The sequence below is a fragment of the Lacrimispora sp. 38-1 genome (assembly GCF_049890855.1).
Lineage (GTDB): Bacteria > Bacillota > Clostridia > Lachnospirales > Lachnospiraceae > Lacrimispora.
The window spans coordinates 1-57671 of record NZ_JBANEW010000002.1 but is presented as its reverse complement, the minus strand read 5'-3'; the positions used below and the strand labels follow the sequence as shown (position 1 = coordinate 57671).

Sequence of the window (57671 nt, the reverse complement as noted above, 5' to 3'; positions counted from 1 at the left end):
CGATCCATTGATCTTGCAAATGAACTTGGCTTCACGAAACCGAGCGTTAGTGTCGCTATGAAAAAGCTACGTGAAAACGGATATATTCATGTGGATGAAGATGGATATATTACCTTAGAAAAAGCAGGCTATGAGATCGCCTCTCAAATATATGACCGCCATAAGACTATAATGAATCTGCTAATAACTGCCGGTGTCAGTAAAGAGACCGCTTCTGAAGACGCCTGTAGAATCGAACATGTTATCAGTAATGAAAGCTATCAATGTATAAAGAACTACTTTGCAAAGAAAGAATCCTTGTAACTATTCAGAACCCCGAGAATCACGAAGTGGATTCGAGTGTTTCAGCGCCAAAATGGATGTATTTTATCCATTTTGTGTGCATTGGCATCGTAAGATGCCATGTAACTGTGAAGGTACTGAACAGTTACGAATCTTGAAACGATAGAAAGTACGCTTCACGAACTTTCTATTGTTATGAAAAACAATGCGGTAGACTTTATTCTGCCGCATTGTTTCTTCACTCATTTCAGTCTCTGTGACGCCTGCCACATAGCAGCGTATTTTCCATTTCGTTCTGCTAACTCTTCATGTGCTCCCTCTTCTGTAATTCTTCCGCCATCCAAAACAAGTATTTTATCCGCATGCTTTACAATTGATAACGTATGGGCAATCATGATAACTGTTTTATTGGCTTTCAAAAGATTGGCAATTGCCTGCTTTACCAGCAATTCATTTTCAATATCCAGGGAAGCGGTTGCCTCATCAAGAAGAATAATCGGGCTGTCTTTTAGAATTGCTCTGGCAACAGATAATCTCTGGCGTTCTCCTCCTGATAACCGGTTTCCGTTTTCACCAACTTCTGTCTCGTACCCATACTCCATGTTTCGGATAAAGGAATCACAGTTCGCCAGCTTACAAGCCTCTTCAATTTCTTTATCAGCAGCATCCGGTCTTGCATATCTGATATTATTCCTTACCGTATCATTAAATAGAAAAACATCCTGATCTACTGCCGACAGATTGGAAAACACTTTTTCAGATGGTATATTACGGATATCACAGCCTCCAATTCTAATATAACCTCCCTGCGGAAGATAGTATTTTTCTATCAGGTTTAAAATCGTGGATTTTCCTGAGCCTGAGTCTCCGACAATAGCAGTTAAACTATTCTCCGGAATCGTAAAGCTTGCCTGCTTTAGTACCGGCTCCTCTTTTTCATAACCAAAATCTACTTTGTCAAATACAATCTCCATATTTTCAGGATCGAACCGGTTGTCCTTTGCAGTTTCTTCCTGTTCCTCTAATATACTGCGGATATTAAGCTTTGATATGGTCAGATTTCGATATGCAGTCAGCTGAATGAAAAGTGTTGTATTTAATTTACATACAAACAGGGGAAACATAATAAGTAAAATAAGCATTGACGCTTTCATCTCTCCTCTTTGCCACGATAGTACGGAAAAAAGAATTGACACAGGCAGTGCCATCCAACTGATAACCATGTAGACAGAACCAATCGGAATGATTTTCTTTTCATAGTTGTAACTAATATCGGAATATGCTTTCATTGCTTCTGTGATTGCCTTATTCTTAACTCCGGCGATTCCATATGCCCTGAGAGTCTGAATACCTGTAATATATTCCGTAATCCCGCTGACATTTTCAGCTCTGGCCTGATTCTTCCTGTTCCCATGTATATTAACCTCATGCATGGAATAAAGTATCGCCGGTATCAATAACAGGGTGACAGCGAAAAGTCCAATTCCAACAGGAGCATACATAAAGCATGCACTAAGATCTACCATAAGAACTAATACAATGTATTTTATGATATCAGCAACTTTATGGGTTAAAATCTGTTCAAAATCACTCACTTCACTCGTTGTTCCGTTTATATAAAATCCCATTCTTTTTTTACTGAATAATCCTAATGGGATTTTCTTCATCTTATCTCCCAGTGCAAAACGAATCTTTCTGCTTACTTCTGCTCCTCCGATCTGACTATTGGTATAGCTTGCCGAATAGATAACAATACGAAGTACAAAAATTACTAAAGCACTAAACGTAGCCAAAAGGATATTATTAAAATCGGTGCTTCCATTGAACAGGATTTCTAACACCTGGTATAAAACGATAAAATTGCAGCCACTGAGCAGTCCTTCGATTACAGTCGCTATAATCGACCCTTTCAATCTTCGGTTCATAGAAAAAATTGAATTATTATTGCTCATTTACCATCTCTCCCTTCACTGAGTAAGCCATTTCTCTGGCAGCATTATAGCTCTTCCATGCGTTTGCAAAATATTCATTATTTTGAAGCATTTTCTCCCATTCCTGTGCCTCTGAGATGGTTCCTTTTTCTACCACTGCGATTCTGTCACAGCTTTGTACAATTCCTAGACGATGCGCTACAATGATAACAGTTTTTCCTCTGCAAAGATTTTCAATTGCCATATCAATCTCTACCTGGTTTTCAGGATCAGCAGCACTGGTAGCTTCATCTAAGATAAGTATCGGAGCATTTTTTAAGATTGCCCTGGCAATACAGATTCTCTGCTTCTGTCCGCCTGAAAAACGGGTACCGTAGCTTCCTACCAAGGTATCATAACCCTCCGGAAGTCCCATGACAAAATCATCAATCTGCGCTTCCCTTGCAGCTTTTCTTACCATTTCTAAGGTTGCTCCCTGTTTTCCCATGGCTATGTTTTCAAATACACTTCCCCTTGTCAGAAAGCTGTTCTGAAATACAATGGATATATTCTCTAACAGTTTTTCATAATCAATCTGTTTTACATTCCTTCCACCGATACATATTTCACCCTCACTTACATCATAAAATCTGGAAATGAGCTGAACGACGGTAGATTTTCCTACTCCTGATTGTCCAATCAATGCTATTTTTTCTCCATCTTTGATATGTATATTGCAATATTTAAGAACCAGTTTTTCCTTACTATAGGAAAATGACACATGCTTTAACTCAATATCATGCTTTTCCGGAAAGTCCAGACCACCTTCAAACACAGGGGTATCTAAGATTTCTTTTACCTGGCTCACACTGTTCATGACATAGGCAAGATTGGAGCCCATTTCCTGCAGTGGTCTGATCTCTGTCAGATACTGCGTACCTACAAATGCAAATAATAAAAGAGCGCTTGCTGTAATAGAACCTTTCAAAAACCAATATCCCCCTAAAGGTACAATGAGTACTAATCCGCATTCTAAGATTACAACATAGGCTGCATATAGGGGTCCCAGTTTTTTTGACATAGCTACCCATAGCTCATGGAAGGAATCAATAGCATCCTTATATTTCTTAAAGGATTTGCTTTCCATATTGTAAGCTTTGATCAGGCGCATTCCACTAATGTACTCAATGATAGAGCTGCTTAAGTTGGCACCTGTTGTATTTGTCTTATCCATAAATGCTGCACTTTTGGTAAACATAATGACCATGACGAAAGCCGCAAGAAATAATGGGACAATGCTGATCAGTGCCAGTGGAATATTTACTGTGCAAAGATATACAAATATCACGATCGGTCCGGTAACATATAACACTAATTCCGGTAAATGATGGGCTAAAAACAATTCCAGCTTTTCAATACTTTCATTCATAACCGTTTTTATCATGCCGGTACTGAACTCACTTAAATTTCCCAATGGCATTTTTGCCATATGTTCTGTTACCATGCACCGGACCTTAAACAATGTGTGGTAAGCTCCCTTATGAGAGAAAATCGTTGCCTTTGAAAAGGTGAGATATCTTAGCACTACACTAATAATCAATGCAACAGAACATTTTATCGCAAATTCATAAGTACAATCCGCTCTGGTAACTGCATCAATGATCTTATAAAAAATAAAATACGGTACAACTGCCAGAACACTGGACGTTAAACTAAGTACAAGAGAAAGATACAGATACCCCTTATCCTTTCCAGCCCACTTTAAAAGTAATGGAATCCCACTTTGTTCTTTCCTTTTCTCGTTACTCAATAGACTCATCCCCTCTTTTTATAAAAATGTCAGCAAGTTTATTTTTGTTTTGTTCACAAATTGAAAAATCATCGATAATTCTTCCTTCTTCCATTACAAGCATCCGGTTTCCGATTACACTTATAAATTCATAATCATGTGTCACTATAAAAATAATTTTCCCCTGCTTAGCAAGAAGCTTTACCAGTTCTGTGACTCTTAACATACTATCTAAATCAAGACCGCTGGTAGGTTCGTCAAATATGATAAGCTCTTTTTGCTCCAGCATGCCAACCGCAACTGCCAGTCTCTGTTTTTGACCACCGGATAAGGTTGCCGGATGTTGTCTTGAAAATTCAAGTAAATTAAGCTGTTTTAAAATCCTGCTGACTGATTCTCCATCTATGTGACCTGTTCCATAGGTACATTCATGTTCCACACTGTCTGCAAACAACTGATAGTCAACATCCTGAAAGACCATATAGCTGATTTTACAGCGCTGTTTTTCACTTAATCGGTTTCCTTTATAAATAACAGCTCCTTCCATTATTTTGTTCAATCCACAAATTGTCTCTACAAGAGTGGACTTGCCTGCACCATTCCTTCCGGAAATTCCAATCACCTCACCTTCCGCAGCTATGAATGAAATATCTTGAATCATTTTTTTCTTCTTATACCCGGCTGCCACTTTTTCTACTTCTAATACTGCCCGCTGCTGTTCTACATAATTTTGCAGCTTAATATTATTTAGATGAAGAGTACGAAGCCCTGCCGACAATCTATCCGCTTTTTTCATACGAAAAAATTCGTCTGCCCTACAGTCTTTTACGATTTCCCCATTTTCAAGAGAAACGACACGATCTACCAATCCATTCAAATAGTATAAGCGGTGTTCTGTTATCACAACCGTTTTACCATTCGTTTTTAATTCAGCTATGCGCTCTCTTAACTCTTTTGTAGCTTTGGCATCCAGATTAGCCGATGGTTCATCTAATAGGTATACTTGCGGCTCCATTGCAAATACGGATGCAAATGCAATCTTCTGCTTTTCTCCTCCGGAGAGTTCAAAGATATTTCTTCCCAGCAAGTTTTCCGTTTTTGTCTTTTCAACAGCCAGATTCATCCGGCGGATGAGTTCCTCTCTTGGATAGGACAGATTTTCAATTCCAAATAAAATCTCTCCGTCTGTATCAATATTAAAGAACTGGGATCTTGGATTCTGATAAACGGTACCAACCACTTCCGCAACCTTATACATTGGTGTTTCCATGATATTCATGCCATGTACACTTACCTGTCCTTCAATCTCTCCTCCATAAAAATGTGGTATCAATCCATTCATTAACCTTAATAGAGTTGTTTTTCCACACCCGCTTTTTCCGGATAGCAGCACGCATTCTCCCTCTTTGATCCTTAAATTTGCCTTACACAAACTTAGCTCCTCTGAATTCTGATATCGAAAAGATACGTTTTTCACTGTTATCATGCTCACAACCTCCCTATGCAAAAAAATAAAACGCCGATTCCAAGCAACATGATGACAAAGTCTGCGCAATGTAAACGTACATCGATCAAGGTTGTTCTTTCTTTTGGATTCTCAATTCCACGTGTCACAGCAGCGCTTGAGAGTTCATCTGCCCTGCGGGCTGCAGACATCATAATGGGTACGTAAAGACATTCTATACTTTTTACCGGATGTTTCAGGAAACTGCCATTCAGTCCTCTTACAGCCATTGCCTTTTTAATAGCCTTCCTGTCTTCTCCTATCGACGGAAAATAGCGCAGTAATACTGTAAAAGGTATCGTAATTGATTTAGGGATATGTATTTTTCGAAGCGAAGCCATTAATTCTCCGACCCGGATCGTCGATATCAGAATTCCTCCAAGGATTGCACAGGGAAGCACCTTTTGCATATATCGCATTCCAAGTGCCACATAGATAAGCCACGAATCGGATAAAGCGTTCATAATGACATAATCACCGATAAGAAATACGAAATATACAGCTCCTATTTTCAGGGAAGTACGTCCTGTTCCGCACAATATTGCCAGCAATAATATCATGAGCATCATTACGATTTCACCATACACAGTTGGCATAAAGAAAATTGCCAGATTGCTAATCAAAATGAGGAATAACAGAGTTCTCGCATCAAGCTTTATCAACCCTTTTTGTTTGTTATCCGTTTTTACAGAATCCCATTTCATGCTGTAATCCCTGCTTTTTCAAACTGTTTTTTCAGTAATACTTTTCCTACGATAGCACTAATCAGAGCCGCTATTATAATTGAGACAATCATTGCCGGCAGCATCCAACCCTGTGCCGTCGCTTCCATCGTATCAACATAGGATTGTTCCGTTCCTTTTCCAACCATATAGGAAAAATAACTGTCTCTGTTAATCCACATCATCATATAAGAACCCATTGGATTCAGGGAAAAAATGATAAAACTTAGAATATTCATATTGCTGCTTTTGAACTTCCTGCTTCCTGCTGCTAAATCTGCAATTACCGCCATAACAACATAGGCCACAGCCCACAGCCAGTACATACCTGTAATAAACATGATCAGTCCCATAAGAACTCCAAGAATAATCACGGCACCATGCTTGGGAACCTTAGCCAAAAGCAGTAGATATATTGGACCTGTAACAAGTGCAACTGCACACGGCATAGCAAAAGTCAAAACGGGATTTGGTGCAAAAAATCCTGCTCCTAATATGGTAAACACAAGAAATACTGCACAAAATACTCCTGTCGTTACCAAATCTCGAATCGTTAGTTTTTTTGTTTCGTGTTGTATTGTCTGCATATCTTATTCCTCCATTCCTTATCGTTAGTCTCACCTAACCATTTGTGATTGTAATTGATTTTATATTCTGATACAATAGATTTAAATAATATGTGTCTTTATCGGATAATGAAACGTCCGATTTGTATAATTGGAGGATTTCTATGGGAAGTATTATTTCAGATTACTACAAACCTTTATTTTCAGAAGGAATGTTTGTTTCCTGTAAGTCACCTGTAAACTATCCGGCTAATGGTGAATGCTGGCAGTTAACACAGGAATTCGGAAATGGCAATTATTGGATTTATGAATCATCAAATCACTTTAATATAAAATTACACGATTTCTGGTTTCATAATGATTCCATCATTGACATGTCTATCCCGGAATGTTTAAGTGTAACTTTCTATGAATCTATTTCGGGAGAAGAATTAAGCCCGTACAAACACTTAAATAGCAACGTGGTAAGCAGTTATCTCGGTGGTTACAAGCCATTTAAAGCGATTATCCATAAAAAGATACCGATCCGATCAATAGGTATTGAATATGAGCCTGCATACTATGAGCCTTATTTAAAGAAACATTACGACTCTCTGTATCAGAGTCCTCAGGAGGCCTTTCGATGCATAGATGAAACTACTGATTTTCCAGAAATGATTTTGTTACTGAATCAGATAAAAAATTATCATGGTAATGGAATTTCTGCCGAATTATTTTATGATGCCAAAGCCGCCGAGGCACTTTCTCTCATTTTTGAACGTCATCAAAAGCTTAATTCACATAGAAAAGCAAAAATTTCGTCTGCCGACCAGGAAATGTTAGAAACTGTGGTTTCCTATATCAATGACCACTATGCAAATGAACTTACCATAGATATGCTGTCTAAATTAGCCTGTATGGGTACTACCAAGTTCAAGAAATGCTTTAAGGCTCAATTTGGCTGTACTGCTGCAGAATATATTGAGGAGCGGCGCATTGGACAGGCCGAGCATTTCCTTTCCTATACAGATTTATCCGTCGTTTCGGTGGCTCAGGCTGTGGGCTTCAGTAATCCCGGTCGTTTTGCCAGTTTGTTTCGTAAAGCAACCGGTCTTCTGCCAAGTGAATACAAAAAAATCATCCAGAAAGAATCTTAACAAATTCTTTCTGGATGATTAAATCCATTATGTGATTGAATAGTTGTTACTCCATTATTACATATTCCAGCCTTCTGCTTTTTCACGTATCTCCACAAATTTTTTGTAAACACCAGCTTTTTTAATTAATTCCTTATGGGTTCCGCTTTCCGCAATCCCTCCATTATCAACAACCAGAATCTGATCCGCATTTTCTATCGTTGCCAGACGATGTGCGATAGTGATAATTGTCTTCCCCATAGTAAGTTCTGAAATAGCTGCCTGTATGTAATGCTCATTTTCAGGATCAATGGATGCCGTCGCTTCATCCAAAATAACGATTGGAGCGTCCTTAAGAATTGCTCTTGCAATGGATATCCGCTGCTTTTCACCACCCGAAAGTGTTCCGCCGCCTTCTCCGACTACCGTATCATAACCCTTCGGTAATGCACTGATAAAATCGTGGCAGCAGGCTTTTTTCGCTGCACGAATCATTTCATCTTCCGTAGCCGCTGGCTTTCCAAAGCATATATTGCTTCGTACCGTATCATGGAATAGGTACACATTCTGAAACACCATAGATATGTTTGAAAGGAGACTGTCACAGGTAAATTCTTTGATATTCGTACCACCTATTTCAATGCTTCCACTATTTACATCATAAAATCTTGCAATCAGATTACAGATTGTAGTCTTTCCACTGCCCGAGGGTCCAACAATTGCCGTAGCAGTTTTTTCAGGAATATGAAAGCTGATATTTTCTAAAATCGTTCTGGAATCATATCCAAAGGAAACATCCTTAAACCTTATACCGTGATGAGTAAGCGGTATCTCCCTGCCTCCCTCATCAATATATTCTTCTGCTTTCAACAGATCAAGCTGATTCATTGCATTGTCGATAACACCTAATACATGCGCACTGTCACTGATTGGTTCTATGGAAGCAAAAATACCAAAGGACAGAAAGCAAAACAAAATCATAATATAGATAGGCATTTGTCCTGTCCAGCCTAAATAGCAGGAAGAAAGAACAAGTCCGACTGAAGCAATTTTTAATGCAAGAAGGTGAAGACAGTTTGCAGGCACAAACCCCCATTCTATTTTTAAATTGATATCCTTACTTTCTTTACACGCCCTGGTCATAGCAGCCATTGCCACTCCTGCCTGACCAAAAGATTTCACGACCGGTAATCCTCTTGCATACTCGATTGCCGCATTTGTAAGGTCACGATTTGCCTGAGAAGCCACCGGCGCATTTCGCATACTATATTTTGAAATCACCAATAAAAACAAAAAAGAGACTACAGCACCTGCAACGGTTATGAGTGATACCATTGGATTAAACACTGCAATCCAAATTAAAATACAAATAAAGTTTAAATATCCGCCTACAAAGTTATCAACCATTCGAATCCCCATATTTTCCAGTGCATGCAGACCTGTAGTCATGGAATTTAAGATATCTCCTGTGTTCACCTTCTGAAAATACCCCAAAGAAACACGTTTTAACATATCACCAATCACCAGTCTGTCACGGGCAACCAGTTCATAACTGATTGCTTCCTGAAATTTTGCCCTCAGATAGTCAAATAAAAAGCGAAGGAATATAAATAAAGCAATCAAGAGCAAGCTTAAGACTATCCATTTTGTATCAAATTTGGCACCGCCTCTTGCGTCCTCTATGAGTAACCCTACCGTATACGCAGCTATGATAATTGGCATTGCTGCAAACCATCCAGAGAAAAATGAAAAAACAAATCCAATATACAGTTTTCCTTTAAATTCACCGCACCAATTAATAATTCGTTTTATTGTTTTAAACATTTGCCATCACGTCCTTTCCCTGTACTCCAACCGACCATGCCTTGGCACCAATATGCGCCTTCCACATATCAGCATACAGCGGTGAACTTTCTAACAGTTCCTTTTGTTTTCCCTGTTCAATAATATCGCCATTTTTCAGAACCACAATATTATCTGCATTTTTAATTGTTGAAAGGCGGTGTGCAATCACGAGAAGTGTCTTTCCCTTGGCGAGAGCTGCGATACTGCGTTGAATCTTATCTTCATTCTCGGGATCTGTAAAAGCAGTCGCTTCATCGAGAATAACGATTGGGGCATTTTTCAGAATCATCCTTGCAATGGCAATACGCTGCTTCTCTCCGCCTGACAGTCTTTTTCCTGCTTCTCCTGCAGGAGTTTGATATCCTTTTTCAAGTTTTTCAATAAATTCATCACACTGTGCTGCCCTTGCCGCTGCGTATACCTCCTCATCTGTTGCTTTTGGATTTCCCAATCGTATATTCTCAAGCAGGGAACAGCGAAACAGGAAATTATCCTGGGTTACGAAGCTAACCGTATCTGCAAGCTGTGTCAGCGGCATATCCTTGATATTCACACCGCCAATTTCAATGGCGCCACCGGTCACATCCCAAAATCTTGCAATCAGCTTTGCAACCGTTGATTTTCCGCCGCCCGAAGGTCCCACCAGCGCAGTGAAGCTTCCCTGCGGCAAATTCATGTTAATTCCATGCAAAACCTCATTTTCCTTTTTACCATTATAAGAAAAAGATACATTTGCAAGCTTTATATCATATCCTGAAAGCTTTACTTTGCCGGCTGGTTCTGAAAGTGACGGCATGTTCAAAAATTTCTGTAGATTCTCTATGGTGAATTGCATTTCGCGTATTCCTTCACTGAATACCTCAAGCTTTGCAAGAGAACCTATCATGGACATGGAAAGCATGCAACAAAGAGCCACCTGTGCAGGAGTAAGAATTCCTTTGCTGTATAACAGTAAACTGACCGGAAGTGTTCCAAGCAAAGTGGAGGGGAACAGCGCAAAACAAAGCTTCATCGTAACCCATGTTGAAGTAAGCCACTTTAAAATAAAGGTACGATAATCCGTTATGGCCTTTGCATATTTTTCATAGGATGCACCTTCCCGTCCGAATGCCTTTATTACTTCAATACCTTCTATATACTCAACAATTGTACTGTTCATATAGCTGTTGGACTCATTATATTTGTCAAAATTCTTTCCACTGATTTTATAGGTAAGTAGCATGCACACCATGGCAAGCGGCAGTGTTACCAAAGAAGCCAGTGCCACTCTCCAATCTATTAGAATAAGTGCAGCAAAGCTTACAATCGGCAATACAACATGTCCGGAGCCTTCCGGAATCATATGGGCAAGCGGCGGCTCAATCGCCTCAATTTTATCGACTATAATATTCTTTATTTCCCCAATCGAATGTCCTGTTACTTCTCCAAGCGGTGCATGCATAAAAGCATCCGCTACGCGCAGTCTTAAGTTTTCAAGAATATGATATGCCGCATTATGCGATATACCTGTAGAAAGTCCGAACATAACAATTTTCACTGCATAAGACAGCAGTATCGCTGCTCCCCACTGAAGTAATAACTCATTTGTAACCGCATCTCTGGTAAATAACTCAATCATTCTGTACACGCAATAGTATGGTACAAGCCCTGATATCACACTTATCACGGACAGTAAAACGGACATGGTAAGCCTTCCTTTGCAGCCGTTGGCGTAATTCATCAGACAAGAAAACCAATTGTCTTTTCTATTTTCCCTCATATTAAAAATCTCCTTTCTTTATCCGTCGGAGTCTGGTTATTTCTAGCATGCACTTTCCTATCATAAAAGTCTGACTTGTCAGACTCAAGCGCTGACGCGCTGTCACTTTAGTGACATCTTCCTCTTAAGCGGCATGCGCATCCTGCCCGGAGGGCTTTTTATCTCATAGGATGTAATTTCCTATGAGATAAAAAATGGATTGCCAGAATTCTCCGACCATCCATATCATAGCGTTTCGATTCATTTTTTTCTGCTCCTTTTCGACTACTTCGTTCCGTTTAGACCAAAGTTCTTACGGTAATCCAATGGAGCTCTTCCCATAACCGTTTTAAATGCTGCTGAAAATTTGCTTGGACTGTCATACCCCAGTTTTCCAGCTATATCTGTGACACTTAAATTCCTTTCATTCTTTAGTAAAACAGCTGCCTGATTCATTCTGTATACTCTCATATAGGTATTGATTGGGCTTCCATATACATTCTTAAAGCAATTTTTCATTGGAGTAAGGGGTATGTCATAACGCGCAGAAAGTTCTTCCTGTGTATAATGCGTCTCTAAATTTTCTGTCATCAATTTTTGCATACCCTTGATTTTTTCCACCTGCGTTTTATAAAAATAAGGTTTTTCATCCTGATTTTTAGGAACTTCCAAGACATCAAGATAGAGTAATAACTCAAATATTTTTATTTTAAAATAGGGAATCCTAATTTTTTCCGGTACCATATATAATTCACTGAAAATATGTTCAATCGCCGGAGCATCATGAATCACCATTGGATGCTTGCCGTCACAGAATTTTTTTTGCAGCAGCACTAAATTAACCGGGAAATTCTTAATCTCATCCTTCAATGCTCCTACCGCCAGATCCATATCAAAGGTAATCATCAGTCCATGATAATGTGCCAGCGGAAATTCAAAGTGTCCCTGATGTGAAATTCTACGATCCAGCTTCAAATCCCCGGCCTCAACATAGGAATAAGTTCCCTGACCGGAAGCATATTCCAGTCTGCCTTCCCTGCAGTGATCGATACAGAATAAATTCCGGTTGGTAGAAAAGGTGGAATCACAGCTTTCCATATGGTAATCGTTATAAGAAATGGAAACACCGGGAAATACCTGATAGGTAGTCATAATTCCTTCTCCCGATTCATTTTTAATCTGGTAGATACTGCCTTCTTCATTTTCAATCAAAGGAACCATCTGTGTTTCTTCTATAAAATTGAATTTCATGTCCTTCCTCCTCTTCTGATATATTGATATGTTTTACTGTCCTATATTTCCAATATTCTGTCACAGGCCGACAGCATAAACTCCCTGTCATGTGTTACAACGATAAGAATCCGATTCGAAGCTGCCAGCTTTCTCATCCGCTCCCCGACTGCTTTCATATTCCTATAATCGAGACCACTGGTTGGCTCATCAAAGATCAGTATCCTCTTTCCGGAAAGAATGGCTGTCACAATTGCCAGACGCTGCTTCTGCCCTCCGGAAAGTGACATCGGATGCCGTTCTGAATATGGCAATAATCCCAACTGCTCCAATTCGTACTTAATTGCAGTCTCATCCTGTGTATTCCCCGTCATTCTACATTCTTCCCATACGCTGTCTGCAAATAATTGATGATTCACATCCTGCATGACAAGGAAGCATTGTTTTATTCTAAACTTTGTAGACATTTCTTTCCCATCCAGTAAAACTTTCCCCTGCTGTTCCTTTATTAATCCGCAAAGACATCGGATCAAGGTTGTTTTACCAATTCCATTATATCCGGTAATGGCAAGAATCTCACCCGGCGCCGCTGAAAATGACAGTTCTTTAAAAACGGGCGGCATCCGTTTATAACCTCCGGTAAGTCCTTCTACCGATAAGCCTTTTTTTAAGCCGCAGGGAAGTGCCACGATAATCGTTCTTTTTACTTCTCCGATGCATCTAAGCCCCATACTTTTCCGCGTGGAATCTTTTAAAGCATGGAATTCTTCACGAGAAAAATTTTGAACCAATTTCCCATTTTTCAGATATACAGCCCGATCAATTAAATCATATAAAAAGGATAGTCTGTGTTCTGCAATAATAATAGTATGCCCTTCCTGTTTCAAAAACCGGATTATTTCCTTCAATATTTCTATAGCTCGCGTATCCAGATTAGCACTAGGTTCATCCAACACATAAATAGAAGGATTCATGGCATAAACTGATGCAAATGCCAGTTTCTGCTTTTCCCCTCCCGAAAGCTTAAATATATTTCTCCCAAGAAGCTTTTCTATCTGAAGCTTTTTCGTGGTCTCTTCTACTCTCAGCTCCATTTCTTCCGGAGATTTTCCCTGATTCTCCATTCCAAAGACCAGCTCACTGTCAGTATCCAAATTAAAGAACTGGCTCTTCGGATTTTGAAATACCGATCCCACTGACTTTGCCAGTTCGTATAATTCTGTCTTAGCTACCTGCATCCCGTCTGAAACCGCAGTTCCTTCCAGATCACACTGCTCACAAAAATGAGGGATTAACCCATTGACCAGTTTTGTAATCGTTGTTTTGCCACACCCTGATTCTCCGCATAGAAGAATACACTCTCCCTGTTTTATTTCAAGATTGATATTTTTAACTATTTTTTCATGATCATTATAACCAAACGATACGTTCCTTATGGAAATCATAACATCAGCTCCTTATTTTATAAAAAAAGCTCCTATGGAAAATAGAAGCCCCATGCAGCCGCATACGTAGTCCCGGAATCTTAATTTCAATTCTATGGTACTTGTTTTTTTGATTGGATTTTCAATCCCTCTGGTCACTGCCGCTGCAGATAATTCTTCTGCAGTTGCAGTAGCGGACATCATAAGGGGGACAATCAGTGCTTCTAATTTATCTGCTGGCTTAATGTCCCTTAATCTAATGGCATCTTTAATATGATTTATTTCTTCTTTAATTGCCGGAAAGTACCGGATCGTTACAGAAATGGGAATTATCAGTTTCTGAGGGATATGCAATTTTCTCATTGCTAAAACAAACTGACGCAATGAAATCGTTCTTATCATGAAAGCTCCAACCATCAGACAAGGAAACATTCTTCTGGAATAATTAATCATCATGATAAAAGTCGTAGCAATTACCTTGGGTGCTGCCCGCAGAAGCATATATTGGAATACAATAAGAATTCCATATAATACCATCCATCGAACTGCCATCACATATTTACCCGAAAATAGCATTGTAATCCCAAGAAAACATATCCAGCCAAGTTCTATCCATAGGCTGTTCTGAAAAAAAGTGATTACATTTGCAAATAGCAAAAGAAAAAGGAGTGTTCGTGGATCTATTAAAATACTTTTTGATTCCTTTTTTTGCATCCTAAACAATTCCAGCTTTCTCAAAATGTTTTTGAAACATCTTTTTACTAATTAATGCACCAATAATTGCTCCAACAACGGGTGCAAGTAGAAATACGAATAACATGGCAGGTGAAGTAAATTTTTCCAAAGTAGCTATGTAATCAGCTGGCATTCCCTGCCCACTGATTTGTGCCATGAACTTATCATGCATAAGCCAGATCGGCAGGGGGGAGCCCGTCATCCCAAGAGAGAAGCAGATAAAAGCAATTATATTCCCTTTAAAACTGCTATAACCGCTAAATAATCGAACTGCTTCACCAAGAATACAGCTAATCGCAAAAGTAGCCAGTATTATGAGTGTGAACATCCCGGTAGCAAAATAAATCAATGCTGTAATGAATCCCATAATAAGAACTGCTCCCATTTTTTGTACTTTTGAGCACATAAGCATAAATGGAATTCCCGTAAATAAAGCAATAAATCCAGGCATGAGTATCCACATTATGGGATGCAGTCCGCCCATATTCATAAAAATAAAATTAATAACAAAATAAATTGCAGAAAAAATACCAATTGTAATAAGATCTTTTCCTTTTAAGTTATCCTTGCTAAATGATTGAGCCATTGATATTTCCTCCTTTTGATTAGTTGTAGCTAACTATCATCTAAAACAAAAACGCCGTTGAAGCATTTCTGTTTGACATCATAATAAAAGAGAATGAAATCGTCTGTCCCGATTGGACTTTTTTATCCCATTTAGACATATTTAATACTGCCATATGCATGTTTATTTATTACGCTCATTTCTTTTTCAATGTTGACTTTTTCTCGAACTGACTGTGCATTAAAAAGAATATTATAATAACTATCCTCTTTTAATAAATCTTCATGCCTGCCGCGTTCCACAATTTCTCCTTTATTAAAAACTAATATTTGATCTGCCGAGCGTATGGTTTTTAAATGATGAGCAATAACAAGAACCGTCCTGTTTTTGGCAAGCTCCGAGATAGCTTCCTGAATTAACGCTTCATTGACAGGATCTACATTACTTGTAACTTCGTCCAGTACTAAGATAGGAGCATTTTTTAAAAAGGCTCTTGCAATAGAAATTCTTTGTCTTTGTCCACCCGATAGAGTAGCGCCATTTTCACCAATCGTAGTTTTATATCCTTGCGGCAGACTCATAATAAAATCATGTATCTTTGCCTTTTTTGCTACTTCAATGATTTCCTCATCAGTTGCCTTAGCCTTCCCAATTCGGATATTAGCTTCCACCGTATCTGCAAAAAGCTGAACATTTTGCATGACAATACTGATAGAACTAAGTAAATCATCGTAGCCCATATTCCGAATATCTACTCCACCGATTTGAATACTGCCATCCTTTACATCCCAAAAACGGAGAAGAAGATTCGTAACGGTAGTCTTTCCAGATCCTGACTCCCCCACTAAAGCAGTTAGCGTATTGGAAGGTATTTTGAAACTGATATTTTTCATTTCGAACTCATCTTCTTCATAGGAAAAACCAACATTGCAAAATTCAACGTCCGATCCTTTAGGTTGCTGGGGCTGTGTTGGCTCTTTTACGATTGGAGCGTCAAGTACTTTACGTATTCTGCGATAACTATCTGTAACCGCTAAATAATTCATCCAATGTGTTTCCATTTCTGTGAAGGGTTTATAAAACTCCTTGCTGATCACGATATAAATTAAATAAGCCATTAGCTCCAGTCTGCCGTTTAGTAAAAGAACAGCTCCAGTAACTGCCATTACCCCGTAGGCTAAATCGATAAAAAATCCATATCTGGAAAGTAACCTTGCCTTATACTTAGAAGTTTGTTTACTGCTTTCTCCAAAATTTTGTATTGCATTTTCAAGTTCTTGATCAAATTTTTTACTTTCTGAAAATGCTTTCAGTAGCGGAATTCCTTTTACATATTCTACAAACAAACTTACCATATCCTCTAAACGGTTTCCGTTTTCAGCTTCAAGCTTGTCCCCTTTTTTAAGTCCAAAAATCAATATTAACAGTGCAATTGGAAGAACAGCAATCATAAATAAGCCCATTTTCCAATTTACAAGGAATAAAGAAATTAAGAGAATTACAGAAACAATAAAGTCGCTGATCATTCGAGGCCACATATGCCCAACAACCATTACCATGTTGTCTACATCTTTATGTATTACCGTACTAATTTCTCCAAGCCTTTCATTGGTATAAAATCCAAGGGAAAAGGACTTTAACCGATAGACAATCTTTTTTCTGATCTCATAATTAATATCAAAGCCAGCAAAGTGCTTCTGACAATCCCCAAATATGCTGGATATCCCCTTTATCAGCAAAAGAATAACCAGATACCACCAATATTCTGAAAAGGACATTGTATCCCCTGACATAATCATACTTAACATCTTTAATACGATAAGCATCATGACTACTCCAGATAGAGCATAGATAACAAACCAGATAATGCTGGCAGCCATAGATTTTTTCCCTTTTGAAGTTAAGGTATTAAGAATTTCCTTTATCATTTATCAGCCCTCCTTTATATTCCAGCAATCTACTTTGTTTTGATCATAGACCATCTTTTGATATAACTCACAGCGCTCCATCAGCTCATTATGTTTCCCCTTAGCCACAATTTTCCCCGAATCCATCACAACGATTTGATCCACATCCCTGATGGCATTTAAGTGATGAGCAATCATAATGACTGTCTTATCCCTGCTTAAATCCTCTATGGCCGCCTGTATGTATTTTTCGTTTTCCGCATCTACTGCTGCAGTTGCTTCGTCAAGAATGATAATCGGTGCATCCTTTAAAATCATTCTGGCAATAGCGATTCTTTGCTTTTCACCGCCGGAAAATTTAACACCAGATTCTCCGGCTTTTGACTGATAGTCCTGTGGTAATGAGCAAATAAAGTCGTGAATACGGGCTTTTTTAGCCGCAGAAATAATCTCATCCAAGGTTGCGTCCGGTTTTCCGATTCGGATATTTTCTTCCATGCTTATATTGAAGAGAAACGTGTCCTGCTGCACAATGGATGTCAGCGAGTTCAGTTGTTTTTCAGACATGCTTTTGGTATCGACGCCGTTTATCGTAATGCAGCCTTTCTGTGGTTCCCAAAATCCCATGATGAGATTAGCCAATGTGCTTTTTCCACAGCCAGAGGCTCCAACGAGAGCATTCTGGGAATGTTTTTCTAAAATAATATTTATATTTTCAAGAGAACTGTCTTTACCGGAATACGAGAAATCCACATTGCTGATATTAATGTTGCCTTCCCGAACATTTTCGTTTGTCTCTTTTCTTTCCGGCACTGGAACATTCAGCACCGATTCGACTTCGTACATCGCATGATTAAATATGATGTTATAATGCTGCAAGGTTGCTGCTTTGGCAATCGATGAAGCAAAAGCTCTCCCCAGCATCATCGAAATAATAAATACTGGTATCGTAATTTGCGCCCTTGAAAGAAAATAGGTTCCCAAAATCATGACAAGAACTACTCCGCCTTCCATAAAGACATCAATAAAACCCATGGATACTGCGACTCCTGCTGAAGCCTTTCTAGCCCAATGGACATAATTTTTTGAAAGCTGAATTGTTTTTTTCGTTTTGTTCTCTTCTTTGCTGAATGCCTTGATCACTGCAATATTCTGAATATACTCCATTAAGCTTTCCTGCATACTTTTTGTGCTATCTACAAATATTTTTTGGTTCTTATCCCAGACTGAAGCAGAAATTTTCTTTGTCAGCAACATCAGCGGCAAAGTCGAAATCATCAGCAGTGCCAGGCGCCAGTCCAGAAAAATCATGATAATAAAAATAATGATTGGGAGCACGGTAGCCGATACAATTTCCGGCAATCCATGCGCAAGATAAAATTCCACCTGTTCCACGTCATTCTCTACGATATTTGTCAGGTCTCCAATTTTTCTTTCCTGAAAAAATCCCAAAGGCAATTTTTTTAAGTGCCGAATCAATTGCAGCCTTAAATCTGTTAAGGTACTGTATGCAGCATTATGTGCTTCCCAAGTTGAAATATAAGAACAAGCAGCTTTTAAGAGGAAGGATACTAGCATTAATCCTCCATCCCACGCAACTATCGTTAAAGTCAGTTTCCCTAAAAAAAAGGACGCAACCATATGTATGGTTAAAAGTTGCGGAACCAAATCAAATATAACCTTAAAAGCAATTAATATATTAGAAACTCGATTTTTACTTTTCACATTTCGAATAAGTTCTTCTTGATTCAATTTGCAGTCCTCCTAATTAAATATTTTAAATCTATCCTATTTAAACCTCATTATTGAGAGCAATTTTTCTCATCATATAATTGTTTATCTTTGCTATTGTTTGTTGGTTTAATATATGCTCCATCAAGCAGGCATCTTTTCTGGATATGTCTTTTGGAACACCTAAAATATCGGTTAAAAAGCAATCAAGTATATGAAATGTTTCCGTTACACTTTCTGCCTTTTCTTTTCCTAACTCCGTTAACCATACCCCTTTTGATTTTTCCTTCTTTACACATCCCAGAGCGACCAATTTATCTGTCGTTTGAGAAACCGTAGCCTTTGTAACATGCATTCTATCCGCAATATCAGTAACGCGTGCCATGCCATTTAGTTGTATGAGTTCATAAATTACTTTCAGATAATTTTCCATTGCATGTGTAACGGTTATCATTTTTCTCACCGCCTTTCATTGGACACGCTAAGTTGTTTTCCACATTCATTTTTAAATCAAATCAGTTAATACAAAGGCATTTATCGCTCTATCATCCTTTTGTGCTGTAACAATAATGGAATCGACTCCGAAATATTCTCGTATATTTTCTTTTGTAAGTATTTGATCCGTTTTCCCTACAAGAAATTTGTTTCCCTTTAAAAGTAAGGTCTTATCCGCAATATTAAGCGCATGATTTGGATAGTGTGTATTCATTACACAGGCAATTCCTTTTTCTTTTGCTAGTCTTTTAATTATTTTTAATATTGTGATCTGATTTCCAAAATCGAGGTGAGATTCTGGCTCATCCAATATCAGCAATTGAGGCTCTCCGACTAACGCACGGGCAAGCAAAACCATTTGAAGCTGTCCGCCGCTTAACTGATTACAAGATTTATCACTAATTGCTGAAATGCCTACCTCTTCCAAGGCTCTGTCAGCAAACTCATAATCTTTTTCCCCAGGTGATGCAAATGCAGGCAGATACTTTGCTCTGCCAAACACAACCATATCCCTGACTGAATACGGAAACGAAAATCGGTGTGCCTGTGGTACATATCCAATCTGTTTTCTCGCGTTACCAGTATCCTTTCCATCAATGAGTGAACGACCTGATTTCCACTTATAAATCCCCATCAAGCATTTTAAGAACGTAGTTTTTCCTATGCCATTTGGCCCCATAACAGCAATTACTTCGCCTTTTTCCAACGATAACGTAATATCCTGCAAAATAGGTGTATCTGATGTATAATAAAAACTTCCTTTTTCTACACGAAGCAACATTATGATTCTCCTTTCATTCGATTATAAATGAGTGCAAAGAATGGCGCCCCGATTAACGCTGTTAGTATTCCGATTGGTATTTCAGCTGCAGTTAGATTACGGGCAACACTATCTACAATTACCATAAAAGTTCCACCAAGCAGCATAGATGCAGGAAGTAAGCCCTTGTGGTTCACCCCCATAATTCTTCTGGATATATGCGGAATAACCAGACCTACCCAGCCAACGATACCGGAAACCATTACACAGGCAGCCGTAATAATTGTACTGAACAGAATAACCGCTATACGTGCCGCTTGTGGATTTACTCCAAGGGAATATGCCTCTTCTTCTCCTAACGACAAAATATTAAGCTGCCACCGTAAAAGTAGCAGCCCTGCAATACCGATAACAATTGGCAAAATGATCATTTTTAAGTCATTGAATTCCGTATTTGCAAAGCTCCCCATTAACCAGAAGGTTATTGTCGGAAGTTGATCGTTTACATCAGCAACATATTTAATTAGTGATGTTAGAGCAGAAAATACCGAGGTCACAATAATCCCTGATAAAATATAGGACATGGTTTGAGCTTGCCCCTTGGCTCGAACCATAAAAAGTGTTAGGAACATACTGATCAGTCCGAATGCTAACGACAATACTGATGTCATCACGCCCATGCCGGATGTAAGGAGTATTCCAAGCGCCGCACCAAAGCCTGAGCCGGAACAAACACCAAGAATATCAGGACTGACAAGAGGATTTTGAAATAGTCCCTGCAGTGAAGCTCCTGCTATGGACAAGCCTGCTCCAACGAGTAAGGCAATAAGAATACGCGGCAACCTAACTTGAAATAGGACATGCTCTGCAACTTCAAAGCCCGGATACGAAACTCCAGATAGCTTTGCTTCTATAAGCTTTAAAACATCCCCATATTCCATATGGTAACGTCCTCCAAAAAGTGACGCTACCATTACAAGAACAAGAAGCACTGCGAGCAAAATAAACTTTAATTTATAATTATCTTTTGTTTTAATAGTTTTTCGTTTTTTATTCATAATCATTATTTCTGCAACTGTCGCGGACTAAGCACAGCAGAAATCAGCTCCTCCTCCAACGTAATTTTATACACCCTGCTGTAATAATCTTTAAACAGCATTTTAAAATCACTCTCGCTCAACAACTCCGGATAACTTTTTGAAATCATCCAAAGCGGTGTAAGCGGAGCATCTGAGCATGGTGCACCCCATGAATAGATTCCCTGTGGAATATCAAAGATTGTGTTATTTTGATAAGCGGAAAGCAAACTCCAGTCCTGTCCATTAATTTTGTTTTTCAGCATAGCAGAAGCAGGGCTTCCAATAAATACATAAATAAGATCGGGATTCCACTCATAAAGCTGTTCCATACTAACTTCAGCCTGTCCTGATATTTCTGCTGCCGCATTGACAAGACCGCTTTTTTCAAACCACGTATCTGCATAAGTTCCGCTTCCATATACGGAAATCACACCTCCCGTATTGCTGAAAAGAAATAGTGCAGTCTTTTTTTCTCCTGTATATGTATCAAGAACCTCTGCTCCCTTTTTGTTGGAAGCTTCCCATTCGTTCTGAAGCGAAACAGAATTATCGACCTCAAATATCTCACGCATCAGGTTATCCCATGCGATTGTAACTGTTTCCGGATTGTTATCTCCTTTTTTCATCATATCAACAATAGGTATCCCCAGATTTTCAATGCCCGATTTCTGAGCTTCTCCATAATAAAACACAATATCCGGTTTGAGATTTAAAAGTTCCTCAGTATTAGATACAAAGCCTTCGCTTATAAATGAGGTCTCAACGCCATTCCAGTTGGGAAAAAGCTTGCTTACAATTTCAGCATTTGAAGTCGTAAAAGCTCTGGAATTAGCTCCTACAATCATGTCAGGATCAGAAAGAACGCCCAAAAGTACTGATGTCGTTGGTGGGGATATGATGACGACACGCTGAATTTCTGCTGCCGTTGGCACAGTCACGGTGTTTCCTCCTAAATCGGTTATCGTTCTCATGCCTGATGCTGATGAATTTTTAGATTCTGTAACAGGTGCATTTTCTGGTGCCCCGCAGCCTACTAAAGCCATAGTCAAAGCAATAGATAAAATTAAGAACAATATTTTTTTAGATTTCATTTTATCCCTCCAGTTATTTTAAAAATGATTTTCTATCAAAGCATTTGCATGCTTCAAAAATTCCTGAATGATATGAAGTTCGTTGTCATTCAAACTTTCAAGATAAGCAAACAACGGGCGGTCATATTCCTGATGATACTGGTTATGAAGCTTATAAGCCATTTCCCCTTTTTCTGTAAGGAAAAGGCAGAAGCGCTTTTTGTCCTCGTCATCCTCTTTTTTTTCGAGAAAGCCATGCTCTTCAAGCTTTCGGACAGTTTTTGCTACTACAGCACGTGTTACATTAAAGTTGCGTGCCATTTCAGAAATAAATATACCTGGATGATCACCCACCATTTTAATCATGTGGATTTCTCCACGATAGAATTGCATTCCTTCTAAGCCAAAATCTAATACATTTGTCTTTCCATTGGCTATTCGCTCTGTCATCTGTATAAAATCATTAATCACAAGTTTTTGTAACTTTTCCATCTTGGAAACCTCCTTTTAAGTAAAAAATTTAAAACAACTTATTTTCTGTTTACAAATCCTTCTTCTGGAGCCCACCTGCATATACCTCCTATTTCATAGTGGCAATTGCAACAATCATCTCCATCCCCAAGGGTTTTTGTTCGTGTAAATCCCAAATGGAGATATTCGCCGATCATATAATCCACGCGGCATACTGCAGGGAATATACCAAGAGCGTCAAAATCTGCGGCAATCGTTCTCATTCCACATCTTGTAATATCAATGCCAAATTGCCTTTTGTCTCTGGGAATAAAATGAATGAAAAAATCATAGGCATGGACTTTTCCCTGTATTTCCTTTTTTTCGTGTAATGGTGCTTTTTTACGAAAACTACTAAGATATATTTTTCCGCAGGCTTTGCGGAAAAATGGGGGAATGGTAGTAATTATCTTTTCACTCATCAGCCACAGGAGCTTTTGTATATCGTTATCGTTTGTACCAAGTTCCACGGCGGTTTTATACCACGCAATATAAGAGGGAGCAAAAGCATAATTAAACGCAAAAACGGATTTGCCGATATCGGGCGTTTTTCGGTCGACCTGTTTAAAGTATCTGTCTGACATTGCGGTAAAGCGCATTGTATATTCTTTCCCGAACTTCTTTTCCATTGCACCGTGTGAGCGTATCATTCCAAGATGATATATCAAACCGTACAGTTTCATTGTTCTGTCACCCGCTTTCATTTTCTTAAATAAAATTCACCTTGCAGCCCTTCAAATACTCCACCATCGTCATCACTATGAATATGTTGAAATCCATGTCTTGTTAAAGCATTTTCAATTTCCTTTTTTGTAAGCAGTACATCAAGTCCGTCCAAATGGCTGGATAACCAGCCAAGAATACTCTCAGGCGGATTCTGATAATCCTCACTGACATTATGCGTAACAACATATAGGTAACCATTTGATGTTAAAGCGTTATATAATTTGCTCATCACGGAATCCAAATGGTCTTTTGCAAAGTCCAGTACTCCTGAAGCAATAATCAGATCATATCCTTTTCCGATATCATCTGCATTAAAGTCTCCTTCTATCACACTTACATGCTCAGAGAGGTTTCTCTCTGACACTAATTCACGTGGCAGCCGTGCTACGTTAGGATGCTCAAAAACAACGCTTTTGCAATTCGGGAAGGTAATTGCAAGCTCTATTGCAAGAATCCCTGAGCCTCCACCGAGGTCAAGTATCTTTTCAGGGATTTTATTTCCATAAAGATTTGTAACTGCCTGAATCAGAGACTGAACACGTCCTGTATACATTTCAGGAATGCTCACCCGTGCAGCCTCATAAAAATCATATACCTCTATCCCTTTATTATTATGAAGAACGTTTTTGTCAGGACCGTTTATCAAACGCTCTTCGATACCTTGCAGAGACATCATTTTCTCCCTAAAAAGAATACTCTCACCCAAATAAACTGGGCTGTTTGGATTTAAAAAATCATTACTCTGCTGAGTATTTCTATAAGCTTCGTTACTTTTTTCAAGTAATCCAATGGATGCTAATGCATTTAGCACAAAAGATAAATTCCGCTCATTTAAGTCTGATTTCGTTGCAACAGCTTTTGGAGTTTCCCAGCTTTCCAGATAAGAAAACAACTTCACCCTTAATGCTGATAAAAGCAGCTCTGTTTCTCGTTTTTGATGAAGCATTTTATAATACAGCTTTTGATTTCCTTTTGACTGATACATTATTTCACTTCCTTTCATCGGTTAGTTATCGCTAACCTATTGTATGCCAAGTATACATCCTTTTTATTTGTATGTCAAGCATACAAATAAGTTAAATTTATCTTTAAAGAATATGTTTTCTCATATTTAGGCTATTTTAATATAGTAATGCTTATAGGAATAGCCACACCGCTTTCAGAAAAAACGATGTGGCTATAAAGAAAATAATTAATTAAGGTAGCTTCGCTCAATTTAAAAACGGCTTAACTACATTTATCCAATTTATAATTGTGTCAAGAACAAGTTTAGTATTTCCAGCGTTGCAATGATTTTCAGCGCTCTCTTTTTCAGTAAAAAGCCTATATGTAAGAGAATTAACATTTTTCAACTCGTCGATGACGGGCTTGTAAAATTCAACAGGAATAAAATGGTCTTTTTCAGCACCTATAAGCAGAAAATCTTGGGTTATTTTATTGGCAACATCCATGTATTGGAATTGATTTATCTTTTTCAAATACTCATATGGAGTGTGCACACCCATGTTATGTATTCCATGATTTATGGCCCATTCAATCAGCGGATCTTTTTTCATTAAACTCTTCATTATTAAGTTAATAACTTCTTCATTTTCCATTTCCATCAGTAAACGGGTCAACTGTTGAAAACTTTTAGGCATATCATACAGAAACAGGTCAAACAGATTGGGCAGTAAACTCCAGGCAACAACCCGTTTAATCCTTCCTTCAAATGCAGCAGCTCTGGGTGCCAGCATTTCGCCAAGAGATAGGCCGATAATCGTTACATCATTCAGGTTATAAAAATCCAATATCGTTTTTACCGGAATTTCCCATTGCGGAATAAATGTCAATCCTTCTTTTCTTAGTGCTCCACCCTGACCGGGTCCTTCAAAAAGGTAAACCGCAAAACCATTTTCTCGGAGATAGAGCATCATTGGTACAAATTCTTCCATATAAGAATCATATCCGCCATGGAGCAAAATGGTATCCGTAAATTTACCGTCTTCGGGAATCGTATATAACACAGGAAGGTGGCCGCACCAAATGGTACTAAATCTCTTTTAATCATTCCGGATTTGAATAAATCGGCATGATAATCATAGAAAAGATTAACGGCTTTGTCATACGTCGTGATTTTAGCATGATGTCCGTCGTACATAAAGAATTCCGCCATGCGATAGTAAGCAATAGCATTTTCCATACGTTTTTCCTGCAAGGCTTTTTCCGCTAATTCAAGTAGTTCCTTTTCCCATGTCGCAGCATCTGTAATTTTGGCTGCGACGGTTTTAAGTTCTTCCAAATCGCCATTGCTCCAAGCATAAGTCCGATTTAATTGATAATTGAAGTTTGGATTGGTATGAAACTTATAAGTTCCTTTTTTAAATTTAATTTGGCTTGTCATGGTAGATCCTCCTTTAATAATGGTTAATATGTAAAAATTTTAATCAAATGGTTGAGACAACTGCTTTGTTTGCAAAATATCTTAAAACTTAGGTAGATAGCGCCGCGCGGTTTCCTTGTTTATACGAGTTTCACCGTTTTGAAGCGCTTTTTTAGTAATAACCTTCTTTATGATTTCTTCGAACGCAGGAGGAATAGTAGCTTTTAAAGCGTCGAGTGCTTCATTATCCCAGTTAAGCGAATCCTTTACCCCAGTTAAATCAAGATCAATTTGATAGTCTTCTTTGGGTAAGACCTCAGACTTCCAATAAGTTTCTAATCTTTGGCTGATTTCATCGCTAGCCAGCATTCCACCGATTACATTATTGACGATATGAGCATTATGCTCACGCGCCCCCGGAACGGAAAATCGGTTAAAACCGACTATAGTATCGTTTTCATTTATATGCTTTAATTCCCCGCCACAAACTGGACAGATTAAACGTCCATCTTGATAAATTTGAAACACATCGGATAAGCAATGTGGGCATACCAATTTATCTTCACATTCATTAATTGCTGATTTGATGCAGCAATCTTCTTCAATGGAACGACAAAGGTTTTCACCAAGTTCTGACACCAGCTTTAGCTTACTTGGTGCCAGCAAAACCTCTCCTTTGTTAAAAGCATGTCCGATGGTCAATTGACCGGTAATTTCACAGTTATATAATCCCAAAAATAAACTGGTAAAAATTCTCTGCAGCGAAAATTCAATTGGCGCGCCGCCGGCAACCGACACTGCTACTCCATATTTTTTTTTGCTGCTATTGGCTGTTTTGCTAATGGCCCAAGCAGCAGATCTATCCATAATTGCTTTTAATGTGGACGGTGCGGAAAGGTAATAGCAAGGTGATGCCAACGCGATGGCATCCGCCACTTCGATTTTTTCCTTAACCATATTCAAGTCATCTTTTAGAACACAATTATGAGAGTTACTGCAAGCGAAGCATCCTCTGCAAGGTAAAATTTTTAATGCCCCCAAATTTAAGATTTCAATTTCATGGCCTGCTTCTCTGGCTGGTCGCAACAGTTCGTTTAAGATAATTGAACTGTTACCGTTTTTGCGATTACTAACGCAGATTCCTAATATCTTTTTAGAATTTATCATAATTTACTCCTTCCATTAATTCGTTTCCGAAACAATCATTTACAATAGTACTGCATATATAAGTTAGTATTATTTCGACTTATTATCAATCACCAAAAAAGCCTCAAGTATTTGATAAGCAACAATTATTGAAATAATTGTTGCTTATTTATATAAATCAAGAAGCCTTGATGGTTTTCAACCTCATTTAACTACAGGAGATTCGCAAATGCTATATTCTACGTATATAGATCTGTTAAAACTAAAAAATCATGATGTTAAGATTGCTGGACATAATGTTGTTTAACATTCGTATGTGTTGCTTTTCCCTTCTAAATTTAGTAAAATGGAAATAGAAGAAGGTGTACTTATGGATTACAAATTAGATCTGCGTGTAATTAAAACACGAAACAATATAAAAAATACATTTATACAATTACTTAATGAAAAGGATTTTGAACAAATAACAATCCAAAACATATTAGAAAAAGCATTAATAAATCGTTCAACTTTTTATAAACATTATGCAGACAAATTCGAACTTGCTAAAACTATTTCTGAAGAAATTCTTACTGACTATTCTCTTTTTCTGGAGGAAAGATTTGCAGACAAAAATAGCGATGATTTATCACAATATATAAAAGCCGTCTATGATAGACTTCTGAATCAAAAAGATATAATATGCGCTCTATGGAAAATTAATACATATTCTATACATGTTTACGATGATATGCAGTTGCTGTTGAAAAACAAATACAAGGCTTATATAGCCGAGCATAATGTGTCCAATCCAGAACTTGCCGATTACCATGCATGTATCTATGCATCTTTAGTCACAACCACAATAAAATATATTTTTGACAATAATGGACAAAATATGACTCAAAAGATTGTTGAAAGTTTAAAACCTATTTTAGATTCAGTTGCCTTTCATCAAGATATAAGCTTGAAGTGATACTAATATTACGGCACATTAAATACGGCATTCATATCCACGATGTCACATACCATAAGCCACCAAGATCTAAGAATGACTTGGTGGCTTATGGTATGTTTTTTACCTACTTCACTGTATACAATAGACTGCTTTTTTCACAATCTTTCTTTTATCTCTACACTCTCACCTCGTCCGGGTTTCTCCAACAGCCGCACCCATTGGAATGTAAAGGTATCTGCACGTAACTATTTTAAAGTGCTTTCTATTGTTTTTGCTTTTCCCTGATTTGCTACCATCTTCATTTTTGCGGCTATCACATCAGGATTTCCTAAAAACTGCTTATTAATGACCGAAAGTTTATCATCCAGTCTATATACCAATGGTATGCCCGTAGCCAGATTAAGCCCTATGATTTCCTGCTGTGAAAGATGCTCCAGATACATGACCAGCGCTCTCAGGGAATTTCCATGAGCTGTAATCAGTACTCTTTTTCCTGCCATAAGCTGTGGTCTGATCTGCTTCTCAAAGTATGGAATAACCCGTGCGATGGTGTCTTTCAGACTTTCCGCTAACGGCAATTCGTTTTCCGCTACATTTTGATATGCTTTCTGATGCGCCGGATTTCTTTCATCCTGCGGCTCTAAGGACGGTGGCTGTACATCAAAAGAACGCCGCCAGATTCTCACCTGTTCCTCTCCATATTTTTCAGCCGTCTGTGACTTATTTAATCCCTGTAATTTTCCATAATGGCGCTCATTAAGCTGCCATGCCTTTATTACAGGCAGCCATTCTGCATCCATTTCCTCTAAGGCAAAATTAAGCGTATGGATTGCACGTTTCAGATAAGAGGTATAGCAGAGGTCAAATTCATATCCTTGCTCCTTAAACAACCGACCAGCTTCTCTTGCTTCTTCTTTGCCGGCTTCTGATAAGTCAACATCTGTCCAGCCGGTAAACAGGTTTTCTAAATTCCAGATACTTTCTCCATGACGGAGTAATACTAATTGATGATTCATATTCAGTCCCTCCCTATAAGGATGCTTCGTAAATTTCAATAATTGTTTTCAATAATACCTCATCAAATTCTTGCGGTGTCTGCTTTACAGAAAGGTCAGAAATAAGTGCTCTGGAAAAGCTGGCTATCAGTTTCGGATTCTGCCTCAACAGTTCATTTGCCTCTTTACGACTGTAGCCACCGGATAGTGCCACAATTCGCACAACTCTCGGATCTTTCATTAGCTCATTGTAAGTTCCGGCTACAGAAGGAATAGACACCTTCAGCATAATGTTCATTGAATCATCCAGTTTTTTTAGATGGCTTATCATTTCCGTAATCAACATTTTCTCTGCTTCTTGTTTGCTGCTGCTATGTATATCTACCTCAGGTTCCAGAATCGGTACAAATCCGGCATCAGAAATTTTCTGACCTAGTTCAAACTGCTGTTCTACAATCGCATGAATACCATCACCATTTGCTTCATGGATAACGGAACGCATCTTTGTTCCAAAAATATTTTTGGCGGCCGCTCTATTCAAAAGTTCATCCAGCTTAGGAATCGGCTTCATCAACTGAACCCCGTCTTTTTCTTCATCCAGTCCATTGTCAATTTTCAGAAAAGGAACAATCCCTTTTTTCTCCCATAGATAATCCGCAGTATACAGGTTATCAATTTTACGTTCCATTGTTTTTTCAAACAGGATTGCTCCTAATATATGATTGGACGAAAATGCCTTGCTTTTGATAATCCGGCTTCTCATTTGCTGAATCAGATCATACATTTCATCCTCTGTATGGTATTTTGAAGTCTCAATTCCATAGTCTCTCAGAGCCTTCGGTGTGCTCCCTCCGCTCTGATCCAATGCTGCAATGAATCCTGCACCATGCTTTATTCGTTCTAATTGTTCTGTTTTCATGTTATACATGACCTCCTTTATCTTCTGAACCGTTTTCCAGATAAAAAATAACTGTACCCAATTCACTTTCCTTTCACAGGTTAGTTTTAACTAACCTGTTGTATATTAAGTATGCACCCTTTTTGATTGTACGTCAAGCATACAATTGATTAAAAATGGGACAGAACATACCTGGCTGCCCTGCCCCATTTTATTTAATTACTTCTGCTTACTGAATTCTCAACTTGACTCAACTTTTTGAGAATACTGATCGCAAAGATGATGGTAACAATCGTGGTTAATAAATCCGCAACAGCCTGAGAGTATATAATGCCTGTCAGACCTAGCATTGTCGGCAAAAGTAAAATTGCCGGAATAAACATAATTCCCTGACGGCATACGTTCAAAATTCCTCCTACCAGAGCTTTTCCCATAGCCAGGTAAAGCGTAGAATAAGTAAACTGTAATCCAAATGTAAAGAACATGATTGTATTCGCCCTAAGTGCCGGAACCGCTATCCTTAATACCTGTGGATCATTGCTGAACAAAGAAAGAATAGGATTTGCCAGCAGGAAAATAAGTGCCGTCCAGATAATACAAAATCCAGTTGTCCACTGCATACAGCTCTTAATTGCAGACCGCAAGCGTGGATAATTCTGTGCCCCATAATTGAATCCCGCCATTGGCTGAAATCCTTTCATATAACCAATTACTACATTAGCTCCCAAGGTTACAATTCGTAAGACAATACCAATAGCGGCAACAGCCTCATCTCCATAGTTACTTGCTGCATTGGAAATCAAACTCATAGATAAACTGGATAAAAGCTGCAGAAATAAAGTGGAAATACCGATTTTGATAATTTCTCCATAAATCTGAGATGTAGGTTTAAAGTAGGAAAAACCAACCTTTACAAAAGTCTTTCCCCCAGCGAAAAACCTAACATAAATTGCACTGGTAACAATTTGAGAAATAAGTGTGGCTATTGCCGCTCCCTGTACTCCTAAATGAAGTGCATAAATAAAGATAGGATCAAGAATCATATTCAGGATTGCGCCTGTCAACATGGCAGTCAGAGAAATATTAGAAGCACCCTGGGATACCGCTAGATTGCCGGCTGTTACATTTGCTGCACTGAAAACTGTACTAACAACAAAGATGATCGCGTATTTTTTTGCGTATGGCATAATTGTCGAAGTTGCACCCATAAAACTCAGTACTGGGGTGAGTGCCGCAAATATTACAACAGCCACAAGCAACGCAATGATAATACTGCTAAACATAGCTGTAGAAGCTACCTTATCAGCCGTGTCCCTATCCTTTTTCCCAAGTAACCGTGAGATATACGAACCAGCTCCAACGCCAAATGTCAAACCAATTCCAGAGAAAATCAGAGAAATTGGAAATGCAACTGAAACGGCTCCGACCTGCTGTGTTCCAAGTCCGGACACAAAATAGGTGTCCACTACATTATAAAGTGCCATCACTAACATACTGACGACCATTGGAATACCCAGCTTAAGCAAAGCTTTTGACACATTTCCCTCGCTCATAAGCTGCATACGATTTGCTTTCGCATTTTTTTCTTTCATGTTTTCACTCCTTTTTATTGAACCCCGAATTGACGAAATAATTTAGCATTCCTTCACGCACCCTGAACCATCCATTCTTTTGCTTTTTCCTGTTCTTCTACCATCTCGCAATAATGACCTTTCTTTTTCAACAATTCGCTGTGCGTTCCTATTTCTTCAATACGACCACTGTTCAAAAGAATAATCTGATCCGCATTCTGAATGGTATTCAGACGATGAGCTATTACAAATACGGTTTTATTTTTCATCAGACGATCTAATGCCTGATTGATTTTCGACTCATTATCTGCATCCAGCGATGCCGTGGATTCATCCAAAAGCAGAATCGGTGCATCTTTTAAAATAGCTCTTGCGATGGCTACCCTCTGCTTTTCTCCACCAGACAGTGTGCCGCCGCCTTCGGAAAGCTGCGTCTGGTAACCTTCGGGCAATTTTTCGATAAATTCATGACAACAAGCAGCTTTTGCGGCTGCATAGACATCTTCCTTCGTTGCATCCTGACGTCCTGCCTTTATATTGTTATAGATGGTGTCAGAAAGAAGCGTATTCTCCTGAAATACTTCACTGATATAATGAAGAATTCCATCTGGATTCAAGTCTTTCATATTTCGTCCACCGATGCGGATACAGCCGCCGGTTACATCCCAAAAACGAGCAATCAGACTGGCAATTGTGGATTTACCGGAACCAGAAGGGCCAATTAAAGCAGTTATGCTTCCTTCTTTTGCATGGAAATTGATATCTTTCAATACATCTGCCTGTCGATTATAGGTAAAATCAACATGTTCAAAAGAAATATCAAAATGTTTCAGAACTACCTGCTCATCTTTATACGAAAGCGGCTTTGTATCATAAGCCTGTTCCAGATTCACAGCTGCAAGCTTTAAGTCTTTTAACATATTATAGGAATGTTCAAAAGCAATCAGCAGGGCAGACAACGCAACGCTCATAATCATAAATGCGACAAGCTGTTCTGGCAGGATTGTGCCACCAAAGAACATATAGCTTCCAGCCAGCAGAACAATGGGAAGCAGAAAATTCGCAATAATAGAATACAGACTTGTAGGTACTGCTGTTTTCATCTCTGCTTTTACACTGGTCTTTCGGATATCCTCCAGAGTATCCGCCATTCGAGAAAAATGAGAACTGGTCATATTATGGGACTTAAAGACTTTCATGCCCTTAACATATTCCAAAACAATAGAAATCATTTTGGATGCCAAATTACGTTTTTGCGTTCCATATTTCTCTACCAGACGATTCCCCCAGCAAAGCACCGGCCATGTCACTACAAGCACCACACACTCTGCCAAAGCAAGTTTCCAGTTAATAAAAAAAGTACCAATCAGAATCAGTAATGCCATCACCACGGTTTTTACAATGGATGGGAGGGTATGGGTAATAATCAACTCAAAATTGCTCAAGTCCTTTGTCAGTGTGCTGAGCAGATACCCACTACTGTTCTGGTTGAAATACCCAAGGCTGAGGGAACGGTAGTGATCCGCTAGTTCCACTCGCATTTGACCGCAGATTTCAGCACCTCTGGAAAAACAGAGATAGTAGCCTCTGCGATATACAATCAGCCTCAGAATTACTGCTGCTAGGCAAATGGTAGAATATATTTTTATCAGATTTGCGTTAAGTGTACCTCCCAGTAAATTCACAACCGTAAGATACAAAATGAAATAAAGAACCATACCTCCAACTGCATCCAGGGTCATAAGGAAAATCGGGAAGACTAGCTGTTTCTGTTTTCCATTTAATAGTTTCTTAATGGTACGAAGCATTTAAACCGCCTCCTTTCCAAGCGTTTCTCTTGTATAGGTATCCCACATCTGACTGTATACACCCTTCATGGAAGTCAACTCCGTATGTGTTCCCTGTTCTACAAGCTTTCCATCCTCAAACACTACTATCTTATCGGCATCCCGAATCGTATGCAGACGGTGAGCAATCATAATGGTCGTTTTTCCTTTTAATAAATTTTGAAGAGCAAGCTGTATTTTATGTTCATTTTCAATATCAGCGTAAGAAGTGGCTTCATCAAAAACTACGATAGGCGCATTTTTCAGTATTGCCCTTGCAATAGAAATTCTCTGTTGTTGTCCACCCGACAATTTTACGCCTTCATCACCTATACGGGTTTGATAACCTTTCGGAAGGCTCATAATAAATTCATCAATTTGCGCTGCCTTTGCCGCTTGCCTGACCTGTTTCTCAGATACATCTGTGCCCATCCGGATGTTTTCAAGCAAAGTATCTTCCAATAGAAATACATCCTGAAATACAAAAGCGGTTAAGTCCATCAGGTTTTCCGTTTTCAAATCTTTAATTGGTGTCCCGCCAATTTTAATTATGCCAGAAGTTGTATCCCAATAACGGCCAAGAAGCTGTACCGCAGTGGTTTTCCCAGCCCCTGACGAGCCAACAAAAGCATTCACAGTACCCGGATTTAGTTGAAGGTTAATGTGGTTCAAAGCATTCTTTCCGTCCTTCGTATATTCAAAGGTGACATCTTCAAAATCAATTTCATAACAGCCTTCCTTTGAAAGAATCTGCTTACCGCCTTTCATGACGCCCATATCCATGATATGTTTCACATTATCGAGTCCACTGCCCAGTTCCATTGACTGCATAAAAATCGTTACCATATTCAAGAATGAGGTAAAAAAGCACATTGTCAGCAGAATAAATAATAGATATGATGCCATTGACAGGGAACCCTTTAAAAACAGCCAGCCGCCAACCGGCAGTGTAAATAAAATAGCCGAATCCAGTATTACGTATGTAATTGACAGAGGATTACAGGAAGATTTGCACATCTTCTTCCAACAGTCTGTATACTGGCTTAATGACTTTCTGTACTGTTCAAATTTTTCAGCGGTTAGATGATACATTTTGATGACTGGCATAGCTCCGATAAATTCATTGGCCGAAGCGCTTAACGCTGCCGTATCTTTTGCGAACTCGTCCGTCATATCCGGATATCTCCCCATCAGCATCATTGGAATGGCAATACCTAAAAACATTGGAATCAGCATAACCAATGCCATACCCCAGTGAAGTCTCAGCATAAAAATAAACATCAAGAGTGGTACGACAATCGCCTGAGATAATTCAAGTGTGCTGTGAGCAAGAAAGTTTTCCAGACGGTCAACATCATCAAAAATAAGGGTTTTGATCTGTCCGGGAGCGTGTTCCTGAAAAAATCCAAGGTTGAATTTTGACATATGCGAAATACACTTTACTTTCACTCTGTGCATGGTATTAAAAGCTGCTGCATGAGAGCAGATACCAGCAAAGGACATTAGGATTGCCTGCATAATTGCCGCCACAATGCCAATGCCCACCCACATCAAAATAGCATTCATTTTTACTCCATCTTTAATAATCAGAAGCAAGATTTGATACACTACCAGATACGGGATGAAGGACAACCCAGAGCAGAGGACGGCAAGCACCATTCCTATCCCCAGCTTTCCACGGTCTCCTTTTGCAAGGGTAAAAATGTAAGATAATCCGGTTCGTTTCTGTTCCATAAACGATACCCCTTTCTATGTAATTTCTCCGGTTAGTTTTAGCTAACCTTGACGAGGTACAGTTTACATGATAAAATCAGGAATATCAATAGTAGCTCCCATCTGTCACTGTTGTTTTGTCAGATGGGAATAACTCCTTATACTATGAGGCTTCCAGCGTTTTTTGTTTTTGATTTTTTATAAAATCGTGATATAAAAATATTGGATTGTCACTTTATTTTAAAGTGTAAGAAAGTTTATTCATGATACAATGAAAGGAAGGAGGTAGGGAAATGCTTCAGTCAGTGATAGATTATTATTTAAACTTGCCGGAAGCTTTGCACCTTGTGAAAATTCCAGAGCTATCCAGTAATGATGGATCTACCTATCGGATGCAGTCTGATTATGGCAGCGGTACATTTCAGACAATCCGCTTTGAAGATGATATGTTGCTAATTTTGATCGGTGATTATACGCCAAAAAAAACTTTTGAAAAAGTATGTGAGATTTCAGAAGAATATATTGAAATCGATCAGTTTGAGACAGACAGCAGTTCTTTCAAAATTGGAAAGCGAAAAATCAATCAGGTCGAACGCGGAATCTACTGTTACATCAACACCCAGAAAACTACCTATACCTATTGTGAGGGTGGCAAACCCGTTCGATTTACGAAAATCATCATGACAAAAAAATACTTTGATACATTCTTCCATGTACATTTTGGAGAAGGCTATGAGAAATCAAAGACCATTACAGACTATCTTATGAAAAATCCATATCTACCGGAATTAAATTTTGTATTCCAACAAATTACCGGTTGTCAGGCAGTAGGGAAAACACTCCATCTGTATCTGGAAAGTAAGGTGATTGAATTGCTGACTCTAATTGTGACGGGCATGGAGAAAGAAAAGCGGCATATTCCTGTCAAACTAGACTATCGGGATATTCGCAGTCTGAAGAAAACAGTTACCATGATGAAGAACAACCTAGCCGCTTATCCTACTGGTGAGGAATTGGCAAAAGTAGCTGGAATGAGTCCAGCACGGTATCTGCTGGCATTTCGGAAACACTACGGCACAACACCATATGAATGTCTAAAAGAGATGCGGTTAAATCAGGCACTCCTATTGTTAAAAAACTCTGATTATGGCATTGCTACAATTGCGGAAAAAGTCGGTTATCATAACTCCGGGCATTTTGCCAGATTATTCAAAAATGCTTATGGACTAGGGCCAAGAGAATATAGGAAAATACATGGTATTAAATGAGAAAAACATAACTTGATTTTTTCTGTTTGTCTACTTTTCTTTAATCAAATTTAGTCTGGCAACTAATACTTATTGATTTCGTCAAATTTCCATAAAAAAGTAGGCATCTTCAATACTGGATGCCTACTTTTATGAAATATCTTACATTCTGTTTTAATTGTTTTTATTTTTGAAATGATTATTTGTTCCTATCCTTTTGAAATATATTAAATGACTGTCCCTTTAAAAAATTGAACGTATTAAGTTGAATAAAACCGGCTTTGTATAGCACTTCTTGTATTTCCGTTTCTGCTGCGCAGTGCCCAGCTCGGCTTACATAACTGCCTCTCTCATTTGGAAGCCATTCGACAACTACAACTCTGCCACCATGTTTGAGAACTCCATTAATATCTCTGAAATAGGAAACCGAATCTGAAAGGTGATGGAATACATTCCTCGAAAAAACAAGATCACAGTTTTCCTTTTGCAAAGGGCATCCATTACCTTTTCCAATAATGATTTCAACATTATAAATATGTTGCTTTTTCATAGATTTATCTACATAGGACAGTAGTTTTCTGTTGGTGTCCACTGCAAATACCTTGCCATTTTCTCCAACAGCTTTTGCAAACCGTTCCGTAAAGTATCCACCACCAGAACCAATATCTGCGACAGTCTGACCTTTCACTATGCCAATCGTATCGAGAAGCTTTTGTGAATCTCTTTTTGCTCTATTATTAAGCATTATTGCTTGTATTTCTGTCAAGCACATTATAAATTCTCCTTCCTCATCATTGTATCAGAAGCTGCCTCTAATGCCTTCATATTTTTGTTAAGAATCAGTGCAAGCACTGCCGTCAAAATAACTGTCAGTAAATCAGCCGCGGGTTGTGCCCATATAACACCTTCCATTCCAAGCAGATGCGGCATAATCAAGATAGCAGGGATAAAAAACAATCCTTGGCGGCTGATGCTAAGGATACCGCCTTCTCTGCCTTTTCCCATAGCAAGGAACAGTGACATATATACCTGCTCAAATCCAAACAAGATAAAAACAATTCCATTTGCCCGCAGTGCCCTAACACCGATTTCAATTAATACAGCATCACTTTTTGAAAAAAGTGATATAATCGGTTCGGGAATAATGATCAGCAAAAGTGCTGCGGCTGCACAGAATATCGTTGACCACTTAAGTGACACTTTGATAGCTTCCTTCAGACGACTATAGTTTTTAGCACCGTAATTATAACCTGCTACCGGCTGGAAGCCTTTCATAAAACCGAATACCACATAGGTTCCGATAGCCATAATGCGGGTTACCACCCCAATCGCTGCCACGGCAGAATCGCCATATGTACTCGCCGCTGAATTGGAAAGCCCCATAGCCGCGCTTGACAGAAGCTGATAAACAAGAATAGGAATACCGACCTTGAAAATCTCGGCATAAATCGTACCGCTAAAAGTAAAACTACGAATTGAAAAACGCAGATAACCTTTTTTACACAGGATATACCATAGGTAAAGACCAGTCGTTACAGCTTGTGAAATGACTGTAGCAATAGCGGCGCCTTGAATTCCAAAGCCCAACGGGAAGATAAATATGGGATCTAATATTACATTGAGTCCTCCGCCAATCAGCATGGATATCATGGTCAGCTTCGACCTGCCTTCGGCGATAATGATATTGTTCATGGTGACATTAAAGATGTTCAGAATGGAACCTGCAATATATATAATGGCATACTCCCTCGCATAAGGAAGTATTGTCTCCGTCGCTCCCAGAGCGGTCAGTATACTGTCTAGAAAACAAAGGGATATCACAATAGATACAATCCCGACAAAAAGGCTGGAAAACAGTGCTGTTGATGCTGTCCGGTTCGCATTTTCGGTATCTCCTCCACCCAAGAGCCGGGATATGTAGGATGCCGCTCCGCTGCCGAAGGTCATGCCAAGCCCAATAATAATTTGTACAACAGGGAACACTATAGATACAGCACCCATCTGACTTGTACCTAGCCCCCCGACAAAGTAGGCGTCCACCACGCTGTAAAGCGCTGAGACCATCATGCCGATCATGGTCGGCATTCCCATTTTAATTAACAGTTTTGGGATTTTTTCATCCCTCATCATTTGAATTCTTTGGTCATTTGAGTTCATAATTATCAAATCCTTTCGCATGTTGCGTATACCTGCTATACGCTTATTTCAAAAAAATATTTTCATCTTGATTTGTTTCACTATTAGTTAAGGTGGTTTCGTACAATCAATGTGTAAAAAGCGTGTAGTCCCTATACACTTTCTGTAAAAAAACACTGTTCTTGTAAACACTAGCATATCACTATCAACCTTTCATAATCACAATTAAATATGTTCTTCTTTTCCAAAAGTATCAATTTGCTCGTCAAGAGAGTTGAGAAAACTCTTTAGGAACGCCTTATTTTCCTCCGTTGCGTTTTCGAGTACAGCATAAAAAAGCTCATCATATTTCTGATGCAGCTTTTCATGATGCAGATATGCAGTTTCGCCTTTTGAAGTCAATTTTAGCACTAACCTTGACAGATTACGTGGATCAGTATCTTTGATGATCATGCCCTTATGCTCAAGCTTCATAATGATCTGGGAAACTGCGCCTTTCGTCACGCCCAGCATATCTGCCAAACCCGTCACGTGAATGCCTTCATTCTCTTTGATGGATTTGATCATGTGAATTTCAGCTTCGTATAAAGGACGATCCGTCCCATAATACCGAATTTTCCTGTCAAGTTCAGAAATCTTTGTAACGATCCGCAAAAAAGTGTAGCTCATTTTCGTTCTGTTTTTAAATTTCATATTCATCATAGAAATAGTATATAGCTGCTAAACTCTTTTGTCAAGCGATAGCATATGAGCAATATGCAAATCATGATCTATTTTCTCCATCTGCATATTATCCTTCCATGCCAAGTATTATAATACCAATTGCGGCAATGGCAATGACAAGATACTGCTTCCATGAGAGCTTTTCCTTCAATATAATTCTTGCCCATACAAGTGAAAAAATGCAGTAAGATGAAATCAATGGTGCCGCTACAATAGCATTATCACCCAAAGCATAGATATATGCAAATTGTCCTGCAGTTTCAAATACACCTGCAAGCATCTTTGGCTTTTCAGCAGAAAGTTTAATTTTTTGCTTTTTAATAAAGACCACATACATAATAGCGAAAACCGCCATGATTAAAAAAGTAAATTCATATGCGATATTGGCAGCTTCTTCTTTGATATACCTGTCAAGAATCAAAGCATCAGCAAATGTACCCATTCCATCAATGATACAATAAAAAATGGGAAAGAAAATAGCAATAAAGCTGTGCGTATATTTTCTGTCCGGGACTATACCAGCTTGCATGCGTTCTGCATCATCCTGTTTCTTTTCAAAAACAGAAAGCAAAAAAATGCCGATACATACCAACGCTACCGCAACAAACTGTAATCCGCTCATTGCCTCTTTTAGAATGAGAAAGCACAAAAGAGCGGCAACTGCGCCTGATGAATTACAAATCGGTGTAGAAACGGAAAGCACTACATAACGCAGACCGACATAACCAAGTATCATTGCAAAAATATATAAAAAAGATACTGGTAAATAGGTAAGGATATCTGAGAGTCTAAACTCAGCTCCACGGGAAAGTTCAATAATAGCGTGAATCCCCATAACCGTACCAACAGCGATTGCCATTTTCCAATGACTGTATTTATCATCTGGCTTTGAACCTATTTTTGAAAAAAGGTCAGAGCCGCTCCAAAACAAGATTGCAACAAGTGAAAGCCAAAACCACATCGTATTTCTCCTATCGTTACCATTTCTATTTGATTGTCATCACATCGTATCATATTTCTCATCGTGACGCCTATATTTGCTCCCATTTTCCCGATATATTTCATTTTTTTCCTGATAATCTGACCAATACAAGGTAGCATTGAGGTCAAATTTTTCTTTCAGTTCAACACACACCTCTTTTTGTATTTCTTGCACCTGCTCGACTAGAAACCTTTGATTCAATGAAACCTGAATCATGGCGATTCGTGTTTCTGGTCCATAGTCGTGTATCTCCAAAGTTTCTATACCAGAGAAAACATCATGTGTAAGTATGGTTTTTTCAACTTCTTTTATTAAATCTGCGTCTACACCTTTTCCAAGCAGCAAGCTCATATTTTCAATAAAAGATGTAATTCCCGTCCATAGGATAAATCCTGCGATAATAAGACCCGCTAACCCGTCCAAAGGAAAAGCGATAAATGGCAGGTCAATCAGTGACAATAACGACATAGAAGTTATCAGAGCATCGGCAAAATTATCTTTGGCTGCGGCACTTAGTGCCACAGATTGAATCAACTTGTTTTTACATCGAATATAATACGCTAATACTAATTTTACTATGATTGCAGATATCGGTATAAATAGTAACACAAGAGAAAAATTAACTTCCTGTGGATGGATAATTCGTTCAAGCGCTGCTTTCCCAAAGGAAATCGCTGTTATGGTAATCAGCATGGAAACAACGAAGCCACTTATATATTCCATTCGGCCATGCCCGTAAGGGTGGTTTTTATCTTTTCCTCTGGTAGCAAGACGAAAACCAATGAATATGATCAACGAGGATGTGCAATCCATCAAATTATTAAGGCTGTCTGCTATTATGGCAATGCTGTTGCTAGAGACTCCTACTATAAATTTACCTGCAAAAAGAAATATGTTTACGAACAAACCAATTACGGCGATTCGACATCCTACTTTTTTACGTGAAGATGTAGACTTATTTTTGGACAATGTGAAATCCTCCTATTCTTTATCATCAGGATGTGCGTCGTTATGTAGTCGTCTGCCATGATGATATTCGTTATGATGGTCTATATCACGGTGACTTCCATGCCCAAACACTTTATGGTGATCGTTTCCATCATCGTCAGTTCTCATTCTGGAGCCATGATGACCTCTCATATGACCGCCAAAAGAGCTATGATACATCTCGCTATCATCAAACTTTTTCTCAAGCTCTGCCGCTAAACGTTCCAGATAGTCCCTGAAATTTTCTTGCTCTTGATCATTAAGACAATCAAACAAATTATCTGCATCTAACTGTTCCGTATCAATATTACCTGCCACTTCCATGCCCTCCGGAGTTAACTTGATATTCACGGCTCTGCGATCTTCTTTCGATATAGTACGCGTGATATAGCCGCTGCGCTCCAGCTTATTGAGCAATTCGCCCAACGCTTGTTTACTCATATCCAGAAGATAAAGTAGTTCTTTTTGACTAATCTCCGACTGCATTTTTAAGATTGATAACACCCGTCCTTGCCCCCTGTACGGATTTCCGAATGGTCGGCGGTTTATATACTGATTCATTTGATAGCGGTGAAGTAACCCACTAAAACGTATAAATTGTTCTAATAAATTTTTAACTTGTTCACTCATTTGATTTACCTCCATTTAATTGTAACGTTAATAAAATAGTCAAGTACTTTACTATATAATACAAGTACCTGACTATTTTGTCAAGTACTTTACTATTTATATTTTTTGCTTATTTTATTAAAATCAAAGGTATGACACCATATTAATTTCATAGACACCGATATACCTACACTGTTCATACCTTTACATACAGACCATATTAAAAAAGAAGCAAATAAATTTCTTTAGAACAGATTGATATCCCTGTGTTTATAAAACAATTTTGTATACTCACCAAAAAGAGGCTATGTTTTTCATTAACGAAAAACATAACCTCATGGTTGTTTTGCCCCTGATGGCAGATTTATTAAATTGTACTTTGCCTTATATTATAACAGAGGCATGAAGTTATTATCTCAATGTCTATGAGTGATTTCATTAAATATTCATTCATTTCTACAAATTGTTTGTTTTAAATCGCTTTTTCCTGTATTTACCTTCGGTTTGAAATCCATTTTCAAGTAATATAGAAGTAATTACAGTTTTTAAAAACGGTGGCATTTTAGGAAATTCTATGTCAAGAAATTTACCAATTGCTGGATTATCTCGCTTGCTTTTTAACTTTTTGTATATTTGGTTTATAGTTAACCCTAATGGATTACTTTTCGCTGCCAATAAAACTTGTTTTGTAAACTCTGCATAATCTTTAAGAAGTGTTTCAAGAAAACTAATAGCCTCGTCATTTTTCATCACAGTATGTGTATGCCCTGATATTAAAATTTCTGCCTCATTACTTTTAAACAACTGAATACTTTTATTTAATACAGCCTTAACTTTGTCTGAATCTGAATCCGGCCAGCAATTGAAAAATGCAAAGGTTTCATCAGCTAGAACCAAGGTTTTTATTTTCGGAAGGAAGAACACAACTTCATCCGGCGAATGTCCTTGCGCCTGCATAACAAATACTTGACTATTAAAATTCCATCCTTTCCACTCCGTCCCACTGATTTTCATATCGATTGGAACCTTTCTTTCAAATGGAGTAATAGTCTCAAGAGAAGTCTCTAGTGGCAAGAATTTTTTCAGTGTGTTTTTGACGAGTATGTACATGGGAGTATCCGCATTTATCATTCTTGTTAATTTTAATATACGCATCATAGTGGCAGGAAATTTACTTGGCCCATTTAAATAATCATAATACTGTTCAATATTTTTAAATTTCCTATAAAAATCTTTTGTAGCATCAAGTCCGGTAATCCCGACTTTTGAAATATAGTGTTCTTTTTCATCCGCATCTATTTTCTTTATTATATTATTATTTCCCACGTGATCAGGGTGACAATGACTATTGAAAAGGATTAGCTTTCGAAAAGGTCTGAGTCTTTCAACCGCCTCAATTAATTTTTCTCCAAAAAAAGTCGTAGCACCTGTATCAATTACATAAACAATATCGTCTACTTTGTAAATAACAGAATTTGCAATATCTGGTTCTTTCATAATAGAAGAAGGTATTTTGCCTTCAACCATTAACGCATTTTTTTTAAACTGAATAATATCTCCGTACATTAAAATCTCTCCATTCTTTTATTGTCTATTAGCCCCTCATTCCCAAATGAGAGGAAGCATTAAATACGTTGAAAAATTTTCTCCTGTATATACAGTAACATCTGCATCCCATATACGGTCTTTTCCTGTGTGCATAAGCAGTGAACAGCCACTCTGATCCTGACTTCCAATCTCCAACACAAGACAATTTCCTGCTTCAATTGTCATCGCGCTATCCCAAATCTCAATATCAAGTGGATATATCTGATCAGGCTCCAGCTTCTGAACCTCATTATATAAATAACTGGGTTTATATTCTGTTGAAAGCTCATTATCGATTTTCCGAAGGGAAGCGCGAAGCCATCCCTGGCTTATTGGATAATTGGAAGTATAACAACCGCTGTTGACCACTTCTTTCCCATTGGCATCAATATTACGAAGTGTAACAAAAATATCCATATCATCCGAAGAAGAGGAAGCAAATAATCTTAGCTTAATAGGGCCTACCAACCTCATCCTTTCCGTTAACGGAGCCGTTCCAAATAAGACACGGTGAGGATCGTTTTCAGATATGTCAAACATTTTTTGCATCGGAACTGCCCAATGAACTGATTCCTTATCACGATCTCCTTTATAATGAAGACTGCTCATTTGAAGAGGAGGTTACCCACCATTCCATAAAGGAATTTTAGTTGTCAGCTTTAATATCGAATAAAAATAATTACTTTTTTCATATGTATCTATGCATAAAGACATTGCTGTTCTCCTTTCTTTAAGTATAATAGTACACTTTTTCTTATCAGATTCATATTTAGTACATATGTACTAAATGTAGATCTTTTTTCTTTTCTTGTCAACAAATATTTGTATATAAATAAAATTATTTTACTTGTCTATGTACAAACTCAAGCAATTTTAGTACAATTATACTAACCAATGATGAATCACAGAAGTTTCAATGAAAATTTTAATATAGATAAAAATCTGATGAGTTATTAATCAAACGAAAGGAACGATTGCATTAATGAGTGAAGATATAAAAGAAAAAATTCTTAACAAAGCATTGGATCTGTTTAACATATTTGGCTACGAATCAGTTAAAATGAGAGATATATCAGGAGCTTTAAACATTAGTCCTGGGAACCTTACATATCATTATAAAAAAAAAGATGACATTATTTATGCAATCGTGCAACAACAATGCAAAGACCACGAAAGTAGAAAATGTACTGAGAAAATGACTTTCGAGGAATTCAATAATTTACTAAAAGCTAATGTTGAGCATCAAAAAAAATACTTTTTCTATTTTAATAACATAACTGAACTTCCCAGAAAGTATCCTGAAATTGCAAAAATTCAGATTGAAGTTAAAAGAGATTTTTATAATTTATTAACGAGATTTTTTAAAAATTTGACAGTAATGGGGCTCATGAAGCCAGAACTTATTGAAGGAGCATATGATGATTTGGCTTTTGCTATAATATCTATTGTAGTTTTTTGGACACAGGAAAACTTTTTACAAAATGATTTTGTTTTAAATCCAAAAAATCTTTTGTCCGTTGTATGGAATATTATCCGCCCAAATTTAACCGAGAGAGGAATTCAGTTAATACCTAACAATGAAAACCTTTAAATTCAGACATATATAATTCTCTGTATTATCTTTTTCTGTCATCAACTATTTTGTAAATATGAAGTTTTAACCCTTGTCATGTATATTTTTGCCTTTTTTCGCTGAAAAGCCCGCAATATATTATGGTTAGAGTGGCTTATTTATCGTTTGTAATCGATTTAATGTCGCTACAGCGAACCCGCAACAGCGTAGTCTGTATTGACCAGTACATAAAAGCCCTCCAAACATTTGCGGAGTTTGGAGGTTTTTTATGCATAGGAAAAGCATCGTTTTTTTCTTTGGTGGGTAATGTCTTATTTAATTACTCAATGCAACTTTGCATAGAAATACTACTTCATAACGGGCTACTGAACCATATTGTATATGGCTCAACATCTTTTGTTACAACTGCTCTTGTTCAATAATTGCTCCATTTCCAATATGAATGCCAAACATAATAACCGATTCATACCCAATCCATACATCATTTCCAATAATAATATCGCCATTGTTAACTCAAGCCTATGTGACATCCTTCTATGCAAGCCCATATTCTTCCCAAAATAGAGGAAGCGGATAAGTAGAGAGAGATTTCTAGGTATGGTTGGCACTGGTAAAATAAACTTAGTACCACAAGCAATGGAACAAAACTTACCAATAATCAATTTATCATGATTGACAGGAAAGTGATATAAAACATTATTTTCATCTACAAAGTCATTATACATTGTATAATCATCAATCTTAATATTGGGATTGGTAATAACAGACTTTAGATAAATGGTTTGTGTATCACCTTTGTCGAAGAAAAACAGAAAGCACAACAGTCTCCCCCATATCCCAATGCACTATTTCGTTTAAAATCCATATGTTTACTGACATGTATAAAATTAATTTCATCATTATGACAGAAAATAGCACATAGCTCAGTACAGCCATATTCTTTAAAAGTATCATGCCATAAACATCTTTGAATGTGATACTCAAAGGTTGCTTTGTTATTTGCAATCCACAGCACCTCCCAACTATCTCCCTCTAAGCCTTTTGAAAAAAGAGTTCTGAACAAGGGGAAGAAAAACGGCAGCTTACCTAATGCCGTCCACATTTTTCTTGTACTGTTTTTTGTATTCTCTCCTATCATTTTCTTCATATGATCATATGCCGCTTCCTTGCTAAGCCCTGCATTCTGGAGTGCCCGATATACAACAATAGCTGGAAAAATACTGTTTTCAAGATATTTCTTTTGATTATCACTTTTATACTCGGCATTATTTTTAAGTATGTCCAGTTGATTTGACGCATCTTTATAAATTTTAACTCCTACTGTTTTCCCAAATTCATTCACTAAATATTTTTCAATATATTTTTTCATAAGGGTCTCCTTTTATTACTACAATTTCCATCCACTGGCGCTTCTTCTTTGTTTCCAGAATCTACTGTAGATTCCTTCTTCCTTTATGAGCTGTTCATGAGTTCCTTGCTGCGCAACACTTCCCGAATCAATTACAAGTATCTGATCCGCATCCCGGACGGTAGTTAATCTATGTGCAATTGATATCAGCGTTTTTCCTTTTGTTAATTCCTTTATCGCCCCAAGCAGTTCATGTTCATTTTCAGGGTCTACACTGGAAGTAGCCTCATCGAGAATGATAATTGGAGCATCCTTTAAAATTGCTCTTGCTATGGATATTCTCTGTTTCTCTCCGCCCGATAACGTAGAGCCTCCTTCTCCGACAATGGTATGATACCCCTCAGGTAATCCCATAATAAAATCATGGCATCTTGCTCTTTTTGCAGCATCAATTAACTGTTCTTTCGTAGCATTCGGATATCCAAAGCGGATATTATTTTCAATCGTATCATGAAACAGATAAACATTCTGAAATACCATACTGATATATTTGAGTAAGCTATCTGCCGTATAATCCTTGATAGGATACCCGTCAATTAGAACCTCTCCCTCTTTGACATCCCAGAATCTTGCAATCAGATTGCAAAGTGTTGTTTTTCCCGAACCGGAAGGTCCAACAATAGCACAGGTAGTTCCTTGTGGTACCTTCAGTGAAACCTGGTCTATAACGGTACGGCTGTCATATCCAAAGGATACATTTTTAAACTCAATATCAAAGTGTTTTAAATTTAACGCTTTGTCACTGGTATCCATAACTGGCATATTTGTTACCTTTTCCAGACGGTCAAGCTCGGTAGTTATTTTTTTTGCCAGGAAAGCCCCATCTCCCATCTGTTCCATTTCTGCATATACCAAAAAGGCACAGATAATGAACATCAGACAATAGGGAAGTGTAATGGAGCCTGCAAGATATAAAGCAGCTGACGACAGCATTAACAATGCACCGGTGATTTTATACACAGCAGCATACCATTTTAACAATCCTGCTACCGCATGCTCCTGATCCAAATCAGCCTGCTTTTTACGTTCAAAGGCTTCATATACGGCAGCTTCCTTATCTTCCTTTACAGAAAACGCACGCATAACTGCAATTCCACGAATATACTCCAACGACTGAGTAGTAAGGTTTTCCTGCGCCGCCTGTACTAACGGCGTGTGTTCAACACCCCTTTTTTGAATGATACGTAACACCCACATGCCAATACTTAATCCAAGTAAGGTTAAAGCAGAAAATAATGGATTATAAAATAAAAATAGAATCGTCATAATAAGCGCCATAAAAATTCCACCGGTTAAATCTGTGATAGCCAGCATGGAATACTGTTCTAATTCAACCACTGTAGAAGTTAAAACAGTCTGTATGGTACCCAGTCTTTGCTCCGAAAAATACCCCATAGGTGCTTTCTTTAATCTATCACCAATATTCAGGCGGTAATCGCGGAACATATCGAATCCTTTTGCACTCATTGTAATATCCATCAGCCATTGAAAGAAAAATCTGCCTCCAATGCTGCCAATAATTATCCAAAGTGAATTTAATATCATTTTGCTGTCAAGTGTGTTAAGATTATTTAAAATCAGAAATATTGCAAAAATCATCATTGCCATTGAGAAAGTTTTCAGTATATTAAAAAAGATGCCAAGTAATATTTTCGGTTTATTTTTGCCGGAAATTTTTAATATTCTTAGAATCATAGTAAGCATGCCGCTTCTCCTCCTTTATCTGTATATTCAATCGTTCCTATATGCTGCTCCCACATTGTTTTATATAAGGTACAGGTATCAAGAAGCTCTTTCTGGGTTCCTCTGGCTATAATCGCTCCATGATCTACTACTAAAATCTGGTCAGCATTTTGAATTGTGGAAAGTCTGTGTGCCACAACAATTAAAGTTTTCCCGCGTACGAGTCGTCCAACAGCTTCCTGAATCAAAGCTTCGCTTTCCGGATCCGCATATGCCGTTGCTTCATCTAAAATAACAACATTACTCTTTTTTAGCATGGCACGTGCAATGGCGATTCTCTGTCTTTCCCCACCGGAAAGCCGGTCGCCTGCATCTCCAGCCAGCGTATCATAACCGTGTTCCAGTTTCAGAATAAACTCATGGCAGTTTGCCGCTTGGGCAGCCTGCTCAATTTCCTCATTACTGGCCAGAGGATTGCCCATACGTATATTTTCTCTTATAGACATGTCAAACAGAAAATTATCCTGCGCCACATAACTGATTTCTCCCATGAGCTGCTCAAAGGGTATATTTTTAATGTTCTCGCTGCTGTATTTCACAACTCCTGAATCTGCATCCCAAAAGCCTGCCATAAGCTTTGCAATCGTTGACTTTCCGGAACCGGACGGTCCGACGATTGCTGTCATAGTGCCTGGGGCTGTTGAAAAGGAGATATTATGTAGTACTTCTTTTGAATCATTATATGAAAAAGACACGTTTTCAAAGGAATAAGAGGTATCTTTCAATGCTGCCTTTTTACTTGGTCTGCTCTGTTCCTTGATTGCCAGGAACTCTCTGATCGGCTGTAAATTCGCCATGATCGTCGTCAGCTGTTCACTGCCAAAGGCAAGCTTCATAAGTGGTGCAATGAAGCCTAGCGGAATGATGATACTGGAAAGATAAACAGGTAAAGATATCTCTCCATTCATATACAGCCACGCTCCTGCCGGAAGGGTACCAAGCATGGTGGATGGAATGATTGCCCTCACTGCTGCCATCCAGAACCAGCATTGTTTCCACCATGCAAGTGTACTATCATGAAAAAAATGAACAGAATCAGAAAATTTCCCATAGGATTCTCCACTTCTTCCAAAGGCTTTTATAACCTGGATTCCTCCTACGTATTCTACAAGAGAAGCATTCATTTCTTTTCCTGAGCGTAGATACAACTCCATCTTCTCAGAATATCCTCGCATCATCCCCATAATAAATGGAATTCCCAGAGGAATCGTAACCAAAGATACCAGTCCCATTCTCCAGTCAAGGATAAAGATTAATAAAATACAGCAAAAGGGTGCCGCAATCTGGGAAGGTGCTTCCGGAATCATGTGTGCCACGGAATCCTCCAATTTCCCCACATTATCGACCATCAGGGTTTTAAACGCCCCGGAGGGTGTTTCTAACATCACACCCATTGGAACCCGCTTCATTTTATCCGCAATTGCCCTTCGAATGTTTTTTAAGATTGTAAACGCAATCCTGTGGCTCCTTTTTGATGATGTCGCGCATAATACCGTTCGGAAAACAACTCCAAGAATTGCTAATCCTGACCAGAATATGGCTTTGCTAAAAGATGCTGTTTTTGCATAAACCTCATTTGCCAACATGGCTGCTGCAAGAAAGGGAAGCATTCCAAATATCTCTCCTATAATTGCAAGTATGACTGATAATGTCATTTTCCCTTTTTCTTCTCCTACAAACTGAAACAGGATTTTAATGGCATTTTCCTTTTTGGGTTTCATAATATTGATTCCTCCTTTTATTCATGACAAGTGAATTGATTTATCAATTCATCTTGATTAGTTAGTTTTCACTAACCTTAGTCTGAAAAATTAGGGACTATTTTATAGTCCCAAAACTGCTCTCCATCCCGGATAAAAGAACTTCTGTAATGTATCCAGATAATGTTTTGATTCCTCTTTGCTAAAATCGTGAACAACCACTTCAAATACAGCGCTGTAATATGCACTAAGCAAAAGATGTAATTCTTTCGGAACAATTTCATTCACATGAATTCCTTGACTTCGGGCAGCTTCAAGAAATTCCATAGTCTCTTCCTGTTCCATGGTTACAAAATCATGAATAAAATTAGCATGTTTTGTTCCTTCCGAACAGCATATGAGGAGTTTGAATTCATCAAAATTTCCATATACCAGCTCCATGAACAGCTCTAAATCTGCATTTTCCCTCCACATATCATCGAGACAGTTGTTATCCATGAATCTATAAGCTCGCTCGCGCTGCTGTTTGAATCGTATTTCGAATTCCTTGTATAGCGGCTCCAGAAGCGCTTCAAACATTGCTTCCTTATCTGCGAAGTGCCGATAGATTCCTGCCGCACTCATGCCTACTTCTGAAGCGATTGCACGCATAGAAGCCTTTTCAAAGCCCTTGCTTAGAAATTCCTTCTTCGATATCGGAATGATTCTATTGTAGGTATCGCTCTTATCTTTTGGCATAGTTTGCTCCTTATTCGTGACAGTATGTTAACATCGTTCGCTAACACTGTTAACATACTATCACAGAGTTTTTTGATTGTCAAGACTATCTATAACCATAACTTGTATAATAAGTATTCTCGAATCAGGTTTTGCTGCTTTAAATATTTTATCCATCTAGACATTCATTTGCATCATATAATCTATAAAAATAAGAGGCTTTTGCTCCATAAATGAATGATTCATTCATCTATTTTGCAAAAGCCTCTTCTAAAATGCATATTTATTTATGTAAGATTTATTTTTCTTAATTGTCCAAATTCTTTTTTCAACATAATCATAATAATGAATGTTAGTATAAAATCAATTACAAACGATCCTACATAGATAGAACCTACTCCAAAGAACATAGGAAGAATAATCATTAGTGGTATATATAAAAGCAATTGTCTTCCTATACCGATTAACATGGCTGGTTTTGGCTTTTTGATTGCCGGCCAAAAGGTCATCGCGGTGAGTACAATAGAAAGCATTGGCGCTATGGATATAAATACTCTAAAATTCATGATTTCAGAGCTGCTAAATGTAGAAAGAGGCAGCATTGTTTTTAGCACAGTATCTGGAAATGCCATTGAAATCAGCCACAATGGAAGCATAACAATGAGTGCCGCAAAGGAAAAAATCTTAAAAGCACTGATGGTTCTGTCATATTGTTTTGCTCCGAAATTAACACCCACCGCTGGTTGTAACGCTCTCATCAATCCATAGATCGGAGTTAAAAATAAATTATAGAGTCGAAATACGACTCCATAAAATGCTACATCCGAAGTAGTCCCATATGTTTTTAAGGCTTTCATAATAATAATTCCCTGAATAACCGTCATGATTGTCATAACAAACGATGGCATACCAAGAGAGATGATTTCCTTTATGATTTCCTTATCACAGTAAATTCTGAAAAAATCCACCTCAAAGCTTGCCTTACCGCGAACGCTGTAGATGGTAAATAATAACACGTAAATAAACATGCCAATATTGGTTCCCCATGCAGCTCCTTCCACGCCAAAGTCAAAGATTACCATAAACACATAATTTGCCAACACATTAATAAGAAGTCCGATTCCCATCATAATCGCAGCGGTTTTCATTCTTCCCTCTGCTCTGACAATCATATTGTAACCAATCCCTGCAATCCAGAATATGCTTCCAAATAAAGTGATTTTAAAATAATTACTCGCATAAACATATTCTTCTCCGGTCGCTCCGATAATATTTAAGAGCGGTTTCATGAAAACGAAACCAAAGAACATCATAATAATCGTAAGCATAAGAAGAATAAGATTTGTGTTTCCAATTATCCTGCTTTGTGTTTTTTTATCATTCTCACCAATCAATATACTTAGATAAGAGCCTGCACCTACTCCAACCAAAGAGCCTAATCCCAGGGGTATTTGCGTTAAAGGATATACAATGGATATTCCCGCCAAAGCTGTTTCTCCTACAAATCTTCCCACAAAAATACCGTCAAATATAACATTGAGTCCAAATAAAACCATTGCTATAATAGCTGGCAGTGATAATCGATAGCAAACCTTCCATAGATTATCATTTAATATCATTTCTTTTTCCTTATTCATTTTTCCATCCCTTTCCTTTTTATAATATCGACATATGCTTCAGATATGCCCTAAGCATAACTTTTAACATGTCTCTTAACTCTGTTTCATCGTCATTGCCTAATATATTAGTCCCCATTATCAGGGAATTAATAAAAAAATCACACGCTTTATTGATAAGTGGTATGTACTCCGGCAAATTCTCACTGATGCAAAACTGTATAAATTCCTCCTTGGATTCTTTATAAATCCGATTATATAGTTCAGTCAGATTCTTATTTGTACTTAACTCCGTTAAAAAAATCGCATATATTGTTTTATATGGATTTTTATCTAATATTTTATCTAAAAGCATATTCATAATCAGATCTTCTCTATTCATGCCTTTATTTTTATTGATATATTCGACAACCAGCTTTTTTCTATATGTCATCGAATCTTTTATCAATTCCTCAAAAATTTCCTCCTTGTTATTATAGTGATGATAGATTCCCCCTTTTGAAATACCTGTTTTTTCTATCATATCGTCCATCGTGGTTCTGACCAAACCTTTTTCAATAAAGAGCTGTAAAGCCACTTCCTTGATCTGCTTTTTTCTCTCTTCTTTCTCCAATCTCACCCTAGTCATTCTAAAATATCTCCTTTCACTACCGACCCAATAGTCGGTAGTGAAATATTACTATCCTTTGTGACCGTTGTCAATATGCCATAGTATCTTTTCCCTTTGTTAATAAATATTCTCATCTATTCCTTTCAATCGACCTCACTTATAGATACCATTGATGTTTTTTATCATAAATCAAATTTGACCATACCTTTATTACTTTTTTTGTTGACATTTACTGTTCATATGTTATATCTTATAGTTGTGGTTAGTCTAAGCTAACTTCAACTATTATTATTATAATTACATACGGAGGTTATTATGAATCAGAAGTTACAAGCGAAAGATTTAATTAACGTTGGAATGTTTACTGCGTTATATTTTGTATGCTTTTTTGCAACTGGAATGTTAGGATATATTCCTATTTTTTTAGTTTTACTCCCACTTTTTTGTCCACTTGTGGCAGGAATTCCCTTTGCTCTTTATCTGACAAAGGTGAAGAAGTTTGGTATGGTTACAATTACCGGAACCATACTCGGTATCCTTATGTTTATTACCGGTCATCCCTGGCCTGTTTTAGTATCTGGATTTGTATTCGGCTTTTTAGGAGATCTCATTATGAAAGCCGGCAATTATCTCTCTTGGAAAAATCTGCTTCTTGGCTACATAGTTTTCAGTGAATGGATATTGGGTGCACTTGCTCCATTATTTTTTATGAGAGAAACCTATTTTGAGACCATGCGTGCCGGTTATGGCGATACCTACACAGATACATTAATGTCTCTTACACCCATGTGGGTGTTTTATTGTATGATTCTGCTTGCCATTGCAGGAGGAGTTGCAGGTGCTTTTCTTGGAAAGGCGGTGTTAAAAAAACATTTCAAAAAAGCAGGTATTGTTTAGAAGGAGGTTTTTCATGCAAAGTAACATTATGCTTGGAGTTCCAAAAACAAGGTTGAGACTTGACCCCAGAACAAAAATACTATTGACTGCCTCTGTAAGCATTGTATTAATCAGCGGGGGAGTCATCGGCTATGATAGGATTGCCCGCATTATACTTGCCATATTACCTGCTGTCTTGCTGATAAGTGAAGGGAAACTGAAAAGTGGTTTTTTATATTCAGCCGTATTCCTTACTGCTTCCTTTGCCGAATCGGTGCTGCTTATGCATACAAAAGGCGTAAGCAGCTTTGTGATATTGATTTGTTCGGGACTTGTAACAAGATTCGTCCCAGGTTTAATCGCTGGTTATTATTTGCTATCCACTACTACCGTCAGTGAATTCAATTGTGCTATGAAACGAATGCATCTGACGGATAAGATTACGATTCCGCTCTCTGTCATGTTTCGTTTTATCCCCACAATTTTAGAAGAATCACGGTCAATTAATGTTGCTATGAAGATGCGGGGAATCAGAAGAAGCAGATTATTAACAAATCCTATTCTCTATCTGGAATATAAAATTGTTCCCCTTTTAATGTCAGTTGTGAAAATCGGGGAAGAACTTTCTGCCGCATCTTTAACAAAAGGACTTGGCAGCGAGATGAAACGTACCAATATATGCCAGATTGGATTTCATAAGGCTGATATTATCATTGCTTTTATTTCTTTATCCGGTCTTTTATTATGCATCATCAATTAAGCGGGAGGTTCTAAATGATAGAATTTAAAAATGTATGCTTCACATACAATGGTGGCGAAGAAAAAGATGGAATCAAAGACTTTAATCTTACCATACATAAAGGTGAAACTCTGCTCATTACCGGTGGTTCCGGTTGCGGAAAAACCACAGTAACCCGACTAATAAATGGACTGATTCCTCACTTTTTTGAAAGCAATCTTACTGGTGAAGTTCTGATTCATGGAAAAAACATCAGCGATGAGCCTATTTACCATACTTCAAAATATGTAGGCAGCGTATTTCAAAATCCCAGGTCTCAGTTTTTTAATGTGGATACCACCAGTGAGCTTGCTTTTGCACCTGAAAATCAGGGGATCGCCATAGCTGAAATTTCCAACAGAATAAATAAAACGGTATCCGATTTTAATCTTCACTCTTTAATGGATCGAAGTATTTTTGAGTTAAGTGGCGGTGAAAAACAAAAAATTGCATGTGCCAGTGTTTCTGTTGCCAAATCTGAAATTATCGTTCTTGATGAGCCTTCCTCAAATTTGGATATTGCAGCGATTGAAGACCTTCGTAAGATGATTTCCCACTGGAAAAAAGAAGGCCGGACCGTTATCATTGCAGAACACAGGCTTTATTTCATGCGGGAACTGGCTGACCGTATGATTCTCATGAGTGACGGAAAAATCGTAGAAGAACTCTCTGCTGAAGAAATCCGAAGCTTAACTATTGGAGAATCTAAAAAGCGTGGAATTCGACCATTAAGTATCAAAAATCTTTCCTATTCAAATGATTATGTCCACCATAGCACTTCCTTTATTGAATTGTCCGATTTGCGTTACACTTATAAAGACAAGATTCATAGAATCGGGATTCATGATATTAAGATAAAAAAAGGATCTGTTGTAGCCGTTATCGGACATAATGGGGCAGGGAAATCCACATTTGCCAAATGTTTATGTGGTCTTGAAAAAAAGTGCAAAGGCATTCTTGAGGTGGAAGGTAAAAAATGCGCTGTTAAAAAAGGATTAAATTATAGTTATATGATAATGCAGGATGTAAATCACCAGCTCTTTACAGAAAGTGTCATGGATGAAATCCTGCTTAGTATGAGTGATAAGGTCACCGTTACAGATGAGGAAAAAGAGAAACAGTCGGAAGAGATTTTAAAGAGTCTTGATTTACTGTCATTAAAAGAAAAACACCCTATGGCTTTATCCGGCGGACAAAAACAACGTGTAGCCATTGCAAGTGCTATTGCAGCGGAAAAAAGCATTATTCTTTTTGACGAACCTACCAGCGGCTTAGATTATAGGCATATGCACAAGGTAGCAGACTGTATTAAAGACTTGAGCAAAGCCGGCAAAACTATATTTGTCATTACACATGATTTGGAACTTATTTTGCATTGCTGCACAGATGTTATTCATCTGGAGCAGGGGATGTTAAAAGAAACCTATAATCTTAACCAAGAATCTATCGAAAGATTGAAGAGCTTTTTTCTTGAATGTTTTGAACAGACCTCTTAATCTGTTAATGCATATCCATTTCTCATATTATGCTAATGTAAAGAAAGGAAACTGCTGCTTTAAGTTCTACAACAGTTTCCTTTCTGCCTTATAATTGTATCTTCATGAATTGACTCAATTCTTTCATTATATAGCTATAATGTATATTTACTTTCTTCCGCATCTTAAAAACCGCATTTTTCCGATTTTATCTGCCCTTTCTACTTTGAAGCCAGCAGAGCAGTATAATCTTTTCACTTCATCAATACCATATACATGCACATCTCCTTTTTTCATCAACGGAAGCAAAATATGATTATTTATCCATCTTCCTACTGCTGGTATAGCCATATCCAGGATAATCAATCTTCCACCAGGTTTCAATGTACGATAAGCACTCTGAAAGAATTTTTCTACATGAGGATAATGATGGAAGCTTTCTTTACATATAATTACATCAAACTGCGCTTCTTTGAAAGGAAGATTTTCAGCATCTCCTACCACAAAATTCGCTCCTGGAATTCTTTTCTTCTTAGCAACTGCTATCATATTTTCTGCAAGGTCGATACCGATATACTTCTTTTCCGGAAATTCATTCTTTAGCCTTTCAATGGAATTACCTGTGCCGCAACCAACATCCAAAAGTGACCAAAATGTCTCTTTTTTGACCTCTTCCAGAATTGGAATATAGCTTTCTTTACACATTCTATACACATCCATGCCTTCTGCTTGATCAAATTTCTCTGCTTCTCTGTTAAATTCCTTTCTTGATAGTTCCTTATAATCTTTCATTACAATATTCTCCTTTATATCTATACATTTTAATGTAATCCAATTATTTCTAACTTCTCCATATTTGCCAAATACTTATGCAGTTATAAAAGGAATCGAAAAGACCTTATTTAAGTATCAGGAAAATTTATTTGTTTTACATACTAAAAAACTTATTGGAAAATTGTGACCCTTAATAATCTTCTCCTCCACAACTGTAAACCCTTTCCCCTTCATAAAACGTACATAGGAATGATGCGTCCATCTGCTATATGTTTTAAATCCAACCGCTTCCATGATATGTTCAATCAATTTCGATTTTATATTTTCTCTTGTAAAGGTTGGAGCAATCAATATTCCATCCTTTTTTAAAACCCTTTTAATCTCTTTCAAAGCCTTTGCCGGTTCCGGCATAATATGTAACGCATTTGCTATCACTACTGCATCAAAGGAACGCTCTTCATAGGCAAGATTTGTAGCATCAGCAACTGCAAATTTCACATTTCCGGATATCTTTCTTTTTTTTGCCTGCTCCAGCATGGCCGGAGAAAAATCTGTTATTTCTAAAGATTCACAATATCGTGCTATCTTTGGTGCCATAATTCCGGGTCCTGCGGCTAATTCGAGAACCTTCATATCGGCTTTTAAACAATTGCATATACTTTGTTCCATTTCACAATATGCCTTATCAGCTGATTTACCCCCTCTCGTAAATTTCTCATATATCCATGCAACTTTAGACCAAAATTTCTTATTATCATTCATTTCCTCCTCCAATTATTTTATATTTATTTTGAACCACAATATTAGTTAGTCTTGTCTAACTTATTATAGCACTCCTTGATTTTATTTACAATTAATATTACCTTATAAATATAAATCCGTTGAATATACATCACCTCATAAAGCAGGGAATTGGAATTTTTACAATTTTCCAGTTCCCTGCTTACAAAAGTCTTATTGAATTTATATTATTTATTTA

52 protein-coding genes and 1 pseudogene (1 of these 53 running past the window's edge) are annotated in these 57671 nt (G+C 37.8%); 8 read left to right on the top strand and 45 right to left on the bottom strand.

Annotated elements, in window-relative coordinates; genetic code table 11:
• Positions 1-303: the 3' portion of a metal-dependent transcriptional regulator gene (locus V7D18_RS00725; protein WP_426150470.1), read on the top strand. The gene continues 72 nt to the left of window position 1, outside the view; only the last 303 of its 375 coding nucleotides appear in the window; its start codon lies off the left edge, out of view; the stop codon is at positions 301-303.
• A gap of 221 nt (positions 304-524) precedes the next feature.
• On the opposite strand, the gene V7D18_RS00720 is transcribed toward V7D18_RS00725, so the two are convergent.
• From V7D18_RS00720 to V7D18_RS00700, 5 genes are read right to left on the bottom strand one after another with little or no spacing between them, the layout of a single operon-like run.
• Complete coding sequence (locus tag V7D18_RS00720) at positions 525-2234, bottom strand: ABC transporter ATP-binding protein (protein ID WP_426150468.1); 1710 nt, start codon at positions 2232-2234, stop codon at positions 525-527.
• Positions 2224-4002, bottom strand: a complete 1779-nt coding sequence (locus tag V7D18_RS00715; protein WP_426150466.1) for an ABC transporter ATP-binding protein — start codon at positions 4000-4002, stop codon at positions 2224-2226. The genes V7D18_RS00720 and V7D18_RS00715 overlap by 11 nt, the downstream gene beginning before the upstream one ends.
• On the bottom strand, positions 3995-5467 hold the full coding sequence (locus tag V7D18_RS00710; protein WP_426150464.1) for an ABC transporter ATP-binding protein: 1473 nt from the start codon (positions 5465-5467) through the stop codon (positions 3995-3997). Before V7D18_RS00710 ends, V7D18_RS00715 begins: the two co-directional genes overlap by 8 nt.
• Positions 5468-5469: 2 nt before the next feature.
• Positions 5470-6189, bottom strand: coding sequence for an energy-coupling factor transporter transmembrane component T family protein (locus tag V7D18_RS00705; RefSeq protein ID WP_426150462.1), 720 nt, complete (start codon positions 6187-6189; stop codon positions 5470-5472).
• Positions 6186-6794 carry an MptD family putative ECF transporter S component gene (locus V7D18_RS00700; RefSeq protein ID WP_426150460.1) on the bottom strand — a complete coding sequence of 203 codons (609 nt, stop codon included), beginning with the start codon at positions 6792-6794 and terminating at the stop codon, positions 6186-6188. Before V7D18_RS00700 ends, V7D18_RS00705 begins: the two co-directional genes overlap by 4 nt.
• Positions 6795-6937: 143 nt before the next feature.
• Here V7D18_RS00700 and V7D18_RS00695 point away from each other — a divergent pair, with 143 nt between their 5' ends.
• Complete coding sequence (locus V7D18_RS00695) at positions 6938-7909, top strand: helix-turn-helix domain-containing protein (RefSeq protein ID WP_426150458.1); 972 nt, start codon at positions 6938-6940, stop codon at positions 7907-7909.
• Positions 7910-7966: 57 nt separating this feature from the next.
• Here V7D18_RS00695 and V7D18_RS00690 read toward each other — a convergent pair whose 3' ends face one another.
• The 18 genes from V7D18_RS00690 to V7D18_RS00605 form a co-directional block, all read right to left on the bottom strand.
• Complete coding sequence (locus tag V7D18_RS00690; RefSeq protein WP_426150456.1) at positions 7967-9712, bottom strand: ABC transporter ATP-binding protein; 1746 nt, start codon at positions 9710-9712, stop codon at positions 7967-7969.
• Positions 9705-11492, bottom strand: coding sequence for an ABC transporter ATP-binding protein (locus V7D18_RS00685; protein ID WP_426150454.1), 1788 nt, complete (start codon positions 11490-11492; stop codon positions 9705-9707). The genes V7D18_RS00690 and V7D18_RS00685 overlap by 8 nt, the downstream gene beginning before the upstream one ends.
• 264 nt (positions 11493-11756) lie before the next feature.
• A complete protein-coding gene (locus tag V7D18_RS00680) occupies positions 11757-12722 on the bottom strand; it encodes a helix-turn-helix domain-containing protein (protein WP_426150452.1) in 966 nt (321 codons plus the stop codon).
• Between the two features lie 41 nt (positions 12723-12763).
• Complete coding sequence (locus V7D18_RS00675) at positions 12764-14146, bottom strand: ABC transporter ATP-binding protein (RefSeq protein WP_426150450.1); 1383 nt, start codon at positions 14144-14146, stop codon at positions 12764-12766.
• 12 nt (positions 14147-14158) lie between these two features.
• Positions 14159-14839, bottom strand: coding sequence for an energy-coupling factor transporter transmembrane component T (locus V7D18_RS00670; RefSeq protein WP_426150448.1), 681 nt, complete (start codon positions 14837-14839; stop codon positions 14159-14161).
• Position 14840: 1 nt separating this feature from the next.
• Entirely contained in the window at positions 14841-15446 is a 606-nt protein-coding gene (locus V7D18_RS00665; RefSeq protein ID WP_426150446.1) for an MptD family putative ECF transporter S component, read from the bottom strand.
• 131 nt (positions 15447-15577) lie between these two features.
• Positions 15578-17353, bottom strand: coding sequence for an ABC transporter ATP-binding protein (locus tag V7D18_RS00660; RefSeq protein WP_426150444.1), 1776 nt, complete (start codon positions 17351-17353; stop codon positions 15578-15580).
• A gap of 3 nt (positions 17354-17356) precedes the next feature.
• On the bottom strand, positions 17357-19084 hold the full coding sequence (locus V7D18_RS00655; protein ID WP_426150442.1) for an ABC transporter ATP-binding protein: 1728 nt from the start codon (positions 19082-19084) through the stop codon (positions 17357-17359).
• 40 nt (positions 19085-19124) lie between these two features.
• Positions 19125-19517, bottom strand: a complete 393-nt coding sequence (locus V7D18_RS00650) for a metal-dependent transcriptional regulator (protein WP_426150440.1) — start codon at positions 19515-19517, stop codon at positions 19125-19127.
• A 51-nt stretch (positions 19518-19568) separates the two neighbouring features.
• Entirely contained in the window at positions 19569-20339 is a 771-nt protein-coding gene (locus V7D18_RS00645; protein ID WP_426150438.1) for an ABC transporter ATP-binding protein, read from the bottom strand.
• Entirely contained in the window at positions 20339-21376 is a 1038-nt protein-coding gene (locus V7D18_RS00640) for a FecCD family ABC transporter permease (RefSeq protein WP_426150436.1), read from the bottom strand. The genes V7D18_RS00645 and V7D18_RS00640 overlap by 1 nt, the downstream gene beginning before the upstream one ends.
• Positions 21377-21381: 5 nt before the next feature.
• A complete protein-coding gene (locus V7D18_RS00635; protein WP_426150434.1) occupies positions 21382-22488 on the bottom strand; it encodes an ABC transporter substrate-binding protein in 1107 nt (368 codons plus the stop codon).
• An 18-nt stretch (positions 22489-22506) separates the two neighbouring features.
• Entirely contained in the window at positions 22507-22959 is a 453-nt protein-coding gene (locus V7D18_RS00630) for a MarR family transcriptional regulator (protein WP_426150432.1), read from the bottom strand.
• Positions 22960-22997: 38 nt separating this feature from the next.
• Positions 22998-23660 (bottom strand): L-2-amino-thiazoline-4-carboxylic acid hydrolase, encoded by a 663-nt coding sequence (locus V7D18_RS00625; RefSeq protein WP_426150430.1) that lies wholly within the window; start codon positions 23658-23660, stop codon positions 22998-23000.
• Between the two features lie 17 nt (positions 23661-23677).
• Entirely contained in the window at positions 23678-24688 is a 1011-nt protein-coding gene (locus V7D18_RS00620; RefSeq protein ID WP_426150428.1) for a methyltransferase, read from the bottom strand.
• 226 nt (positions 24689-24914) lie between these two features.
• Positions 24915-25637, bottom strand: a complete 723-nt coding sequence (locus tag V7D18_RS00615) for a hypothetical protein (RefSeq protein WP_426150426.1) — start codon at positions 25635-25637, stop codon at positions 24915-24917.
• On the bottom strand, positions 25616-26086 hold the full coding sequence (locus tag V7D18_RS00610; RefSeq protein ID WP_426150424.1) for a hypothetical protein: 471 nt from the start codon (positions 26084-26086) through the stop codon (positions 25616-25618). The genes V7D18_RS00615 and V7D18_RS00610 overlap by 22 nt, the downstream gene beginning before the upstream one ends.
• 81 nt (positions 26087-26167) lie before the next feature.
• The gene (locus V7D18_RS00605) at positions 26168-27232 is read right to left on the bottom strand and encodes an NAD(P)H-dependent oxidoreductase (protein ID WP_426150422.1); all 1065 of its coding nucleotides are present in this window, start codon (positions 27230-27232) and stop codon (positions 26168-26170) included.
• Between the two features lie 349 nt (positions 27233-27581).
• On the opposite strand from V7D18_RS00605, the gene V7D18_RS00600 reads away from it, so the two are divergent.
• Positions 27582-28166 carry a TetR/AcrR family transcriptional regulator gene (locus tag V7D18_RS00600; protein ID WP_426150420.1) on the top strand — a complete coding sequence of 195 codons (585 nt, stop codon included), beginning with the start codon at positions 27582-27584 and terminating at the stop codon, positions 28164-28166.
• Between the two features lie 227 nt (positions 28167-28393).
• Here the strand turns inward: V7D18_RS00600 and gpmA are convergent, their stop codons facing one another.
• The 5 genes from gpmA to V7D18_RS00575 all read right to left on the bottom strand — a co-directional run bounded on the left by gpmA (position 28394) and on the right by V7D18_RS00575 (position 35172).
• A complete protein-coding gene (gene gpmA / locus V7D18_RS00595; RefSeq protein ID WP_426150418.1) occupies positions 28394-29164 on the bottom strand; it encodes a 2,3-diphosphoglycerate-dependent phosphoglycerate mutase in 771 nt (256 codons plus the stop codon).
• Positions 29165-29177: 13 nt separating this feature from the next.
• Complete coding sequence (locus V7D18_RS00590; RefSeq protein WP_426150416.1) at positions 29178-30062, bottom strand: fructose bisphosphate aldolase; 885 nt, start codon at positions 30060-30062, stop codon at positions 29178-29180.
• A gap of 194 nt (positions 30063-30256) precedes the next feature.
• Entirely contained in the window at positions 30257-31633 is a 1377-nt protein-coding gene (locus V7D18_RS00585; RefSeq protein ID WP_426150414.1) for an MATE family efflux transporter, read from the bottom strand.
• Between the two features lie 53 nt (positions 31634-31686).
• Positions 31687-33420 (bottom strand): ABC transporter ATP-binding protein, encoded by a 1734-nt coding sequence (locus tag V7D18_RS00580; protein ID WP_426150412.1) that lies wholly within the window; start codon positions 33418-33420, stop codon positions 31687-31689.
• Positions 33421-35172, bottom strand: a complete 1752-nt coding sequence (locus tag V7D18_RS00575) for an ABC transporter ATP-binding protein (RefSeq protein ID WP_426150410.1) — start codon at positions 35170-35172, stop codon at positions 33421-33423.
• Positions 35173-35444: 272 nt separating this feature from the next.
• On the opposite strand from V7D18_RS00575, the gene V7D18_RS00570 reads away from it, so the two are divergent.
• Positions 35445-36419 carry a helix-turn-helix transcriptional regulator gene (locus tag V7D18_RS00570; protein ID WP_426150408.1) on the top strand — a complete coding sequence of 325 codons (975 nt, stop codon included), beginning with the start codon at positions 35445-35447 and terminating at the stop codon, positions 36417-36419.
• A gap of 178 nt (positions 36420-36597) precedes the next feature.
• Here V7D18_RS00570 and V7D18_RS00565 read toward each other — a convergent pair whose 3' ends face one another.
• The 8 genes from V7D18_RS00565 to V7D18_RS00530 all read right to left on the bottom strand — a co-directional run bounded on the left by V7D18_RS00565 (position 36598) and on the right by V7D18_RS00530 (position 44031).
• Positions 36598-37170, bottom strand: a complete 573-nt coding sequence (locus V7D18_RS00565) for a class I SAM-dependent methyltransferase (protein WP_426150406.1) — start codon at positions 37168-37170, stop codon at positions 36598-36600.
• Positions 37170-38555: an MATE family efflux transporter gene (locus tag V7D18_RS00560; protein ID WP_426150404.1), complete on the bottom strand. Its 1386-nt coding sequence runs from the start codon at positions 38553-38555 to the stop codon at positions 37170-37172. The genes V7D18_RS00565 and V7D18_RS00560 overlap by 1 nt, the downstream gene beginning before the upstream one ends.
• Before the next feature lie 204 nt (positions 38556-38759).
• Positions 38760-39236, bottom strand: coding sequence for a MarR family winged helix-turn-helix transcriptional regulator (locus V7D18_RS00555; RefSeq protein ID WP_426150403.1), 477 nt, complete (start codon positions 39234-39236; stop codon positions 38760-38762).
• Positions 39237-39324: 88 nt separating this feature from the next.
• Positions 39325-40218 (bottom strand): EamA family transporter, encoded by an 894-nt coding sequence (locus tag V7D18_RS00550; protein WP_426150401.1) that lies wholly within the window; start codon positions 40216-40218, stop codon positions 39325-39327.
• Positions 40219-40257: 39 nt separating this feature from the next.
• Positions 40258-41208, bottom strand: coding sequence for a cation diffusion facilitator family transporter (locus V7D18_RS00545; RefSeq protein ID WP_426150399.1), 951 nt, complete (start codon positions 41206-41208; stop codon positions 40258-40260).
• Positions 41209-41220: 12 nt separating this feature from the next.
• The gene (locus tag V7D18_RS00540; protein ID WP_426150397.1) at positions 41221-41856 is read right to left on the bottom strand and encodes a MarR family winged helix-turn-helix transcriptional regulator; all 636 of its coding nucleotides are present in this window, start codon (positions 41854-41856) and stop codon (positions 41221-41223) included.
• A 435-nt stretch (positions 41857-42291) separates the two neighbouring features.
• Complete coding sequence (locus V7D18_RS00535) at positions 42292-43401, bottom strand: MBL fold metallo-hydrolase (RefSeq protein WP_426150395.1); 1110 nt, start codon at positions 43399-43401, stop codon at positions 42292-42294.
• 36 nt (positions 43402-43437) lie between these two features.
• Positions 43438-44031 carry a CocE/NonD family hydrolase C-terminal non-catalytic domain-containing protein gene (locus V7D18_RS00530; RefSeq protein WP_426150393.1) on the bottom strand — a complete coding sequence of 198 codons (594 nt, stop codon included), beginning with the start codon at positions 44029-44031 and terminating at the stop codon, positions 43438-43440.
• A 373-nt stretch (positions 44032-44404) separates the two neighbouring features.
• On the opposite strand from V7D18_RS00530, the gene V7D18_RS00525 reads away from it, so the two are divergent.
• On the top strand, positions 44405-45013 hold the full coding sequence (locus V7D18_RS00525) for a TetR/AcrR family transcriptional regulator (RefSeq protein WP_426150391.1): 609 nt from the start codon (positions 44405-44407) through the stop codon (positions 45011-45013).
• Between the two features lie 340 nt (positions 45014-45353).
• Here the strand turns inward: V7D18_RS00525 and V7D18_RS00520 are convergent.
• From V7D18_RS00520 to V7D18_RS00490, 7 genes and pseudogenes are all read right to left on the bottom strand, one after another.
• Positions 45354-45499, bottom strand: a pseudogene (locus tag V7D18_RS00520) (acetyltransferase); the annotation flags it as partial.
• A gap of 265 nt (positions 45500-45764) precedes the next feature.
• Positions 45765-46364, bottom strand: coding sequence for an L-2-amino-thiazoline-4-carboxylic acid hydrolase (locus tag V7D18_RS00515; RefSeq protein WP_426150389.1), 600 nt, complete (start codon positions 46362-46364; stop codon positions 45765-45767).
• 18 nt (positions 46365-46382) lie between these two features.
• Positions 46383-48107: an ABC transporter ATP-binding protein gene (locus V7D18_RS00510; RefSeq protein ID WP_426150387.1), complete on the bottom strand. Its 1725-nt coding sequence runs from the start codon at positions 48105-48107 to the stop codon at positions 46383-46385.
• Positions 48095-49867 (bottom strand): ABC transporter ATP-binding protein, encoded by a 1773-nt coding sequence (locus V7D18_RS00505; protein WP_426150385.1) that lies wholly within the window; start codon positions 49865-49867, stop codon positions 48095-48097. Before V7D18_RS00505 ends, V7D18_RS00510 begins: the two co-directional genes overlap by 13 nt.
• A 102-nt stretch (positions 49868-49969) precedes the next feature.
• Positions 49970-50584: a TetR/AcrR family transcriptional regulator gene (locus V7D18_RS00500; protein WP_426150383.1), complete on the bottom strand. Its 615-nt coding sequence runs from the start codon at positions 50582-50584 to the stop codon at positions 49970-49972.
• Between the two features lie 266 nt (positions 50585-50850).
• On the bottom strand, positions 50851-52200 hold the full coding sequence (locus V7D18_RS00495) for an MATE family efflux transporter (RefSeq protein WP_426150381.1): 1350 nt from the start codon (positions 52198-52200) through the stop codon (positions 50851-50853).
• A gap of 19 nt (positions 52201-52219) precedes the next feature.
• Entirely contained in the window at positions 52220-52807 is a 588-nt protein-coding gene (locus V7D18_RS00490; protein ID WP_426150379.1) for a TetR/AcrR family transcriptional regulator, read from the bottom strand.
• Between the two features lie 297 nt (positions 52808-53104).
• Between V7D18_RS00490 and V7D18_RS00485 the strand changes: the two genes are divergently transcribed.
• The 3 genes from V7D18_RS00485 to V7D18_RS00475 are packed head-to-tail and all read left to right on the top strand — an operon-like array spanning position 53105 to position 55939.
• Positions 53105-53686 (top strand): MptD family putative ECF transporter S component, encoded by a 582-nt coding sequence (locus V7D18_RS00485; protein ID WP_426150377.1) that lies wholly within the window; start codon positions 53105-53107, stop codon positions 53684-53686.
• A 13-nt stretch (positions 53687-53699) separates the two neighbouring features.
• Complete coding sequence (locus tag V7D18_RS00480; RefSeq protein WP_426150375.1) at positions 53700-54425, top strand: energy-coupling factor transporter transmembrane component T; 726 nt, start codon at positions 53700-53702, stop codon at positions 54423-54425.
• 14 nt (positions 54426-54439) lie between these two features.
• Positions 54440-55939 (top strand): ABC transporter ATP-binding protein, encoded by a 1500-nt coding sequence (locus V7D18_RS00475; RefSeq protein ID WP_426150373.1) that lies wholly within the window; start codon positions 54440-54442, stop codon positions 55937-55939.
• Positions 55940-56086: 147 nt separating this feature from the next.
• Here V7D18_RS00475 and V7D18_RS00470 read toward each other — a convergent pair whose 3' ends face one another.
• Together V7D18_RS00470 and V7D18_RS00465 are read right to left on the bottom strand one after the other, a co-directional pair.
• Entirely contained in the window at positions 56087-56710 is a 624-nt protein-coding gene (locus V7D18_RS00470) for a class I SAM-dependent methyltransferase (RefSeq protein ID WP_426150372.1), read from the bottom strand.
• Between the two features lie 117 nt (positions 56711-56827).
• A complete protein-coding gene (locus V7D18_RS00465; protein WP_426150370.1) occupies positions 56828-57454 on the bottom strand; it encodes a class I SAM-dependent methyltransferase in 627 nt (208 codons plus the stop codon).
• Between the last annotated feature and the right edge of the window lie 217 nt (positions 57455-57671).

Coding starts and splice junctions, on each gene's coding strand:
- gpmA (WP_426150418.1), bottom strand. CDS start 29,164: ATGAATCATCAATTAGTATTACTCCGTCATGGAGAAAGTATCTGGAAT.
- V7D18_RS00500 (WP_426150383.1), bottom strand. CDS start 50,584: ATGCCAAAAGATAAGAGCGATACCTACAATAGAATCATTCCGATATCG.
- V7D18_RS00610 (WP_426150424.1), bottom strand. CDS start 26,086: ATGACAAGCCAAATTAAATTTAAAAAAGGAACTTATAAGTTTCATACC.
- V7D18_RS00550 (WP_426150401.1), bottom strand. CDS start 40,218: ATGTGGTTTTGGCTTTCACTTGTTGCAATCTTGTTTTGGAGCGGCTCT.
- V7D18_RS00490 (WP_426150379.1), bottom strand. CDS start 52,807: ATGACTAGGGTGAGATTGGAGAAAGAAGAGAGAAAAAAGCAGATCAAG.
- V7D18_RS00685 (WP_426150454.1), bottom strand. CDS start 11,492: ATGAGGGAAAATAGAAAAGACAATTGGTTTTCTTGTCTGATGAATTAC.
- V7D18_RS00525 (WP_426150391.1), top strand. CDS start 44,405: ATGAGTGAAGATATAAAAGAAAAAATTCTTAACAAAGCATTGGATCTG.
- V7D18_RS00690 (WP_426150456.1), bottom strand. CDS start 9,712: ATGTTTAAAACAATAAAACGAATTATTAATTGGTGCGGTGAATTTAAA.
- V7D18_RS00635 (WP_426150434.1), bottom strand. CDS start 22,488: ATGAAATCTAAAAAAATATTGTTCTTAATTTTATCTATTGCTTTGACT.
- V7D18_RS00555 (WP_426150403.1), bottom strand. CDS start 39,236: ATGATGAATATGAAATTTAAAAACAGAACGAAAATGAGCTACACTTTT.
- V7D18_RS00485 (WP_426150377.1), top strand. CDS start 53,105: ATGAATCAGAAGTTACAAGCGAAAGATTTAATTAACGTTGGAATGTTT.
- V7D18_RS00470 (WP_426150372.1), bottom strand. CDS start 56,710: ATGAAAGATTATAAGGAACTATCAAGAAAGGAATTTAACAGAGAAGCA.
- V7D18_RS00660 (WP_426150444.1), bottom strand. CDS start 17,353: ATGATAAAGGAAATTCTTAATACCTTAACTTCAAAAGGGAAAAAATCT.
- V7D18_RS00530 (WP_426150393.1), bottom strand. CDS start 44,031: ATGAGCAGTCTTCATTATAAAGGAGATCGTGATAAGGAATCAGTTCAT.
- V7D18_RS00605 (WP_426150422.1), bottom strand. CDS start 27,232: ATGATAAATTCTAAAAAGATATTAGGAATCTGCGTTAGTAATCGCAAA.
- V7D18_RS00465 (WP_426150370.1), bottom strand. CDS start 57,454: ATGAATGATAATAAGAAATTTTGGTCTAAAGTTGCATGGATATATGAG.
- V7D18_RS00670 (WP_426150448.1), bottom strand. CDS start 14,839: ATGCAAAAAAAGGAATCAAAAAGTATTTTAATAGATCCACGAACACTC.
- V7D18_RS00585 (WP_426150414.1), bottom strand. CDS start 31,633: ATGAAAGAAAAAAATGCGAAAGCAAATCGTATGCAGCTTATGAGCGAG.
- V7D18_RS00620 (WP_426150428.1), bottom strand. CDS start 24,688: ATGTATCAGTCAAAAGGAAATCAAAAGCTGTATTATAAAATGCTTCAT.
- V7D18_RS00580 (WP_426150412.1), bottom strand. CDS start 33,420: ATGCTTCGTACCATTAAGAAACTATTAAATGGAAAACAGAAACAGCTA.
- V7D18_RS00570 (WP_426150408.1), top strand. CDS start 35,445: ATGCTTCAGTCAGTGATAGATTATTATTTAAACTTGCCGGAAGCTTTG.
- V7D18_RS00510 (WP_426150387.1), bottom strand. CDS start 48,107: ATGCTTACTATGATTCTAAGAATATTAAAAATTTCCGGCAAAAATAAA.
- V7D18_RS00665 (WP_426150446.1), bottom strand. CDS start 15,446: ATGGCTCAATCATTTAGCAAGGATAACTTAAAAGGAAAAGATCTTATT.
- V7D18_RS00615 (WP_426150426.1), bottom strand. CDS start 25,637: ATGGAAGAATTTGTACCAATGATGCTCTATCTCCGAGAAAATGGTTTT.
- V7D18_RS00540 (WP_426150397.1), bottom strand. CDS start 41,856: ATGAGTGAACAAGTTAAAAATTTATTAGAACAATTTATACGTTTTAGT.
- V7D18_RS00560 (WP_426150404.1), bottom strand. CDS start 38,555: ATGAACTCAAATGACCAAAGAATTCAAATGATGAGGGATGAAAAAATC.
- V7D18_RS00720 (WP_426150468.1), bottom strand. CDS start 2,234: ATGAGCAATAATAATTCAATTTTTTCTATGAACCGAAGATTGAAAGGG.
- V7D18_RS00710 (WP_426150464.1), bottom strand. CDS start 5,467: ATGATAACAGTGAAAAACGTATCTTTTCGATATCAGAATTCAGAGGAG.
- V7D18_RS00700 (WP_426150460.1), bottom strand. CDS start 6,794: ATGCAGACAATACAACACGAAACAAAAAAACTAACGATTCGAGATTTG.
- V7D18_RS00475 (WP_426150373.1), top strand. CDS start 54,440: ATGATAGAATTTAAAAATGTATGCTTCACATACAATGGTGGCGAAGAA.
- V7D18_RS00630 (WP_426150432.1), bottom strand. CDS start 22,959: ATGGAAAAGTTACAAAAACTTGTGATTAATGATTTTATACAGATGACA.
- V7D18_RS00675 (WP_426150450.1), bottom strand. CDS start 14,146: ATGATTTCCATAAGGAACGTATCGTTTGGTTATAATGATCATGAAAAA.
- V7D18_RS00640 (WP_426150436.1), bottom strand. CDS start 21,376: ATGAATAAAAAACGAAAAACTATTAAAACAAAAGATAATTATAAATTA.
- V7D18_RS00600 (WP_426150420.1), top strand. CDS start 27,582: ATGGATTACAAATTAGATCTGCGTGTAATTAAAACACGAAACAATATA.
- V7D18_RS00480 (WP_426150375.1), top strand. CDS start 53,700: ATGCAAAGTAACATTATGCTTGGAGTTCCAAAAACAAGGTTGAGACTT.
- V7D18_RS00495 (WP_426150381.1), bottom strand. CDS start 52,200: ATGAATAAGGAAAAAGAAATGATATTAAATGATAATCTATGGAAGGTT.
- V7D18_RS00505 (WP_426150385.1), bottom strand. CDS start 49,867: ATGAAACCCAAAAAGGAAAATGCCATTAAAATCCTGTTTCAGTTTGTA.
- V7D18_RS00575 (WP_426150410.1), bottom strand. CDS start 35,172: ATGGAACAGAAACGAACCGGATTATCTTACATTTTTACCCTTGCAAAA.
- V7D18_RS00515 (WP_426150389.1), bottom strand. CDS start 46,364: ATGAAAAAATATATTGAAAAATATTTAGTGAATGAATTTGGGAAAACA.
- V7D18_RS00695 (WP_426150458.1), top strand. CDS start 6,938: ATGGGAAGTATTATTTCAGATTACTACAAACCTTTATTTTCAGAAGGA.
- V7D18_RS00535 (WP_426150395.1), bottom strand. CDS start 43,401: ATGTACGGAGATATTATTCAGTTTAAAAAAAATGCGTTAATGGTTGAA.
- V7D18_RS00565 (WP_426150406.1), bottom strand. CDS start 37,170: ATGTGCTTGACAGAAATACAAGCAATAATGCTTAATAATAGAGCAAAA.
- V7D18_RS00680 (WP_426150452.1), bottom strand. CDS start 12,722: ATGAAATTCAATTTTATAGAAGAAACACAGATGGTTCCTTTGATTGAA.
- V7D18_RS00590 (WP_426150416.1), bottom strand. CDS start 30,062: ATGAAAACAGAACAATTAGAACGAATAAAGCATGGTGCAGGATTCATT.
- V7D18_RS00645 (WP_426150438.1), bottom strand. CDS start 20,339: ATGTTGCTTCGTGTAGAAAAAGGAAGTTTTTATTATACATCAGATACA.
- V7D18_RS00625 (WP_426150430.1), bottom strand. CDS start 23,660: ATGAAACTGTACGGTTTGATATATCATCTTGGAATGATACGCTCACAC.
- V7D18_RS00650 (WP_426150440.1), bottom strand. CDS start 19,517: ATGATAACCGTTACACATGCAATGGAAAATTATCTGAAAGTAATTTAT.
- V7D18_RS00705 (WP_426150462.1), bottom strand. CDS start 6,189: ATGAAATGGGATTCTGTAAAAACGGATAACAAACAAAAAGGGTTGATA.